We start from the raw sequence: 56,196 nt of genomic DNA, 5'->3' as shown, positions 1-56,196 counted from the left end.
AGCACATGGCAGCCGTGCCTCGGTGAAGATGTCGAACCACTCTGAGGCGGTCCTGACAGCCAGCAGGTCGTGCAGGATCGGGCGCAGTGCCGAGCGGTTGAGGCTGCGGTCCGGGGGTGTGGTGAACCGGGGATCGTCGGCGAGTGCGGGGGCGCCAATGAAGTTGCAAAGCGTCCGGAATTGCCGGTCGTTACCGATGGCCAGGACAATTTCCCCGTCTGACGTAGGGAGCGGTTCATAGGGGTAGATGCTGGGGTGTTCGTTGCCCATGCGGGTGGGCACGTTTCCGCTGAGCAGGAATCCGCCTGTCTGGTTAACCATGCCTGACAGGGCCGATGACATCAGGTTCACCTCGATGCGCTGTCCGCGGCCGCTCTGGCTGCGTTCGTGCAGGGCTGACAGCACGCCAATGGCGGCATGGAGTCCTGTGATGACATCAAAGACCGCAACACCGGAACGGTATGCAGGAAAGTCTGGGTCCCCGGTGAGGCTCATGAGCCCGGACATGGCCTGGACGAGCAGGTCGTAGCCCGGCAGGGCTGCTCCGCCGGCGGAGCCGAACCCGGTGATGGACGCGTAGATTACGGCGGGGTTGCGTTCAGCGATAGACGCATAGTCCAAGCCGAAGCGGTCAAGCCCGCCAGGCTTGAAGTTCTCAATGACGACGTCGGCGCCCGCAGCAATGTCTCTTGCCGTCTCAATTTCGTCGCTATCGCCGAAGTCCAGGGCGATGGACCTCTTGTTCCTGTTGATTGACAGGTAGTACGTGGATTGGCCGTCATAGATCGGGGGCTTCCATGCCCGGGTTTCATCGCCGGAAGGGCTTTCGACCTTGATGACTGTGGCACCCATATCCGCCAGGAGCATGGTGCAATACGGCCCGGCGAGGACCCGGCTGAAGTCGGCAATGACAATTCCGGCCAAAGGGCCGCTCACCTCGCGGCCAAAGGCGTCCCGGCGTGCGTGGCCGGGTTGGCGGTCGTCGGCAGCCCCCGGAGCCGGGGGAGCGGCGCTGCTGCTCTGCAATGTCATGGGTCCTCTTCCATAGGGGGTTCGTTTTCACTATCCCATCGGTGATTACAGCGCGTCCAATACTTATTGAGCGCCAGATTATTGATACTTCTGCAATAATGGGGGAATGGAGATTCAGCAACTGCGGGTGTTCCTCGCCGTGGCGGAGGAATTGCATTTCGGCCGGGCGGCGACCCGACTCCATATGGCCCAGCCGCCCGTCAGCCGGATAGTGCGGCAGTTCGAGAGAGACCTTGGGGTTGACCTTTTCATCCGGAGCACACGCAGCGTTCAACTCACCGCGGCGGGAGTGGCCATGATGGCATCAGCCGGCGAGATCCTCGCCGCAGCGGAGCGTGCAAGAGCCAGCGCGCTTGCCGCTGGCCGCGGGGAAGTGGGAGTGGTCAAGCTCGCCTACGCCGGCGCATCAACCCACGTACTGGTGGGAGTACTCGCCCGGGAAGTTCGGAAGATCCACCCTGGGATAGAAGTTCGCCTGAACAGTCAGGACTTCGCGCTCCCTGCCCTCGCCCGCGTTCTCCGAGGCGAAGTCGATATCAGTCTCGGCCGCTGGGATTTTGTGCCCGCCGGTGTCACATCCCGCATCGTCGTTGAAGAACACCTCGTCATGGCCGTCCCGGCATCTCACCGACTGGCCTCCCGGGAAGACATCCGCATCGAGGAACTGGCTGGGGAACCGTTCGTCGCGCTTCCCCCGCATGAAGGGTCCGTACTGGGTGACCGCCTGCGCCGGCTAAGCCTAGGTGCAGGGTTTGATCCTGACATCGTGCAAAGGGCGCCGGACTCCTGGACAGCAATGGCTCTGGTCGGGGCCGAAGTGGGATGTTCCCTGACGGTTTCCTCGGTTGCAGAAAATGTCACTGATCCACACGTGCGATTCATACGGGTCCTCGACGAGACCCTACCGATCTACCTGCGGATGGCCTGGCGGGGAGACTCGGACAACCCTGCCCTCCCTCCAGTCCTCTCGCTTGCGGAACAGGTCTGGCCCAGCCGAGCTCTTGTCAGTCACGCTGATGTAGAGCATTAAGCCCGGGCATCCGGTGGACTAACCGCTGCAGCACTAGCAATTACTCGGGTCTTTAGGTAGTAATCGCCGTTTCCGGCGGCTGTCGGACCATATCTGATGGGCTCCGTTCAGGGAGAGTCGCGCAGGTATTCTCGGCAGCCTTGGTTCCCTTCCGGGATCCTGGCTGCCGGGACGCGCCTCCGTCGGGCCGGTCGGGGGGGTGTATCGCCGTACGCCATGCCTTATCCGTCATCGGCCTTCATAGTCGCCCATGAGCGGATTCCCAAGACCGTGCTGAATGCGTGGATATTGGCATGGGATTCAACAGTGCACGTAGGCGCTGGCGCCCGGATCTTGCCCATATCGGGACACATGCGTTCTTTAGTCCGGTAAGCCGATGCAGTCGAGCAGGATGGGTCGTGAAGCCACCGGAGCCGGGGGGCGCGGTATTATGCGGCGGTGGGTGGCGGACGGCCTATTTCCGGGACAGGCGGGGAAGCTCCATCCATCTCCGGTGCCGGTTGGGAAAACCCTGCGCTGTTTCCCCGGCCTTCCCCCAACTGGGTGGTGGGCGGCCCACCCGTATGAAGCCCCCAAGAATTTCACAAGCGGACACCCCTAACTTCGTGCCATTCGGGCCGGCCGTTGCGGCGGGCAACTAAATCAGGGGAGGAACGCCATGGAGAACCATGGATTTTTGAAGGTGCGGTCTCAATCGGTCCCGCCGGTATGGGTCATCGGGACGATTCTGCTGGGGATCCTGGCCGCGCTGGCGCCGCTGTTCCTGGCATCGGGAACGGCCACCGCCAGGGTCAGCACCGCTACCGCCTACGTGCCGCAGGCCCGCACGTACTACATCGCCGCGGACGAGGTGGAGTGGAACTACGCCCCCACGGGCAAGAACCAGATCACGGGTGAACCGTTCGACCCGGAGGCGTCGGTGTTCACCAAACAGGGTCCGGACCGGATCGGCAGCACATACATTAAGTCCCTCTACCGGGCCTACACCGACGCCACGTTCAAGACCCTCAAGCAGCGGACTCCGGCCGAAGAGCACCTGGGCTTCCAGGGCCCGGTGATCCGCGGCGTCGTCGGGGACACCATCAAGGTGGTGTTCAAGAACAACCTGGACCGGCCGGCGTCGGTCCACGTCCACGGCGTGTTCTACGACAAGAGCAGCGAAGGCGCCCCGTACGCGGACGACACGTCCGGCGCCGCGAAGAACGACGACGGCGTGGCCCCCGGTGCCACGTACACCTACAGCTACGAGGTCCCGGAGCGGGCCGGTCCCGGCCCCATGGACGGCAGCTCCGTGATGTGGATGTACCACTCGCACACCGACGAGGTGGCGGACGACTACTCCGGGCTGGTCGGCCCCATGGTGATCACCAGGGCCAGTAACGCCCGCACTGACGGCACCCCGAACGACGTCGACCGCGAGTTTTTCCTGCAGTTCAAGGTCAGTAACGAAAACAACAGCCCGTACCTGCAGGAGAACATCGACAAGTTCACCGGCAAGCCCTCTACGGTGAAGACCGATGACGAAGGCTTCCAGGAAAGCAACATGATGCACTCGATCAACGGCTACGTCTTCGGTAACCAGCCGATCGAAACCATGACCATGAAGAAGGGCGAACACGTCCGCTGGTACCTCATGGGCATGGGCACCGAGGTGGACCTGCACACCCCGCACTGGCACGGCAACACGGTGACGGCTCTCGGCATGCGGACCGACGTTGTCAACCTCCTGCCCGCCAGCATGGTGGTGGCGGACATGGTGCCGGACGACGTGGGAACCTGGCTGTTCCACTGCCACGTCAACGACCACATCAGCGCCGGCATGATCACCCGCTACCGGGTCCTCAACGCCGACGGCACCCAAGGCGCCGTAACCGAGGCAGCTCCCGCCCACGCCGCGGGGCACTAGGCACCTCCGGGCTCTGCTGGCTACGAGTCAATGGGCGTTTGCTGTCTTCACCCGGATTTCGAACGGGGGAGTATGCCACCACCCATACCAAAATAGCCGCCTGGGCCGGAGCGGTTGAGGTCCTGCCACAGCGCCTGCCAAGCGCGCGTGGCTCCCGGGCCGCTAGCGTCGTCCATGTGGCACCGACGTCTCCGGCGGTGCCATGCAGTAGCCGCTGCCCCCACCTCTTCAACCCAGCGCGGGGTGAGGAGGCGCGGCCCCGAGCTCCCCCGGAAGGTTGGCGACCTGAACCTTCAGGGGGAGCTCGCCTGCCCCCAGGCTCTATCTGGGCGGTTGCATCAGGGAGCGCTCGAGCCGCTGCCCCCACCTTTTCCCAACCCCTGGCTGCAACCGTATAGCTGTCTCCAGCATGGGTGGCGGCAAAACCCTTGGGGACAGGGCGGTGCCGACGGCGGTGCCTCGGAGACCCGGCGCCCCAGACGCCGTCGGTCCATGCCTGATGAGTTGCTCATTAAGCCCACTGCATGGCGTCGTCCTCAGCGGCGAAGTGGCTGCTCCTGAAGGGGAGTCGGAGACGGGGTAGGCGGTGGGCGAGGACCGATCGACAGGAGTTGGCCCCACTATGGCGACAGCCAACAGGTCGACGGCGCCGGCAGCACGGATGGCCCTTAATCGGGCAGGCCCGGCACCGGCATTTCTGACAGGTCATTCGTCGCTACGTTGATCTGGGCGGTGAGCCTCGCGTCGTCCCCCTTCGACTTTTGATTAAGCTCCGAAGCCGGCGCGCAAGGGCCGCTGATCAGGAAACCTGACCCGCCTGGAGGGGGCGCGGTCGGAATGCGCGGGGGTCAGTGTGACGCCAGGCCCGGCGGGCCGGTTTCGAAGTGTCGCGAACACCTTCGGTTAGCCGGACAGTCAACTCGCACATGGGTTCCTTGGTGCATGCTGGATGCAAGCCCGGATATCGCCCTCCGGGGCTGTCTGCTGCATTTCCTCTCCGGTGGTGAGCAGCAGCACTTCAGTGGGGGGTGCTGCCGGGCCCAGCGCTGCTGGGGGAGTGCGTACTGGACCCGGCCGGTCCCGGGTTCTCAGGTCGCGGCACCTTCAACTTCAGGACCGACATAGTCTTGCCCCTGGATCTTGGGATGCGCACGGGGCCCTGTGGCGCAAATGGTCCCGGTAGCGCTCAGAACTGAGGGGATGACCCCAAGGTTTATCTAAGGAATTTGTGTTGAACCGCAAATCAGGTTCCCTCGGTCTACTAAGAAAACGAAGGTGACCTCCCTGCGGAAATAGGCATGAGGTTGGGCTCGAATCCGAGCGCGAGAATTCGGCGCTGGAGGCGTTTTCTGGCGCGTTCGGGGTTCGTTTTGTCGTTATGATCGATGCCGGGTTCGTCATGGGCGACTCCGTCGTGGAGCATGTTCCAGACGATGACGAGCAGCGTGTGTCTTCGCCGAGGCGCACCGAGTGTTCCGGCGCGGATTCCATGGTTGCGTTCGTGTCGGTGTTCTTCACGTTTGGCGTCCTCCGGGCGTTTCCGCTGCGGCTTGAGGGCCCGGATGGGCAGCTGCAGGTACGAGACGTGCTGACCACCGGAGTGGATGACGTGCCTGCCGGTGTTGGTTCCTGGGTACGGTGAACGCCTGCAGCGGAGTTCCGTGGGCGTCGAGCATCTGCACCAGGACGAACAGGTCCATGTCGTCGGCGCCGTCGGTTTCGACCCGGAGGTGTGCCTTCGGGTAGCCGACCATCACCGTCTCCTGACCGCACCGGGCCAGGAATGAGACCGCGTTGGGTTCGCTGCGACGTCGTAGCCCGTTCCGCCAAGCTGGCCGGGCAGTCGTCGGCAATTAAGTTCACTCCCCGGTGATGGTTCACCGAGGGGCTGTGACTTCTAGTGTCCATGGCTTGTGCTGGTGAGCGAGCCAAACCATTGCAGGGTTCAGAGAACGAACCAGTAGCTGGCCCTCCGTGCGGGGATTGTCGAGTTCGTCGAACCAGACTGCCGTGTCTCCGGCGATGACGGTCGGGCCTTCGTCTCCGTCGATGACAACGACTTGTGAGCCCCGCGTGTGCCCTGGCGCTGAAAGGAGTCGTAGTCCGGGAAGGACTTCCAACTCGCCGTCGACCGGAACGTAGTGCATTCCGGGCGGGTCCACCCATTCAGGGATGGTGTAGTCATTCTGATTGCGGGCGTCGTCGAGTTCCTGGCGCTGCACGTAGATAGGCTTGCCCGCGAAGAGGTGATTGCCTCCGCAGTGGTCGAAGTGCAGGTGGGTGTTGACGACGATGTCGACACTTTGGATGTCGAAGTCCTGTTCCTCCAACGGGTAAAGGCGGGGGTCCATGTCCGCGACGGCAGGATGAAGCTGGGTCATGCCGGTGTCGACCAGGACGCGCGCGTCGGGGTGGTCAATGACGTGCACGTAGACCGGCATCGGTTCGCCTTCGGGAACCAGCTCGGCCACGCGCACGGCGGTGACAGGGATTGCAGCAGTGGAATTCACTTCTTTACCTCAGTTCCAGATTGCCTCGACGTGTCCGGGAGCCACAGACCGACGAGCCGAGGCTGCCCGTCTGCTGCCCAGGTCCAGAATCCCATCCGCCCAGGCGTCCGTCGAGCATGCACCGGAGCCAGGGATCCTGATTCGGCGCGCCGGACCGTTTGATTCAGCGTCGTTATTGAAAACGGCCCTTTCACGGCCCTCCCGCGGGCGTTTCGTAACGCGGCTAAGGGAAATTTCGTAAATAAGCTGGAGACTCAGCCTGACTGTAGTCAACCCGGCCGATCGAATTGTCTAGCCGATAATCGTCGGGCTGCGGAGGGTATTACCTGTCCAAGTTGTCCCAGTCGTCGCCGAGCACCCACCGCAAGGCTGAGAGCTGCCGCGAAAACGAGGCCCTTGTTCCTGGCCTCCTCTCCTCGATCCGGTGTCAGGCAACGACCGTGATCCAGTCCCCGTCGATCGCGGCGGTCAGGCGCAGGAGAGGACGGCGCGCCGGCCCGCTGATGACGCTGCCGTCCGATCCGTTGAACGTGGAGCCGTGACAGGGACATTCAAAGTTCGTACCGGCCGGCGCCACCGTGCAGCCGGCGTGGGTGCACGTTGCGTCATATGCCACGACCTGGCGGTCCTCAGGTCTGAAAACAACGACGGTCCTTCCGTTGGCTTTCCCCGTGGCGGAGCCGCCAACATTTACGTCACTGAGCTTGCCGATCCGGAAGGGACGGCCAGATGGAGCCGAAGCGCCGGGATCCGCCGGGACGGCGCTGCTGCCCGACGGTGAGACAGAGCAGGCGGACAGGGCCAGCGCGCCGCCCGCCGCGGCAGCCGTACCCAGCAGCAGAGACCGTCTAGCCGCGGGTTTTTCAGAATCCATGGAGCTATCATGTCAACTCCGCCTGAATATATGCTGCGGTCCGTGAAAACACCGCACGCCCCGACATGCGCCCACACCACTCGACCGCCGGCGATGCCGCCGACGGTTCCGGGGCCCGATTAAGGTTGACCGAAAGTATCTTGACATCCCTATCGGTGAGGTCTAGTTCTGGGCATGTCCACCACCCGTCCATACAAGCAAAGGAGCAAACATGGACGCCGCCCCATACGGAATCGTGCACTTCTTCCCAGGAGGAACCAAGGAGCAATACGAAGCCTCAATTGCCGCCGTTCATCCAGGAGAGGGGCTCCTGCCGGACGGCCAGACGTTCCACGCCGCAGGTCCTTCAGCCGGTGGCTGGACGATCATGGCAGTCCACGATTCGAAGGAAAGCTGGGAGAAATTCCGCGACGAAATCCTTATGCCGCGCATGCAGGCGGGTATCGAGGGCGGATTCACATCACCCCCGGACGAGACCGTCATCGACCTGTACAAGATCATGCCCTAACCATTCGGGAGGCGGCCTGCCGGGGTGTTCTGCAGGCGGCCTCCCGCAACTGAGCGAGGTCAGATCCCACGAGGTCCCTGCGGCCATACCTCGGGCGCCAGCCGAACGGCTGACAGACCGGCGGCCTATGAGGCATGCCGGACGTGAGCAGCCGGTGCGGTGTGGGGTCTCCGCGGCCCCTCAGGGTCCGGAAAATCCACGCTGCTGTCCATCACCCTGGCCGGCAGTATCAACCGCAAAACCCTGATGATCTGGCTGACAGCGCTGATGGGCTTCTCCGGTGCCCTGATCGCGCTGGCTCCGGGCTATCTTCCTTTCATGATCGGCCGGGCGTTCATCGGCGTGGTGATTGGCGGCTTCTGGTCAATGTCAGCTGCCACGGCGATACGGTTGGTGCCCGCGGCTCGGGTGCCCCGCGCCCTCGCGATCGTCAACGGCGGAAACGCCCTCGCTACCGTGTTGGCAGCGCCTTTGGGCAGCTACTTGGGCTCGATCATTGGTTGGCGGGGAGCATTTTTCTGCCTGGTTCCGGTGTCAGCTCTCTGCCTTGCCTGGCTGTGGTTCAGTCTGCCGTCCCTTACCGCTCCCCGGCGTTCGGGGAGGGTCCGGGACATCTTCACGATCTTCACGGCCCTCCGCGAACCGCCCGTCGCGTGGGGCATGGCCGCCTGCGGCGCCTTCTTTATGGGCCAGTTCATCCTGTTTACCTACGTCCGCCCGTTCCTGGAGACGGTGACCCGGATCGACGTGACCGCGATATCGCTCGTGCTGCTCGTCCTCGGCGTGAGCGGTTTTGCCGGCACTGCGCTGATCGGCCGCTTCCTCGGACCCGGCCTGTACAGGACGCTAACTGTCATTCCCGCCCTGATGGCTCTTATCGCGGCGGCCCTGATTCCTTTCGGCGCCTGGCTCGTCGCCGTCGTGGTTCTCCTGGGACTGTGGGGACTGCTGGGAACCTCGGCACCAGTCGCCTGGTGGAGCTGGATCGCCAAGGCCCTGCCGCACAACGCCGAACAGGGCGGCGGACTCATGGTGGCGGTCGTCCAGACAAGCATCGCACTCGGCTCCACGTCGGCGGCCTCCTGTTCGACACCATCGGATATGCCGGCACGTTCGCCTGCAGCGCAGCAGTCCTCCTCCTGGCCTCCTGCTTGGCTCTCGTGACCTCCCGGGCCACACAACAGGCAGCAAGCTAAGGAGCCCTAGAGTTCTTCGATTGGCTCGCTACCATCGATGAAACGCACGGTTGTGATCGTGCAACGGCTGGGAAACCTGAGGGATCAAGGTTTCCCAGCCGTACCTGCCCCAACACGCCCGGAAGGCCAGCTCCGTGACCGGCTGGCCACATACTCGTCGACGGCGGCTACACCGCCGTTTCGTTAGTCCGCCAACATTGCGTCGGACTCAACAAAGGATGTCAAGCATGGAAGGCCGAGCTGAAGAAGTCCCGTGCCGCGGCGATCAGGTCCCGTCGGGGCATCGTTTCTACAGTCTCGTCCAGTTCCGTCTGCTTCGCTCAAGATCCTTCCTTCTTGATGCCGTCGCCCGTCGTCGGGGCGGGCAGTTTCGGCAGGTCGCGCCGTGGGGTTCAGGGTGTCGGTGTTTTACGGGTTCCGGGCCGGTGACGGTCGGGCGGATGGGCTCCGACAACGACCGGTAGTTGGGAGGGGACCATGGCGTGGGGGCAACTGTAGGCGGGAGCAGCGAGCATGTCCCGACGATGGCGTCCCTAAGGCCGCCATGTTGTGCAGGCTATGGCTTCGCCCGTCCTTCCGCCGAGGCCTTATCGTTCGGGGCTGGGCCGCTTGAGCCGCGCACAATCAGGCGCGGAGCGTCGAGGGTCCGGGCCCGGGGAGATCCACCCCTAGCAGCCTGAGCAGTTCGGTCGCTGCGTGCGTGCCGCGTTGGGTGCTGTTGCGGGCCACAGTAGTCAGACCTGGGTTCATGTACTCGGCCACCCGCTGGTCGTCAAAGCCCACCACGGAAACGTCGCGGGGGATTTCGACGCCGGTTCCACGCAGGTAGTGCATGCCTGCCATTGCCATCAGGTCCGACCGATATATGAATGCTGTTGGCGCCTTCGTCTGTGCCATGGCGCGTTTGGTTGCGGAAACTGCAGCGCCGGTGGTTTAGTCAGTTGAAATTGTCGAGACTGGCTTCAGCCCCACGGACGCCATGGCTTCGAGGAACGCTTCAGTGCGGATCTTTGGTTGGATCCTGGAGGGCGGCCCGCCGATGTGGCGATTTGGCGGTGGCCCAATGCATAGAGGTGATGGACGCATTGGTCCATGCCGGCACCTGGCGGGTGGTTTTCGACGTGGGGAAAATCAATTCCGGGAGGCGTGGGGCCAATGAGGAGGCTGTCCCGGAAAATGCCGCATACACCGCGGCCAAGCACGGCGTTGTGAGCCTGACCAAGAACGATGCGGCTGAATATGGATCTCGGGGCTGCGCGTCAACGCGAGCGGCCCGGCTACGCTGAGACGCCGCTGCTGGCCCACCGCTGCTGGCCCACCGCACTGAAGGAAGTCCTCCGGAGGGGATCGCGAACGTCACCACATTTCTTCTTTCCGACAAGGCCGGCTTCGTGACCCCAGACCGCACGAGCTTCAAGTGGATAACCTTGTATAGCCCGCGATTGGCGTTGCCCCAGGGCTCTCGCGCCCGGGCTGCGCCACGCCAATCCGCGTACGTGCATGGGACTCAGCAAAGAGTGTCAAGCATGGAAAGGCCGAGGTGAAGTCGTTCCGTGCCTCGGGAGCCGACGGCCGCACCCGTCTTGACTCCTATATAGGAAAGCTCATTGGGAAGCTTGGCCAGGAGTCGGCGGGCGCCGTCTGAATCGAGCAGTGACCCTGGTTCGTCTGATGCGAGGCCGAGATGTACGTCCTCCCATTCCGCGCTGCGTTCAGTCGCCACCGGGGCCGCGCCGGAGAAAGCGAATGCACCCAGTCTGTCGCCGAGTTTCTCGATGTGCTCAAAGGGCGTCGTCGCGCTGCGTCCCTCGATGGCCGACCTGCCCCAGTTAACGAGATGTCGGATGCGCGGACCTCCTGAATAGGTCGCCGACTGTACGGCCACCACCTCTTCTTCGACGGTCAGATAGCCCTTCTGTGGCGCTTGGCCTGGTACCAGAGCGTCCGAGTGCTCGACAAGAAGTTCGATATCTCCCCAGTCCCAGCAGGCAATTTGGCTGAGGGAGTCGGTGAAAGCAGACACGCTGGAGCGGTCGGCGCGCGGAGCTGACTGTAGCGCAAAGGCGCGCACCGAAGTCCGCCCAAGCCGTTCCTGTAAACGGAGGGTCTCCATCCGGGCTGACGCGATGTCGCTTAGGGCCCGCTCGCGGCCGGCGGGATCCTCCGAGGCCAAGCCATAGCCGTGGTCGGTTTTCGTGGCGGTCAGCGTGACTGACATCGCACTGACCGTGTTGCACCATCCGGGATCGAGAAGGTTGCTCAACCTGGCTAGTCCACGTGGGTGGAGTTGGCCGCCGAACACTGGCAGCTCGAGGCCACCGATGCGGGAGTCCGACCTGAGGGCCGCGTACCAAAGGTCCTCGGCTTCGTTGTCCTCGGTGAGGCCGACGGGGGCCGCGTTATAGGCGGAATAGACGATGACCGTCTTGGTCGATTTCGTTTCCTGTGAGCCAGAAAAATCTGAGAGTCGCGGCGAAGTCATGGCCTCTATGTTTCCCGTTTCCCCCGAGACCCCCTAGTTGCGTCCCGCTGGACAGGACGCTTCCCGCACCCTCCTGCCGTGTGGAGATCCAGAGGGACGCCCGTTTCCTGGCGGTGGTATGGCCTGGGACTCTGTGCCGGGTTGCCCGCTCCTTTAACGGGCACTTGATCCTGCAGTCTTCATTCTTTGTGCGGTGAGATATCTGAAGGGGGCTGCAACGCCATGATGATGCTTAGTGATTTCCAGGCCGCGACTTGCCTCGTGCGGCGGGTTGAGGCGCTGGGCCTGATTCCGGGCTCAGCACAGCAACATTGACCGGGATGGCAAACACACCCCATGGCCCGATCCTGTTGGCCAGGTAGCCGTTGAGCTTCAGCTCGCTTTACTCGGGGCGTTCCAGACAGAGGCGACCCGCTGAATGTCGTGCGGGTGGACGGCGACCCAGACGCCGAAGCGGAGCTCGTGGCCTCCCTGCAGCCGACGTCTGCAGCCCGCACATTGTGCACGTATGCGCCGTCGAAGAGCTCATCCATCCCCCCGGACTCTCGTCGTCGGGGCGAGTCTACGCGGGTTATTAGCTACCAGTCAGCAATGTCCTTGGTGAGACAGGAACTATAGGATCGGGAAATGAAGATCCGTTTTCTGGCCCCGACCGTTATGGCATGTCTTATTCTGCTGGTCTCGACTGGTTGCATGAACGGGCCGAAGCCGGATCTCGGTGCACGCGATGCGACCGTCTCATCGGTCATGCAGGCTTTGCACGCCGCGGACAAGGACCAGCTAATCAAACTTTCTCAGCCTGGCCCGCAGTATGCCGACGGGTACGCGCAGATGATGATTTCGGACTGGGGTGGGGTGAAAGACTCCGGATACTCCACGTCCTATTCGTCCGAGGCCGCCCCGGAATTCGTCGCCGTGCGGGTAAGCACCCAGGACTCATCCGGGCGCCCAGCGGACGTTGAATTCGCACTTCGGTGGAATGACAGGACCTGGTTGTTGGACATCGGCTCTGACCTGAACCGGACATAGACCTCCGTCAGGACAACGCCGTACTTTTCAGCCGTGGGCCAGTTGGCCAGCCGTCGCCTTCAGCCGGCCACTCCGTCACCGTGTCGCCATGCCGGTGTGCCACCCTCCACTCGCCGTCTTCGCGGCGGTAGGCCTGGGTGACACGCAGCACGAAGCACGCCGGATAGTGAGAGGTACCCACGCCCGTTTCAATCTTGTGCTGCGGCTTGTAGCCTCTTCACATGACAGAGCCGGGGGCGCGCAGGAGACTGCAGCCCAAGATGACTCGGGGGGCCTTTCGATTTCAAATTCGTCCTGTGGCTGATCCTGCTCGCGATACAAATGGTGGCACTAGTCATTAATTTCAGCTTGGGGCACACCTGGGACGTGGGCGTGTACCTGGCGTTAGCAATGGTGGTCTTGTCGGCAATGTACCTGGCGTTCCTGTTGCGCGTCCGCCATCACGACGGCCCGTTCTGGGATGAGGAAGAGGCGGTTAGGGCAGGTTGGGAAGGCCGCGGACGGCCGCTGTAGCCAGGTTTGGATCGGAGCGTCCACTGCTCTTTCTGGAACGCCGACCGGGACAAAGCGTTCCTCGCCAGACTCCTGGTCCTGCCATTCAGGCTTCGAACGGAGCAGAGCAAGAGCGTGTACAAGCTGCTCTGCTTTGCGATCGGATACGGGGACGCCCCAGTTCGTCTGAATGTAGCGACTAACGCCTGCTGCTACCTCAGCTGGAGAAAGTCCATTAGCCAGCCAGGACATGGCCAAGTCCGCCTCGGTGTCATATTCGTGTACAGGGAACGCGACACCCCCGAACCCCAAGTCCGCAAGGTCCGTATCAACGAAGATGCGCCGCACGGCTCGGCGACGCTCCTTATCCCGCCGATTCATATCGGACTCCCATTAAGCTCTTCACCAGAGCCAACAATAATCCGTTCCGCGGAGCTGCCTCTTTGCTAAATGGAAATCTCCAACGGACGGTCCTAGCTGTCCAGCAGAATGCACTAGACGTCGACACGGGCGGCGACTGGAGGCTGCAGGCCTCAGCCAACAAGAACTAGACCAAGAAATAACATGGCCCCGGTCGCGCAAAAGAGCGCAATTCTCCTAAATGTCCTCTTTCGGTCCTGCAGCGTATGAGCGTCAGGTCCGCGCCGTATCGCCCTAACCAATACCCAGCAACTGACGGCCACAAGGACGATCCCCGGCCAGAACAGCACGCCTTGATGAAGCGTCAACGTCATGCCACTTCCGCTGGTTCTAGCTGTCGTTTAATCGTTGCTTGGCTTGTTTGGTATCCCAGCGCTGTCGGGACCTGATCCCTTCCGCCGCACCGGCTGTCCCCGCACCCTATGACATATGTTCTACCGGTCAGGATTTTGGCTGGCAGAGGCCGGGGCTGTCCATCGGACTGCGTACACGATTCTTGGTCCTGAAGCTGATGTTGAATAACCATGGCCGGACGATACTGTTCCTATGAGACCAAGGCTTGTTGGCTGCGCGGTCGTTGCCGTGCTCTCGGCGGTGCTGTCAGCTTGTACCCCGCCCCGGCCACCTGCCGGCGAACTGCCGCCAGGTCCTAGGGAGCAACAGTCCACAACGGCCGTGCCTGGAGAGCTTGTGGGCCGCGGGTTGGTGCGTCAGGAGGGAACCGGGCTGCCTCGATTCTGTATGGGTGGCATCGCCACCTCCGATCCGCCCTTATGCACTGGCCCGCCTCTCCGCGGCTGGGACTGGTCACTGGCGGACGGCGAAGAGACAGTGGCTAACGTAACCTACGGAGACTTCGTGGTCCACGGGTCTTGGGACGGAACCAGTTTCACCGTCACAAGACCCCCACGAAGCATCTCGTCCAAGGAATCATGGGGAGAACCGGATCCTCGACAGGATCCCCGCAACCCTGGCGCCGGAACCAAAGCGCGCTTGCAGCAAATCCAACGCGAGATATGGCAAACGGAGCGACCCGTGGCAGACACGCTGGTCGAAAACGGTTACCTCTTCCGGTTCGTTCCCTACGACGACGGGTCGCTGCAGAAGGCGATGGATAAGCGCTACGGTCCGGGGATTGTCGTGGTCCGGTCCCAGCTCCGCCCTGCCGACTAAACCGACCGCATCCCCAACCCTAAAAGGGTAGGATCTGCACGAACCCGGGCTCTTCCAGCCAGCGGGTGGTGAATGGGATTGGTAAAAGCTAGAACAACAATTGCAGAATTGCCCAGAGAATCGCGCCGTTGACCCGGCTTGCCTTCATCTAAGCAATATCCTAACTAAGGATCCTCAGCCAGGGCCTGACCAGAGTGCTCGGCACGTGACGAGCGTCGGGTCGTCAGGACCTTCGCCCCTGCTGAGATCTGAAGCCCGTGCACGCACCTGCACGGAAAACGCTAAACCATCAATTTTGCCGGAGTGGGGCGTCTCTTCCCAAATCTGGATCCGCCGGCGCCGGCGATACCTTTCCGCCCCGTGGGGTATGGAGCAGAGCGCGCAACGTCTGGATGGTGTCGGCCTCCCCGGCCGTCTTGTCGTCACGGTAGCGCTTGACGCGTGCGAACCGAAGGGCGATTCCACCCGGATAACGGGGAGAGTGTTGGACGCCGTCGATGGCGATCTCGACCACGGTAACCGGCTCGGTCCACACCGTACCGGCCGACCGCCGCAACTCCAACTCCTGGAACCTTTCGGTCTGCCATTGCAGCAGCGCGTCGGTGAGGCCCTTGAAAGTCTTGCCCACCATCACGTAGCCGCCGGGGTCGCCGAACTCGCCAACAGGGTCCAGGGCACCGAGGTGCAGGTTCGACAGCAGCCCGGTGCGCCGTCCTGACCCCCATTCGCAGGCGAGCACCACCAGGTCGTAGGTGAGCACCGGCTTCACCTTGATCCAGTTCGAACCCCGCCGGCCGGCGGCGTAGGCCGAGCCCACCGCCTTCACGACCACACCCTCATGGCCGGCGGCCAGCGCATCGCGCGACACTCTCTCGGCAACAGCCGCATCCGCAGTGATTTTCCCCGGGATGCGGTGACCGGGGGCGATGCGCTCGAGCACGCCGATGCGTGTGGACAGCGGCTCGTCGAGCAGGTCGCGCCCGTCGATGTGCAGCACGTCGAAAAACCACGGATGCAGCAGCGTGGTGCGTGCCGCGTTCGCCCCGAACCGGGACATGGTCTCCTGGAACGGCCGGGGGCCGCCGTCCTCGTCCAGGGCTAGAGTCTCGCCGTCGAGAATCACATCGCGCACGGGCAGTCCGCGCACCACCTCCACCACCTCAGGCAGCCGGTGGGTCACTTCGGCCAGGGTGCGGGTGTAGATGCGCACGTCGTCGCCGGCACGGTGAACCTGGATGCGTGCGCCGTCGAGCTTGTATTCCACCGACGCTTCCCCCGTCGCCTCCAGCGCCTCGCTGGCACTGGCCGCGGTTGCGGCGAACATGGGCTGCACGGGACGCCCGACGACGAGGCCGACGGCGTTAAGCTGGGCCGCGGTGCCCGTGATCGCCAGCAGGGCGGTCCCGCCGAGATCGCCGGAGAGCATCGCTGCGCGGCGTACGGCCTCGACCGGCCGGCCGGAGGCGCGGGCAACCGCATCCGTCAGTACGCCTTCGAGTGCACCGGTACGAAGTTCTCCGAGCAGCACGCCGGCGATGAAGGCCTGCTCTCGTTCGGTGGCTTCCGCCATCAGAGTCCGAAGGGTGGCGGCGCGTTCCACGGTCGAGCCAGCGCCTGCGGCTGCCTGCAGTCGGTCCAACGCAGCGTCGAAGTGGGCAATGGTGAGATTCGGCTCAGGAGCGGGCTCGCCCCTGGACGCCCGCAAGGCGCTCCAGCCGATCCCGACTCGGCCCTGGCGAGGCTTTGCGGTGAGCAGGCCGACCGCCGTCGGGATGTCCGCGGGCTCGAGCCGGAGCAGCAGGTCTGCAAGTTCTTTGACCTTTCCCAGCCGGGAGCGGGTGGCCGCGACGGCTTCCAAGGTCCTCACGAGCACGTCGAGCAGCATGGCACCAGTCTGTCACGGCCGCTGGTCATGGACAGCGACTAGCGACTAGGCCCTGTTCCTGAATGGGCGCGTGGGAATCTTCATCGCCAGCTGTTGCCCTCGACGGCGTCTACCGGACGCCGGGCGGCAGCGAAGAAGATACAGCACCTGCCATCCTGGTTGGTGGCATCTCCCTGCTGATGCCGTACGGCCTGGCATGCCACCTCGTTGCCGTTGTTGCCCTTCCGGGGGCGTTGGCCGGAGTAATTGGCGGTCTGGCGGACCGGGGAAACCGCCGCTGCCGGTAGCGATGCGGTACATCGCCCCCGCTGTCGTGTGAGGGGGAAATTCGGCGTCAATTTGCGGGCTGACCAGGCTTTTCGTCCACGGGGCACCGTACGATGAGCACGTCTCATCACTCTGACATTGGGGGAAACCTTGAGCTATCCGCAATACCCGTCCCAGCAGCCCTACCCATCGCAGCACCAGGCCTGGCAGGGCGAGCCGCCGCTCTGGGCACCGTACTATGGCGCGCCGTTCCCGGCGGCCGTGAAGCGGTTCTTCAAGAAGTACGCCACGTTCTCGGGCCGCGCCAGCCGCAGCGAATACTGGTGGTGGGCGCTGGTATCCATCATCGTCAGCTTCGTCCTGAACATCGCCATTAGTGTCGGCACGGCCGCCTCGTCGTCCTCGGGCCTGAGCAGCAGCCCGCAGCTCGGCCCGGGTGCCACGTTCGGGATGATCCTGCTCGTCATCTGGGGCCTGGCCACCATCGTCCCGTCCATCGCGCTGACGGTGCGGCGCCTGCACGACAGCAACAAGAGCGGCTGGATGGCCCTGCTCGGCCTCATCCCGTTCGCAGGCCCCATCATCCTGCTGGTGTTCGCGCTCCTCGGCCCCGACCCGGCTGGTCAGCGCTTCGACCAACCCACAGGTTACTGACCACGGGGCAATCTAGTAGCCAGATGGCCCCGCTGTCACTGCTCGGCGCTGACGACCCGAAGAGTTTTTTCACCATCCCGGGATAGATTGACCAGGGCCCCTGCTCCGGGAGTCCGGAGCAGGGGCCTTGGTTGCTGGATCTGGTGGGTCAGCCGAGTGCGGACGCGCCAGGCTCGAGGGTGTATTGCTTCGGCAGATTCAGGGACCGTTCTGCCATGACGTCACGGAGCAGGTTCGGGTAGTCGGTGATGAGGCCGTCGACTCCAGTGTCCATCAGGGCACGCATGGTGGGCTTGTCATCGACCGTCCACGGGATGACCTGCATGCCCTTGGCATGGGCGCGGGTCACCATGTCTGCGGTCACGTAGGGCACGTAACCGGGCTCGGTGACTTTCCCGTTTTGGGGTGTGCCGTGGACCGGGGAGATGGCGTCAAAGCCGAGGGAAGCGGCCGCGTCCACGAGGTCACCGCCGAAGTCGTCGGCGTCGATCCCGCCCAGCCACGGTGAGGCGCCGGGCTGGCCGGCCTGCAGGAAGTCCTTATTGGTCAGGGCGACGGTGCGGATTCCCGGTTCACGTTCCTTCACCAGCCGCAACGCGCCCCAGTCGAAGCTCTCGATGGAGACGCGGTGCTGCATGTCGGCGGCTTTGATTTCGCGCAGGGCGACGTCGACGAATTGCTCCCGCGGTGCCGTCTGCTCTGGCGCGCCCGCCTCGACCTTGGTTTCGATGTTGAACCTGACCTGGGAGGCGCGGTAGCGCTTGGTCAGGTCGAAGACCTCGGCGAGGGTGGGCATCTTCGCGCCGGGTGAGGCCTGCTGGCCGGGGAAGCTGGTCAGGGTCTGGGAGCCGCAGTCGAGGCTGCGGACCTGGGCGAAGGTGAGGTCTTTGATGTACTTCCCGACATAGGGGAACTGCGGGTCGCCCGGCGTGACGGGGGCCGTGTCCTGGCACTTCTGTCCGCTAATCTTCCGGTCGTGGGTAATGACTTCCCGGCCGTCCTTGGTGATCTGCAGATCGAGTTCAAGGGTGCTCACGCCCACCTCGAGCCCTTTAGCAAAGGAGGCGAGGGTGGATTCGACGGTGAGGCCGATCCCGCCGCGGTGTGCCTGAAGGTCGAAGTGGTTGTCGGTGCCGTTGGGGTTGGTGTCGGCTGCCTGGGCCGGGAGGGTTGTTCCCAGTGCCAGACCGGCGGTGAGGGCCGCCGCGGTGACCAGCTTGGTGTACTTCATGGTGGTTCTCCAATGGTGATGGGGATGGGCGCCGGGGAAGGGTTTTGCCCCGGCGGCGGGTGAATGGAGTCTGGTACTTACTTTCCGGTGTTGCCGTTTGCGGTTCGGGTGTCGGATGCGACGGCGCCGGTCTGTTCGTTGAGCAGGACCTTGTCGTTGCGCTGGTGGTGGAAGTTGAACATGGCATTCATCGAGCCGGCCGCAGCGTCGGCGGAGGAGTCGCCGATCCGGCCGGTGTGCCAGTTGTCTTCGATGAAGCGAAGGATGGAGGCCTGGTCGGTTTCGGTGTGGTCCACGAAGTTCTTCTTCGCGTAGGGGGAGATGACTACCAGGGGCTGGCGCGGGCCGGGGCCGCAGCGGTCAGCGTAGCCGCCGGCCATCGGGACGCCGCTGGCCGCGGCACTCTGGCACCATGCGGCGTCGTCGGCGAAGTTGGAGGAGTTCTTCACCTGGGCGGCGACGTGGTCGTACCAGCCGTCCGAGTCGTCGTAGGCCAGCACGACGGCGGTGTTGTCCCAGTTCGGGGAGTTCTGGATCCGGTTCACGGTGCTGGTGACGAAGTTCTGTTCGTCCACCGGGTCGGAGTAGGCGGCGTGGCCGTCCTGGAACGATCCGGCCTTCAGGAAGGACACGGCGGGGAGGTTGCCGGTGTCCACCACTTTGTTGAACGCGGTGAGGTCGTACTGGTGGTTCGCCTGGCCGTTGTGGCCGATTTCGGCGTCCGATGCCGGGGCCAGGTGGTGCGGGTTGGCGGTGGAGGCGTAGTACTGGAACGGCTGGTGGTGGGGGGAGTAGTCAACAACGCTGGCGCCGGCGGCGTTGGTGTGGCTGGACAGGCACGACGCCGGGCTGGCCGCCGTTGCCGCTGTGGTCGGGGTGAAGCCGCCCTGGAACCAGCCCCAGGACACTCCCTTGGTGTTGAGCAGGTCGCCGATGTTTTTGCCCGTCATCCCGGCGAGGTTGCCTGTTTTGGCGTGGCTGCTGTTGGAGCAGTCGTCGTATACCGGGTCGGGGTCGTTGATGACGGTGCCCACGCCGTTCGCATCGGGCTGGCGGACGGCGCTGCTTCCGGACGCCGGCGTAGCCGCGGGCTGTCCGGTGGCGGTGTATTCGGTGGCCCCGTGGGTCTGGCCGGAGATGAGGTTCAGCGCGCCGGGGGTGGAGGGGCCGAAGACGGTGCTGAAGTGGTTGTCGCTCATGGCGTAGTTCTGGGCGTAGTTCCAGATGCCGGTGACGGTGTTGCCGTCGTAGTAATCCATGGTCAGGCCCGGCCGCCCGTACTGGTTGGTGCCGCAGGCGTCGCGGCTTGTGAACTGGACGAACTTGTCCATCGCGCCGCCGTTGTAGGCCTTCTGCTCGGAGGAGTACCCGTGGTCCTGGTCGCAGGTGACGGCCTGCATGGGCGAGAGCCGCTCCGGCTGGACAGAGTTGGGATTGTTCGGCGCGAGCAGGCCCGCGTTGGCCAGGGTGTTGATGTCCTTCGGCGTGTCTTTCGCGGCGGTGAAGGCGGCTGCACGGGTGCCGCTGCCCTGCTGGGTTTCGCCGGCGGGGTTGGCCGCCTTGGGGTAGGTGGCGAAGTAGTGGTCGAAGGAGACATTCTCCTGGAAGATCACCACCACGTGCCTGATCGGCGTCGCCGTGTCCCGGTGAGGCTCGACGGCGGTGGCCGGGCTTGCGCCGAAGCCGGCCAGTCCGGCGGTGAGGGCTGAGACTGCTAGTGCTGCGGCGCCGGTGGCGCCGGCAATGCTTTTTCGGGTGAATCGTGGTGCTGGATAAGGCATGGGGAATCCAATCGTTCCTGATGGGGGAGGAGAACCGGTGGACCGCCGTCGTACGTGACAACGGTGTCCGGTGAGGTTGGGCGTCCGGTGAGTGGGGCCTACTTGGCCGGGGTGACGTCGGCTTCGTAGGTGAGGATCTCGGTGCCGTTGCCTTCCTCACCGTTGTCCGGGGCCACCGTCATGGTGAGGTGGTTGCCGGCAGCGGTCATCTTGAACGGGTTGCGGGTGGCCACGTGCCCGGCGGTGGACCACTGCTGGAACGGCACATCGCGGACCACGTTGCGGGATTTGAGATCGATCATTGCCATGCCGCCGAGCTCATAAGTTGCCGCTGTGCCGCCGGCCGCAGGGGTCTGCGGGAGGTTGGTGACGCCGGCGCAGAGCATCTTGGAGTTGGGCACGTACTGGCAGTCCTGGTAGTCGACGAAGAAGTCCGGGTTCTGCCAGGTGGACAGCTGCCTGCCGTTCAGGTCCCATTCCGCGAACCGCCGCGAGCCCCAGGTGTTGCCCACCAGGTGGCCGGTCTGCTTGTCCATCACGATGCCGCCGAAGTGGTCTTTCACTTCGAACTGCTTGTGCACTGTCAGGGTTTTCGCGTCCACGCGGTAGATGATGGCGCTGCTGTCGGGCCGGTACTGGGCGACGGGCACCCAGACGTTGGTGCCGTCGAAGTCGATGCCGCCCGGGTGGTACATGTCGCCCTCTCCCAGGACGATGTCCTTTTGCAGGTTGCCAGCCTTGTCCATGACGAACAGGTGGCCGATGCCCTTGCCCGGGGTGCGGTCGAATCCGTCCTGCGGGGCGGCGAACTTCCTGGTCGGTTCGGTGATCTGGACGGCCGAGAGGAAGATGTGGTCCCGGCTGTAGGCGATCCCCTCCGTGTGGTACGTGGGGAAGTTCAGTTTCAGCTTGGACGTCCGGGTCCAGTTCGTGTTCCGGTCGACGCCGTCGAAAGCGTCCGCCAGGGCCGTGTCGGTTACGTGGTGGTCGCCGGGGCCGGCGGTGCCGGCCTGCGGCTGGCCAATGCTGGCTGCGTCTTGGTTGCCGGCGGCCTGGGCGACGGCGGTGCCGCCGATCGCGGATGCGGACAGGATGATGGCCGCGGCGGCCGTGAGGATGCCGCGTGTACGGGTCGTGCTCATTGGGGGAGCCTCTCAAAGATGGGTCTTATCAAGAGCTCGCCACGTTACTGATGAGTAATTAACCGGACATGGCTGGTGGGTGAACTGCTGCCTACCGTGCCCCGACGGGTCTGGTAGTGTCCAGCCATCGATAAATTGCGGCACGGTTCATCGGCGACGTCCTCCATGCGCGGGCCGGACTGCAGGAGTCCACACCTCCAGGCCCGGCCGGTAAATGAGGCGCCGGCAGCGACCGAACCCAAGGGTACAGTCGAGACCAGGCAGTCGTGAATCGACCAAACAATAAACACACGACCCAGCAATCCAGTTGACTATGTCAACCTGGTTCAGGACCACCCACGACCTTGAGGGCCAGCGCCAGCGAATGGGCGCATCATCGCTCACCGTTTTGCCGTCTGCGTCAAATCTGGGAACGGACAAGGACTTACCACTGTGCCGTCTGCCGCTATGTCTTCCGACGCTGGTCGGCTTCCTCCACCAGTTCTGTAATCCATGGCCGATGACCGCGGTGGAAGGCCAGCCCTTCGGGCAGGCCTTGGGCAGATGGGACGGAGTTGGCAATGTCGACGGTAATCCGACCGCGGCCCAAAGGCGCGTTCGTGATGTGCACGTCGCCGTACGAATCCGGGAGGGCAGGATCCATCCAAAGTCCACCACGGGAAATGTGGGCGTCATACCGCATGAGGCTCGTCACCAACATGATCGGGGTGGTTGCTGCCCAGGCCTGCGGGGAGCAAGCGGTTGGATAGGGCACGGGCTCGGAGAATTGGTCCCGACCGAAGCCGCAAAAGAGTTCCGGCAACCTGCCGCCCGAATACTCGGCCGCCTCCAGCAGGGCCGTAGAGATCCGCTGCGCCTCCGCCACGAAGCCATAGCGCATCAGCCCTGCCTGGATAATCGCATTGTCGTGTGGCCAGACCGAGCCGTTGTGGTAGCTCGCCGGATTGTAAGCACCCATGTCGCTGGCCAGGGTCCGCACCCCCCACCCACTGAACATTTCCGGAGACATTAACCGTTCCACCACCAGCGGTGCCTTGTCCTTATCGATGATGCCGAACAATAGGCCATGCCCCATATTGGAGGCGCACGCATCGACATGCCGCTTCATACCGTCCAAGGCAATGGCGTAATAGCCGCGTTCTGGCATCCAGAACTGCTCATTGAACTGTTTCTTCAACTTTGCCGCCCGATCCGCGAGTTCGTCTGCAAGGGAAACGTCTCCGGTGTCGTACGCCATCCAAGCCCGAGCTGTAAACGCGGCATAGACATAGGCCTGCACCTCGCAGAGCGCAATGGGAGGTTCAGCCAGTCGACCGTCGGCGAAATTGACACCGTCCCATGAGTCCTTCCAGCCCTGGTTGATCAGCCCCTGATCGTTGAGGCGTTCATACTCGACGAAGCCGTCGCCGTCCTTGTCTCCGTAATCCCGGATCCAGTCCAATGCCCTATCGGCATGGGGCAGCATCTTTGCGATGGTCTCCTTAGCGAAACCCCAGCGGCTAACAGCTCCAAGCACATCGACGAAAAGGGGGGTCGCGTCAACACTGCCGTAGTAAGTGGTTTTTCCACCCAGAGCCAGTGCGCTTGAGACATCGAGCCTCACCTCATGCAGGATCTTGCCCGGCTCCTCCTCGCTCATCGGATCCACCACACGTCCCTGCCGGTCGGCCAAGGTCTGCAATGTGCCGAGTGCGAGGGAGGGGTCAACCGGCAGTGCCATTTCCGACGCCCACAGCGAATCCCGGCCAAACAGCGTCATAAACCAGGGCGCGCCAGCGGCCACGACTACCCTCTCCGGATGGTTCGGGTCTTCGATGCGCAGGGCGCCGAGATCGTCGTAGCTGCGCCGCAACGTTCGCTCGATGGAGCGGTTTCCCATGCGCAAAACCGGAATTTTGGCCACCCATTCCTGCCGACGCCGATCACGAGGGGACAATTCGTCTCCCTCGGCATGGACCAACGAGGCCGCTGAGCCCGGGCCGTCAACGACAGGCCTGACGGTGATGATCGTGCTCCAGGCGCCGCGCGGCGCGATGAACGCCTGGTATGTGAAGGTCTCGGACGCGACAACTGCGCCAGGGGCCTCGAAGCGAACACCCTTCCGGATAGCCTGCCACACACCGCTGATGGTCAGGCCGTTGGCCTCCACCTTGCGGGTTTCGTCCCAGTGTCGATGGATCCGCGCTTCCTTCACTTCAAAAAGATCTGCGAAATCGGACTCCACCCTCAGAGAGATCACGCATTCGGCAGGTTGGGGAGAGCAGTTGCGGACGGTGACCTTCTCCTCGAGGCCAGCCCCCACTTCCCGCAGCCGCTCCACGATCAAAGGGCTATCCGCATATCCGTCCGAGCGAGCAACTCGACCGGCAAACAACGCCCGGTACGGCTCCTTAGTCTCCGCGGCCAAGGGTTCGAGCGACTGGCCGTTAATGGTCAGCATCCAGCCGGAGAGGATGCGGGTGTCCTGGACAAAAAGACCATGGGGATAGTCCTGATGGATGTCCCCGTTGGGCAAGGAGATGCAGAAAGATGATCCTTCGACCAAAGTAACCGACCCGGGACCAAGAGGTCCGGCCGCCGTATCAGCATTCCATCCAGCCATTCCGGCTCCCTCAAGAGCTGCCTCCAGCACGCGTTGGCGGTTCAAGTGATGGTGTCGCCGCCGATTCTTCAAGCGACGCTACTCTTGCCCGCCCTCCGATGCCACAGCTGCGGCACATCCATGCTCTCCCCGACTCCGTGCGTCACCCAAGCCTGTGCTGAAACTACGGACACGGCGCAGCCGCCGGATTTCTGTCTGAGCGAGCGGACAACACATTACGAGAGCGCACTAGCGCGGAATCACGGTCCGGTTGTTTTGGAGAAGGACCTTCCTTCGCAGTGCCATCGGACGGCGTTGCGTAGTGCGGCGCATTCGGCCTCCCTGCCGACCGCCACCAGGTACTCGGCGGTGTAGGTGTGGTCAACGGCGATGAGCTGCTGCGAGGTGATCGGGCCTGCATCGAGTTCGGCATTGACGTAGTCGGCCGTGGCGCCCACGATTTTCACGCGCCGATCGTAGGCCTCAATCGGGATATCCCCAGTGCGCGCACGGAATAGCAGGTCGTTGAGGCATTGCCCGAACTTGGACACCATGATCAGGATCCGGAGTTTGCGGCCGTGCGGTTCCAACTGCCAGTCCAAGGTCAGCACGTAGGGGCTCCGGATACCGCTGCGCGCCCGGCGATGGTCCGCCGGGCCCGCAGGGGACGCTAGTCAGCGCAGAGGATCCAACCGCGAGCCAGCGAGCGGTGGGAAGGCGCGGCAGGTCAGATGGCCGCCGTCTCCAGGTCTTCCGAACCGGAGACGGAGGCGCCCTTGCTGCGGTTCACCATCAGGCCGAGAAGGTCGAAGACCAGCGTCGCCGCGGCAACGGTGGTGATGTCCGCGTGATCGTAGGCCGGAGCGACCTCGACGACGTCGGCGCCAACGATGTTGATGCCGTTCAGACCGCGCAGCAGCGCCAGCAGTTCGCGGGAGTGGAGCCCGCCCATCTCCGGAGTACCGGTGCCTGGCGCGTAGGACGGGTCCAGAACGTCGATGTCGATGGAGACATAAACAGGGGTGTCGCCGAGGCGGTCCTTGACTTGCTGGATCGCGGCCGGAACGCCGATGACGTCCAGGTCCGAGCAGCGGATGATCTGGAAACCGAACTCGTGGTCGCGGAGGAAATCGTCACGGTCGTAGACCGGTCCGCGGATGCCCACGTGCATCGAGGAGTCTTCAACGAGGAGGCCTTCCTCAAATGCCCGGCGGAAAATGGTTCCATGCGTGATCGGCTGGTCGAAGTAGGTGTCCCAGGTATCCAGGTGTGCGTCGAAGTGGAGCAGGGCAACCGGGCCGTGAACCTTGTTCAGTGCCCGCAACATGGGCAGGGCGATGGTGTGGTCACCCCCGATGGAGATGAGGCGCTTGCCTTCACCATCGCAGTCCGCGGGGCCCTGGAGCAGCGGCAGCGCCTGCTCTTCGATTTCGCGGACTGCCCGGGTGATGTCGTAGGGGGTGCAGGCGATGTCGCCAGCGTCCACGACCTGGACTTCGTACACGGGCTCAACGTCCAGCTCCGGGTGGTATCCGGGACGCAGCAGCCGGGACGCTTCACGGACGGCGGCAGGACCGAACCGTGCGCCGGGCCGGAACGAGGTTCCGCCGTCGAACGGTACACCGACGATGGCGATGTCGTAGTCCGGGACCCGGTCGATTTGGGGCAGCCGGGCGAAGGTGCCCAGGCCCGCATAGCGGGGAACCTTCGTTGCGTCGACGGGGCCGATGGGCTTATGCGTGGTCATGAGAGGGATCCTTCAGTTGCTTTGCTGTTTATAGGCGATGCCGGCGTCTTTTCAGTGGTGAGTTCCGCGAGGGACCTGTTGGCGGTTTCCGGCGCGAGCAGGAACGTCGCCAGCAGGCCCGCCAGGGAGATGACGGCGCCGATGAGCAGCGAGCCGGCGGCGCCGAAACTGAGGATGGCGACCGGCATCAGGTAGGTATTGGCTGCGGAGCCGACCCGGCTGATGGCGGTGCCGAAGCCCACAGCCGTGGCACGGACTTCCGTGGGGAACAGTTCGTTGGGGTAGACGACCTCGAGGAAGCTTGAGGCGCCCGAGGCCAGCGCAAAGATGGCCAACGCGATGAAGAGCGGGGCAGCCTGGACGTTGGGGATGAAGGCCGGGATGGCGAGGGCCACCACGATGATGCCGAAGCTCCACAGGAGCAGCTTGCGGCGACCGATCTTCTCGACGAGCCACAACCCGGGGACACCGCCGACGACGAACAGCATGGAGATCAGGAACGATCCGCCGTAAAGGTTCGCGTCACCGGTCATGCCCATGGATCCGAGGAGGTCAGGGGCGAAGGTGTACACGGCGAAGAGCGGGATGACCTGGGCGGTCCAGAAGATGGAGACGAACAGGGTTCGCTTCCAGAATTGGCCCCGGAAAATGTCCAGGAACTTGACCTGCTTGGCCGGGCCTTCACTGTCGGAAGCGATATCGGCCAGGCCGTACTGCTGCCCGTAGACCTTCTTGATGACCGCGTCTGCCTCGTCCCGGCGGCCGCGGGAGAGCAGCCAGCGCGGGGACTCGGGCGTGCCGAGCCGGAACAGCAGGGTGATGATGGCGAAGATCGCCGGGCTGGCAACCATGACCCGCCAGGCGTCGGGCCCCACGTCACGCAGGAGGTAGCCGACGGCGTAGGCAACGGCAGCGCCGATGGCCCAGACCACGAACGTGGCACCGAGGAGGCGGCCGCGGTGCTTCTTGGGAAGGAACTCCGCAAGCAGCGACGTGGCGATGGGGTAGTCGGCGCCGATGGCCATCCCCAGGAAGAACCGGCAGAGAACTACCTGCCAGATCTCGGTGGCGAAGCCGTTCAGCACGGAGAACACCGCCAAGGCCATGAGGTCGGCAATGTACATCTTGTGGCGGCCGATCTTGTCGGTGAGCCACCCGAAGACGCCACCACCGAAGAAGATACCCACCAGACTGGCCGCGCCCACCATGCCGATTTCGGCCGGGTTCATGTGCAGACCGGGAACCATGGTGATCAGGGCAATGCCGATGATTGACAGTGCGTAACCGTCGATGAACGGCCCGCCCGAAGCGAAGAACGTCAGCTTTTTGTGGAATTTGGTCAGCGGGGCATCATCAATGAGATTGCTCGTTGCGCTCATTGCAAACCCTCTCTCGTGAATGCTCATCATTGAGCGGGGAAGTTTCAGTGACTTAATTCTTCGTGACCAGCGTCACCGCGTACACCCGCAGATTGACTACAAATAACGGAAGCGCCTATACATGTGTATAAGCGGCTGTGGGGCGCCCTCGCCCTTCGGATTCGTGAACAGGAAGGGCTCCGCATGGCGATCACCGTGGCCGAATTGCTGGCCGAACCGCAGCTCGGACTGACTCTTTTGGCGGGTGCTGACGGCACGGCCAACCGCATCACCTGGGCCCACACGTCTGACTTGCCAAGGTTGTGGGAATGGGTCACCGGCGGCGAGCTGATGATGACCAACGGCCTGTCTATCCCGGCCAACGACCAAGGACAGGTTGAGCTCGCCGAGGCGCTCGTGAAAGCAGGCGCCAGTGCCCTGGCCATCGGCGAGAAGATGCACGCCCCCGATCTTTTGCCGGCGTTTCTTGAGGCCTGCGACCGGCTTCCACTGCCCGTGATCAACGTCCCCTATCCGCTGCCCTTCATTGCTATTGCCCGCTCTGTGGCCGAGGCATCGCTGCTCGAGGAATCCCGTCGGTTGCGCCAGACGGCCCGCATCTACGATCTGCTTCGCATTGCGGGCACGTCGGAAGACCATTCGCAGAGCCTGCTTCAGGGACTTGCAAGTGAGCTCGACTCGCAACTCTTTGTTATGGTCCGGGGGTGCCTCCATCCGTGGTATCCGGGCGGCCAACGATTGCCCGGATCGCTTAACAAAGACCTGGCACAGCTGAGTGGCCAGACACCCACCATGAGCAAGAAGTTTCAATGGCATTACCTCCGGGACAGGCACGTCCTGTTGATGGACATTCCGACGCACCCTAACGCCCTGCTGGTCGTGCGGCCGAACGCAATACCCCACCCGGACCCCGTCGTCCTGCTGCATGCAGCCACGGTTCTGGGACTGGAACTGTCACGCACCGTTCTGGCATTGGAAAACCAGCGGCGGCTGGGGGCAGAATTCCTCCTGCAGGCCATCGAGGGACGCCTCGGGATAGCGGACGTCGAAAGCCGCCTTGCCGATTTTGAGGTTCCCGCCCGTGAATTCCTTCTTGTTTCGATTTCTGCAGACGACGGGGAAAGGCTGGCAAACATCCACGTCGAGCTGTGGCGTCACGGCTATCCCACGGCGTGCTTCCGCCGTTTCAACACCCTTCATCTGGCTGTCTCCGCCGACCTGACCGATGATCTTTTGATGCACTCCGTCGGGTCGGGTGTCAGAATCGGGATCAGCAGACCGTCAACTGCCGCCGGAATCCAGCGAGCCCTGCAGGAATCACTGTGGGCCCTCGGGACAGCAGCCGGCACCGGCGAGAGGCTGGTCAGCTACGCCGAAGGCCCCTCCTGGATGGGGCTCACCAGCTTCGAGGAAGGCAACGCGCTCGTTCAGAGGTTCCTGGGCCCGATTTTCGAGTACCAACAGGGAGAGCACGGGGACCTCATCGTCACACTGAAAACCTTCCTAGACACCCAGAGGTCGTCGCAGAAGACCGCGGCGGCCCTCTTTACCCACCGGCAGACAATCATCTACCGGATGCGGAAGATCAGCGAGCTGACCGGCCTGGACATGACCGAAACATCCACCCTGGCGCAGCTATGGTTCGCCCTGCAGATCCACGAGGCCATGCAAACGCAGACCCCTTCGCCGCCCGGACATAGCCGACCAAAGGGCTAAGCAGGGTCCGCACTCTCGGGAAGAGGGGCTAGCATGCCCCGTACTGCACGGCGACGTAAATAGCGCCAGCCAAGGCTCCGGCGCAAGTGACCGACACAGCCCAGGTCTCCAGCCGAAGCCGGCCCCGTCGTTGCCGCCGGTTACGCTTGTTGCGCAACACACCCTGGGCATCCGGCGAATCGGCGTGTTGCGTTCGATGCAGGGGCCCTGGACCAGCCCGCCGATCGGATCGCAGATCAGGCCGACGTTGTGTTCCATGGTGATTTTGGCGGCGTTCTCCACCTGCGCCGGGGTGCCGCCCACGACTCTGCCCAGGCCCGCTGCGGCCATGGAGGACGCCGAGCCCACCTCGCCTTGGCAGCCGACCTCGGCCCCGGAAATGGACGCCGGCTCCTTGTAGAGCACCCCGACGGCACCGGCGGCGAGCAGGAACTTGACCACGACGTCGTCGCGGTCTTTCTGCGTGGCCTGGTCCATACCGGGGCGAAGTTCAGGGCATAGTAGAGCACAACCGGGATGATCCCGGCGGCGCCGTTGGTCGGTGCGGTGACCACGCGGCCGCCGGAGGCGTTCTCCTCGTTGACCGCCAGGGCGATCAGGTTCACCCATTCCTGCCAGTACTAGGGGTCCCGATCCTTGTCCTCCTTGAGGAGGCGTTCGTGCCAGCCGGGAGCACGACGGCGGACCTTCAGTCCGCCGGGCAGCAGCCCCTCGCGCTTGAGGCTGGTTGCCAGTCAGGCCTCCATCACCGAATAGATGTGCAGCAGGCCCGCCCGGATCTCCTCCTCGGACCGGGAGGCGCGCTCGTTGACCAGCATGACCTGCCCGATGGACAGGCCCCCGGGCGGCGCAATGACCCAGCAGTTCCGTCGCAGTCCTGAACGGCAGAGGCAGTTCGGCCTTGGACTCGTCCAGCTCGTTCTGGGCCGAGGAATCCGGGTTTTAGCTAATTGGGGTGAAGCTTTGCCTCGCATCGCCCGCCCACGGTTAGCTGTTCCCTTCAACCTCGCCCGGGTTTTTGTTCGGCGTCCTGGCTTAGTCCCGTTGGTGCCTAGACCACGACCTGACGTTGGCCTATGGTTGGGGCATCAACGGTCGTTGGCCGGGTGGGGCTCCACTGCGGAGGTGCATCATGGGTATCATTTCTTCCGGTTTCCGTGGACGGCGGTCCGAGAATTCTGCCCTGCCTCCCGGGCAGCATGAGACTCAGGACTTTCCCGTGCTTACCGCCGGGCCTGCTCCGCTTGTCCCCATTGACGAATGGGAGTTTTTCATCGCCGCGGAGAATGGCCGGCGGCTCTCCTGGTCCTGGAGCGAGTTCATGGCTTTGCCGCAGGAGGAAATCACCAAGGACATTCACTGTGTGACCAGTTGGTCAAAACTGGGAACAGTGTGGCGTGGAGTTTCATTGGACACGCTCTTTGAAAACATCGAAACGGCCAGCGATTTCGCCACTGCGCATTCCTTCGGCGGTTACACCACCAATGTTCCTCTGTGGGATCTCTTGGGCGGCAAGGCGTGGGTTGTGTGGGAGTTCGGGGGCGAACCGCTTGCGCGGGCCCATGGCGGGCCGGCGCGGCTTTTGGTACCACATTTGTATTTCTGGAAAAGCGCTAAATGGATTCACGGTTTGGAACTGACAGGGGAAGATGTTCCCGGTTTCTGGGAATCGAATGGCTACCATCTTCACGGTAATCCGTGGCGCGAGGAGCGGTATTCGTGAGGCCGGTGCCGTGAGCACCGTATGGCGTGTCGCTGAGGTGGTCGGCGGGTCCCTGGAAAACGCCACGGCCCGGACCATTAGGCTGCGCGTGGATGGCTTGATGGGACATCTGGCCGGCCAGCACATTGACGTCCGCCTCACCGCCGACGACGGGTACACCGCGATCCGCTCATACTCGGTGGCATCCGCCAGCGCGGATGAGCATCTGGAAATCACCGTCGACGAGCTGCCCGACGGCGAAGTGTCGCCTTACCTTGTCCGGGACCTGGCCGTCGGGGACCGGATGGAAATCCGCGGGCCGGTGGGCGGCTGGTTTGTCTGGCGGCCCAGCAACGGTAACCGGGTGCAGCTGATCGGGGGAGGGTCAGGTGTGGTGCCGCTGATGTCGATGATCCGCGCCCATCAGGCTTCCAGCAATGTGTCGCCTTTCAGGCTGCTCTATTCCCTCAAGTCCCCCGAGACGTCGCTTTACCGCGACGAGCTGTATCAATTGGAACAGGAATCAGCCACGCTGATGGTTGACTACGTCTATACGCGTTCGACGCCGGAGGGCTGGCCGGTCGCGCCGGCGCGCCTTACGGCGGACGCCCTTTTGGGCAAGATCTTCCCGGCTGAGGAGAATCCGGACGTATTTGTGTGCGGCCAAACGGTTTTCGTGGAGACCGTTGCGGACTGGCTGGTGATGGCGGGCTACTCGCCGGAGTCGATAAAGACCGAACGGTTTGGCGGGACGGGAGGTATCCGGTGAACGGCGCCGACGATTTCGTTGTCCCCGACTCCGAGGACCAGGACCTTGCAGCATCAGCCCATGACCCGATCGCGCATGTGGACGGGAACGCCACGGCCGGGGCCCTGTCCGAAGTGTTCCGGATCGACATCATCGCTGCGCTCGGGCGCTGCAGGCATTGCGGCTCAGTCAGGGCTTTCGGCGAGGCCATGGTCTTCACCGACGCTCCCGGGATCGTGGTGCGCTGCCGCGACTGCAAGGGCGTGCTGCTGAGGCTGGTGGAAACCCCAACCCAGTATTGGCTGGATTTGAGCGGCCTCAGTTACCTGGAGATCGACCGCGAGGAGTAGGCAACAGGAACTCTTGGTCTCGCCCGAGTCACGGCTCCTCCTCCTTCGCCCCTCGGGAACGCCGACACGCGTGATTCCATCGAACTCGGAGTTAAGATTTCGGTCAGCAGGGGAGCGATTCCCGCCGGGCCTGGCTTGGGGCAGGTACTGGCCGCCCTTCCCGGCTGATTCAGTAGTCGCCGGCAACTACAGGTTTGGGAAATTGACTGGCGCCCCGAAGCGCTGGCCCAGGGGCCGCTCCCACGGAAGGGCCCTCTTCCGTCCCGGATAGCCGCCAGGCTGCTTCGCCTGGCGCTGCCCTGTGCGCTGGCGTTACGGGGCTTTTTGCTGTCGGGCCGATTGCTTCGCCTACGTCAACGCTGGAAATGGCGACGTTTTCGGAGGAATCGCAGAGCGGGGAACGTTCGACGTGGTGCATGAACGCCGTTCCGACCCGATGGCGCAACGGTGTCGGGATGCGACCACTATCCCAGACCGCCACTGGTGTAAGTGGCGCCAGCCCATCGCAGCAATTCAAGGGACTGGGGCAGTTCGATGCTTCGGCTGTCATGGGCTCGTCGACGGCTTTTGGCTCAAGAGGTGCATTGATGTGACCTTCGACGAGGATGACGCAGAGGCGGCCCGGTGTGCAGTGCGTCCCTTTACGGGCGGACAGCCTGTCGGGCTTGTTCTGGACGTCTCCGGGACCACCTATATTCACCCAGCTGCCATCCAGGATCACGGCACGGTGGTTCCTGCCGCCGTTCGGCCATCCTGGGCCGAACACCAGCGGACAGGTCCTCGCACACCGTATCCTCCGACTGCAGCTTCCCTGCCCGGGCAGGTACTTCACCGAAGAGCTCGAAGCCGTTCAGTGGCTGGAGAAGGTCATCAGGTTGGGGTTATTCCGCAACGACCGAAGATGTCTTTCGTCTGCGGGTGGAAAAGCGACGGGAGCCAAACTGGAGGTCGGTCCCGAACTCTTAGCGGGCGTCGGGGTGGTTTTCGTCTGGCTTCATTTCTATGAGCTGGATGAGGTTGCCGCAGGTGTCGTCGAAGACTGCCACGACAGCGGTGCCGACGTCAGTCGGCGGCTGGGTAAACACCACGCCCCTGCTGGTCAGCCGGGCGTGCTCGGCCTCGATGTCCTCCACCGCGAATTGCGCGAGGGGAATGCCGTCTTCGGCGAGGGCATCCCGATAGGGCTTCACTGCGGGGTGGCCCGAGGGTTCCAGCAGCAGCTCGGGACCGTCAGGCGACTCGGGCGACACAACGGTAAGCCAAAAGTCATCGCCGAGGGGGATGTCATGGCGCTTGGTGAAGCCGAGCACGTCGGTGTAGAAGGCGAGGGCCGCCCGCTGGTCGTCGACGAACAGGCTCGTCAGGGCAATTTTCATTGTTCGGTCCTCTTTCTGGTGGGCCATCGATCGGTGACCTGGGCGAGTGGCTCGGGGTTGAAGTAGTGGAACTTGGCACGTCCGTGGCGCTCCGTCACGATGAGACCGGCAGACTCGAGCACGCCGAGGTGCTGCGAGACCGCCTGACGCGTAAGGCTTAGACCATGCCGCATCGTGAGCAGGGAACAAATCTCGAACAGGGTCTGGCCGTCACGTACTGACAGTTCGTCGAGAACAAGGCGTCTCGTCTCATCGTCAAGAGCCCGGAACACATCAGCCATGGACATACTTTAGGCAAGTAGCAGCTTGCATATCAAGGGTCCGAGCCCTCACCGATGCCGCGAACGGTGCTTTGTCGGAACGGTGCTTTATCCCGGCAGTTCTGGCTCTGCCTAACGAATAGGGCTTTTGGCGGGAAAGATCCGCCGTGGTCAGGGCGTCCCATGGCCCGCGCAAAGAATCTCGTCGAAGCCAGTCGCCGCTCTCGACGCCGTGCCTCACAGTATGTAGGGTGGCTGCCCGAGGCTGAAGGAAAGCACACAACGTGGAACTGCGATTCGCAAACGATCCCCATCGGATGAACTGGCTTCGCCCGGACTACCCCTACGCAAAAGTGTCCCTTCCTGAGCCGTTTGAGAACCCGGGTGGTGCCCCTGAGCTGGATGCGCAGGTGAGCACGACGTTCGTTGGCGACGAACTGAGGACCGAGATAACCCTCACGAACCTTAGCGACCGCCCGTTCTTCACCAGGGTCGATGACATAGGGATCTCCCTGCCGCTCGAAGACCGCTACGACGACCCTCAAGCGATAGGAACCCGGCGCTGCAACGCCCACGTCTTTTGCGGCGGCTCATCAAGTTTCGTTCTTGCACTGCGGATGGGTGGCGAGGCTCCCCATCTGGGGCTCATCCTCACCGAGGGCAGCCCGTCGGCTTACAGCATCGAGCGGGACGCCACTGCGGAGAGCAACGATCGTGGCTGCTTCATCATGCATCCATCGCCGCTTGTCCTGGAGCCCGGAGAGCAGACCAGGGTTTCGTGGTCGATTTTTCCCTGCCTGGACAAAGAGGACTTTTTTGTCCAGGCAGGACGGCGCAGCCGCTTCGTTCGGGCCGAGTGGGACCGGTATGTCCTCTTCGTCGGAGAAACAGCCCGGCTTCGTATCGAAGCATCCTTTTCGCCGTCCCTGGTGACGGTCAACGGCGTTCCGGCCCAACGGGAGCCGGATGGCAGTTTCACTGTTGAGTTCGACGTGAACGAGCCGGGCGAACGGGAAATGGTGGTGCGCGCCGGCGACCGGACAGTCCACACGCGGATTCTGGTAAAGGACCGTTTCGATGACGTTCTGGAGCGCCGTTGTGCCTTCATAGCCAGGCATCAGCAGTACGACGGATCGATCGACAACCTCCGCGGCGCCTTCCTCACGTACGACAACGAGGAAGACCACCTGTACTACAACCACGTCAACGACTACGACGGCGGCCGCGAGAGGGTGGGCATGGGTATCTTGTTGGCCCAGTACCTCTGCGCAGTGAGGGACGGGATCATCGAGGTGACTGACCGTCTCGTTCCTTTGCTGGTGCGCGAAAGCCTCGACAAATACGCCGCGTATGTCCGGCGCGAACTAATTGACGAGGAGTCCGGAACCTCCTTTAATGACATGGGCCGTGACGGCAGCTACAAGCGTCTCTACAACGCGCCTTGGTATGCCTCATTCTTCCTGGAACTGCACCGGCTCGACGGCAACCCGGAAGACGTCGTCGTCGCCTACCGGATCATCGCAAAATTCTACGAAGAGGGCGGCGGCCGGTTCTATCCCATCGAACACCCCATCTCTGCCCTGATGAATGCTCTCGAGGCACTTGATCTTCCCAGCGAACTGGCGGCGGCCCGTGAAAACTTCGTCAGACATGCGGACGCCATCGCCACAGTTGGCACCCTCTATCCGCCCAGTGAGGTGAACTATGAGCAAAGCATCGTAGCTCCCGCCGCGGACATCCTGCTCCAGGTCTACCTGCTGACCGGCGAAGAAAAGTTCCTCGAGGCAGCCCGCGGGCAGATAATAATTCTCGATCAGTTCAATGGCGTGCAGCCGGACTACCATCTGCGCGAGGTTGCGGTGCGCCACTGGGACGGGCACTGGTTCGGCAAGCGGCGGACCTATGGCGACACCTTCCCACATTATTGAAGTGCCTTGACTGGGAACGTGTTCTCGGCTTATGCCGCAATCGCCAACGACCCGGAGTACGCACGCCGCGCCGACGCATCGCTTCGCGGTGTACTGCCGCTAATCTTCGACGACGGACGTGCGACCTGTGCCTACGTGTACCCGCTGCTCATCAACGGACAGAGAGCGCAGTACTTCGACTCCTACGCCAACGACCAGGACTGGGCGTTAGTCTTCACCCTCCGCTCGCTGCACAGGTAAGCCGAACCCGCGTCCAGTCACGCGCGGCGTCGTGCAGCATGGGAAGCACCAGCATCGCGCTCCTGGCAAATGGTGTCCCCAGAGCACAGGAAAGCCCGGGCGCTAGGGGGTAGACGGCTCGTTCCAGGACCACACACTGCCTGCTGACCACCGCCAGCGACTGTGCACACTACCGAGCACCGTTTGCCTTCTGCGCGGCCAGCTCGCCGGTTCCTGTCGCGCATTTGCGCGGCGTTCCCTGGCGGGGCAGAGCACGGCTAGTGGTTCCCGAACCAGGAAGTTCGGGGCCTGCTGATTTTTCAGCCACACGCACCCTGTGCCATTGCGGTTCCAGTTTTGGTGTCTACCCCGATATCGCAGATGTAGTCGTTGCCGGCGGGGGCGGTGTAGTTTGTCCGTGTTGCAGTGTGTCCGACCCGCCGTGTCTTTGTGGGGTCGATGTCCCGTCGGCTCACCGGAATCACCATAATGTAGCTGAAGAGTTCCGGCGCGCACCACGGCGGTGATAATTAGGTGGGATCGGACTTAAATGAAGAATGACGCGGACTATCGTCTGAGCATGGTCCGGTGAGACGCGCCGCGCGCATCGAGGGAGAGCAACGAGATGAGACCACTTCGATATTCCATCAACGTCACGCTCGACGGCTGCTGCCATCACGAGGCAGGCCTTCCTCCGGACGAGGAATCGATGGACTATTGGACCGCGGAGATGGCGCGAGCGGATGCACTGTTATTCGGCCGTACGACCTACGCGATGATGGAGTCGGCGTGGCGGAAGCCGGCCACGGGTAAATGGCCTGACTGGATGGATGAGTGGCAGATCCCGTTCGCTGAGACCATCGACCAAGCGAAGAAATACGTCGTGTCGAGCACGCTGAGCCAGGTCGATTGGAACGCCGAGCTGGTGAAAGGAGAGCTGGGTCCAGCGGTTGAACGGCTCAAGCAAGCGCCAGGCGAAGGGCTCTTCGTGGGTGGAGTGACGCTCCCGCTGGCGTTGGCAGATCTAGGACTGATCGACGAGTACGTCTTCCTTGTGCAGCCTGTCCTCGCCGGACACGGGCCTTCGTTGCTCAACGGTTTGCGCGAGCGAATTCGGCTCCAGCTCGTGGATCGCCATGACTTCCGGTCGGGGGTGGTCGCCCTACGATTCCGGCCCCTGCAGTGACGGCTCGACCAGAGTTGCCCTGACACACCCCATCAGCTCTTCGCTGTCGCGGCCGCTGTTCGCAAAAGTTGCCGTGGAGCTTGCGGAAAAGACGGGCGCACGGACGCTTCTGCATACGGCGAACCGGTCGCAAAACTCTCTCCGACGGCTGAACGGGGCGATCAGCGCCCTGAAGTTCGGGGGCCATTACGGAAGTCCGTACGACCTCAATCCGGTCGACCGCTTAACGAAAATTTGAGCACCTCGACGAGGCGGGCCTCACCAGGATGGCTCAGCGCGTCGCCAGCGGTGACTCCAACCTGTGGTGCCGGGAATACGAATCCGGGGTCTCGGACGACCCCGAAAACCACGCCATGGAACAGGACTTGTACCAGTGGACGGCCGACACCGGCAGCTACCCCGAAGAGCAGATAGCCATCGGCTTTGAGAACGGACTCCCCGTGACCGTGGACGGCCGCACCATGGACCTTGGTGCGGTCATTACGAGCTCAATCATCGCGTGGGGAAATTCGGCTCGGACGCTATAGCGGCCTGGAGCATCTCGACCGCGGCGAAAAGGTCCTCGCGGTACGAGAGATGCCGGCGGCCTGGATCCTCCCAGGAACGATGCGGCATCTGGAAACGGCCTGCCTCAGTGAACGGCTCATCCGGGAAAAGATGGATTCATGCTCCGGATGCCCTGTACCTTCGTGACCGCGAAGCCTGGGGGCTGAATCCGTGCGCACCGAAAAGGGAGTCGTGATGCGCTATCGGCTGCAAAAGACCGAGGCAGCGATCGGCTGCATTCTTGGCGTGCTGCTGTCGACCGTCTTTACCTTCGAGACCTTCGGCATTGCCGCGACCAGTGCGACCAACGCCGGGCTGATCATCAGCCTGACCATCGTGATGACCCCCGTCCTGGAAATCGTCGTCGGCAGGCGGAAGCTCAGCAGGCTGTTCTATCTGGCCGCGGTGATCGCTGGGGCTTGGGTCTACTTCCTCGCCACAGGCGGTGCAGCAGCATCGTTCGGGTCTGGCGATCTGTTGATCTTGCTGGCCGCCGTGGCACGGGCGGTCCACGTGACAGGGCTGCACCGGCTCTCGGCAGGACGAAGCATCGATTCGCTAAACCTGACCTTCGTCCAGATGACCGTTTTCCCGTTCCTTATTCAGATGTGGGCGGTTCGCAAGACTTCCCCGACCAGAGTGAGTCTCTTGCTCGGAACGGAACCGGTCTGGGCTGCAGTCATCGGTGTAGCACTGGCCGGCGACGTCCTGGGCCCAATTGGAATCTTCGGTGTTGTGCAGGTGCTGGTTGGCACCACGTGGGGGCAGCTCCTGGAACTAAAAACCCTGCCTGCTGCCCCGGTTACCACCCGTGAACCTGAAGAAACCCGCACACCGACGGCATAGTCGAAAACGATCCTCAACGGGGAATCTGAACCCGTAGAGAAGCAGCCGGTCCGGACTCTCACCGGACCGGCTGCTCCCTCTTTACTGGCCAGGCGCAATTGACTCCCTTGTAGCGATCAGCTGCATGTTCCCGGGGTGTGGCGCCACCTGACAGGAGTGGACGGCGAATGGGCCGCGATCGCTCCGGCCGTGAGCCTGCTGATCCGAACCGTTGCCATGGCATCCATGGTGTTTCTCATGATCAGCCCTCCCCGCCAGACAACACCCGGCGTGTCAGCCAACAGTGGATCACACCGTTACTCAGACAGTCCCGGTTTTGTGGTGGTGGGGAACATGACTTAGATCTCATGTTGAGCGGTGAGTTCAGGCGGGTGAGCGGTGTGGTGGGGTGGTCGGGCGGTGGTGGCTGGAAGTCGGGTCGGGGTGGGCATACGGTTGTCTCTCAACCGGCTCGGACGAGCGAGCTGTTGCGCAAGGGGAGTTCGAGCAGTTCACTACCAAGCGAGAAAGATAGAGCGAGAAAGAGAGCGAGATGACACGAGAAGAAGCCTACGCCTGCTGCCCCTCAGATTCGTACGTGGAATTTTATGGCGGCCGATGGCTCGTAGTCCCGTTGGCGCCCGTCCGGCAGCCCGCCTTCTTCGTGTGTCTTCCCGACAACGGCCGGGTCACCCGCCACTAACGTTTTAGTCGACGAACCGCGTGCCGGTCGGGTCGGTACAGGTCTCACATCGTCTTGGACTGGCAGTCGGTAACAGCGGGATTCGAACATCCCGGTGTTCGCCAAAGTAGTGTTTCAACGGTTTGATCGCTCGGGTCAGTGGAAGGGCTCGATGGCGTCCGCGCCGTCTTGGACTACTGAGTTAGAAATTCCATTGGCCGCCCGCTGGACCGGCTCGGCTGCCCCTTCCGGGGTAAGCGTATTTTTGCGTCCGCGGTAGGCGCCGCGCTGCTTAGCCAAGGCGATGCCTCCCGCTGGCGTTCCCTGATCGAGCGTCCAAATTCCGCGAAGGCCCCATGACCGAGAGCATGAGGTTGGCCGTGGAGGAATCCTCCCCAGTGAAGAGCGGGTGCTCCTTGACGAACGCCATGCGCACCCAGTAAGCCACCGCTCACTTTGCCCACAACTGGCCCGATACGTCGGATCGGCGAACCGCCGTTCCGCAGTCGCCGTCATCCATTGCAAAGGGACGCTTTCATTCCCTCCCGCGGCCAGTCCAGTCTGACTGCCGTGGCCTGGTCACAGAGCTGACTCGGTGAGGATTGCGGTAGCGTTCTGTCCGTTGCGGGGAAGTTTTCCGCTCCCCAAACCGGCAGCCAATGGGTTGACCATCCACTGAGTAGCGGCACCGGTCACATGATGCTGATAGGAAATGCGCCTTAGGGGCGGGTGGTAGCCACAAGTGAGCACGACGGTGAAATACAAGCCGGACGCTGAAATGTCCATTCTGCACAACCTGAACGCCAAGGTGAGCCACCATCCTTCAGTGTCAACCGGTCTTCCACACTGAGGGGGCCTATCACAACGGCGTATAATTTGACTGAACCCTAAGGCGGTGCATAATGCCCGATGAGAACCGGTTGCAGCGGATATCCCGAGAGTCAAACAAGGCCGAGGTTCACGGTGCGTGGGAGCGTTTCGTCCGGGGTGAGGATGATGTGCATGGTGTGCGGCCGGAAGTGGCGATCTCCTGGCAGCGTTCCCGGGACCAGTACCACATCGATCCGTTTCTGACCGAGGTGCCTGGTGCGCCGGACTCCCAGGCAGGTTACTCCCTCGACCAAGATGTCGTGTTCGCGGAGTTGGGTTTTTGTGCCGCGGCCATGGCAAACGGCGTGGCGGACGCCGGGGGTGTCGTGACCATCGCCGATGCTGGCGGCAGGATCCTGACCTCCTGGGGCGATAGGTACACCCGTTCGGTCGCCAACGCGGGCGGTCTTGCCCCGTGGTTCAGCTGGTCCGAGAGCGCGGTGGGTACGAATAGCATGGGTACAGCTCTGGTGGCCTGCCGCGCGGTGATGATCAGGCAGACGGAGCATTGGGCCCAGGCTTTTCACGACTGGTCCTGCGCGGCGGTGGCGGTGCGCGACGTTGTGAGCAAGGAGCCGGTTGCCGTTCTGAATATTTCGGTTTGGCGCAGCGAGCTGCCCTCGACAACGCGGCAATGGCTGGAGAGGGCCGGAGTCCGCGCGCAGAGCAGTTTGCGCTGGCGCGCCCATGACAGCGGCGCCGAGCTCCTCGCCGTCTACACGCACGCCCGCGGCCGGTCGAGACAGCCGCTCGCCGCCGTCGATACGGCAGGTGCGGTAGTGATCGCCGACGAGCGGGCAAGTGTCATCCTCGGCGTCCCGAGCAACACTCCGGCACTTGATGCCGTGGGGCGGTGGATTCCGCAGCTCCCGGCACTCATCCACGCGGCCCGCTTTGCCACCACGCGGGCAAGAACAGACAACGGGTGGACCGGATCGACTCAAATCTTCACCCAGCTCGCTGACGAACCGTCATCGGTCGAGTTCCGCCCCGTCTTCTGTCGCGGCGAGCTGATCGGACACCTGATTTCTTTCGGTGCTGTCGCCGGCGAACAGTTCCCGCAGGCAGAAGCAGGCGGGGTATTGTTGGGGCAACCCCCGCGCCGGATTGTTGCGTTGCGTGCGGAGAACCGGATGGTGATGCTGCAGGCCTCGGAGGTCACGGTGGCCGAGGCGGATGGTAGCGGTGTGTGGTTGCACACGGATAATGGCAGGCTACAGGCTGCGGTGTCCGGGCTGGACAAACTCGAAGCCGACCTTGCCGGTACCGGCAGTTTCCTGCGGGTCCACCGTCAGTATCTGGTCAACCTGAGCCGTGTCCGGGAGGTCGAGCGTCGGGAAAAGGGCGAACTGGTCCTGGTCATGGACGATCCAACGAACACGATGGTCCCGGTTTCTCGGCGGAACGTCCGCCCGGTACGTGATGCGCTGAGCATCTGAGGTTAGAGCCAGTGGGAAGGGACGTCGATTGCGTGCGCAGTACGGAGACGGGCATCTCACCGGCTTTTGCCCGACAGCGTGGGCACGAATTACGCATGGCCGCCTGAAAATTCTCCTCGATTTACGCCCGCTCCTTGAAGTAACCAACGTGCGGTGGATCCAAGACGAGTTCCGTGATCACTGACGAGTAAGCTACCGTCTCTGCCGTGTGGTTATCGGCAGCAATCTTGGCCAAGAAGGTCAACTGCTTCGGCGAAAGAAGCTTACCTTCCAGAAGCCAAGTCTGTTCCTGATCTGGGAACCGGATTGCGAGCGGGGTATCAGTCGCAATGATTGTTGAGGCACGCGAGATGGCCGCTCGGAGGGCAGTAACTTCCTCGCGCATTCGTTGAAGATCGTGAAAGTTCGTAGAGAAATTGAGCATCGGCGTGCACGTCGCCATCGAGTTCAGATTGAATGCCAGCAAGCGTTCCAGATGGCCGAGAGTCTCAACTAGACCCGGCAGTGTCTTCGGATCATGTCGCAGACCGCCGCGTCGCTTTGGCTGGCTGCCTTCGTCCTCCGTCAACGACTCATGATTGACGCGGGTCCGTCAGTCATCGAGAAACGTTCGTTTTACATGAAATCTCGGTGGATCGCGAGATCGAACGGATCGCCGGTACGCTCAGTGTTCGTGCTCCCGCTTGATGGAAGCGAAGCCTTACATCGTGGCTTGACTGGTCGATGAAACGCTTACTAAGTGGATGAGAAGATGCCCGCACCAGTTCGAGGAACCAGGGGGAGCGACGGATGTTGGCGATGAGCCGATCTATCGGCTACGCACGTACTCGCCATCTGGGCGCGTGACGATTATCGGTGACCGATCTGATCGGAGGGCTGCGGGGTGTCAGCGATGATGCCGCGGTCGCGGAGGTGGGTCCGGCCCGCCTTGGATGCGTAGGCCTTGCCACCGCGCCGGCCCGGGCGTGTGCGTGTCCTGCCCGGACCGGCGCGGTTGATCTTCAACTGGTCCATCCGGCGGGTGAACATCGGCGCGTCTCCGCCCTGCTCGGCGGCGACCAGCAGCACCAGCGGCCTGCCTTTGCCATCGACCAGGGCGTGGCTCTTGGAGCTCAGTCCGCCGCGGAAACGGCCAATCGCATGGTCGTCTGGCTCATCTAACAGATTCATGTAATTAGACGGGGCCCCTGTGGTGCGGGGACGGTTGGTGCCGTGTTGGTGGGCGCGGTTCATTGTCGAGTCCACGGAGATCGACCTATCCACTTCGCCCCGGGCGTCAGCTTCCGTGAGCAGTCCGGCCAGGATTTTATCGCAGGTGCCGGCGCCGCTGTAGCGGCGGTGCCGCTTTCAGATGGTTTGCCACAGACCGAACTCGGCCGGCACATCGCGCCAGGCGATCCGGCTCCGATACCGGTAAATGATGCCCTCCACCCCCCGTCGGTCGTCCCGGAACGGACGGACCCGACGACCATCAGAGGACGGCAGCAACGGCTGAATGCGGGCCCACTGTCCATCAGTCAAATCAGAAGTACGAGACACCCATCAAGCATCCCGACACGAGGATTTAGGAGACATGCTACTGGAGGGTCGAAAGGCGTCGACCTCGACGCCGCCAGGATCAAAGCACCAACACGCAGTCGCCGGGTGCGCTACTTAGGCGCGTGCGCATCGGGCCGGCGCTAAAGCATGTTTCTCGCTTGGATGATTAAAGCAAAGGGCAGGTGCTTTCCGGATTCCCGGAGATGCACCTGCCCTCTGTGACGACGTGCTACTTGCCTGGAGCCTAGGCTTTGGCTTCAGCATCCTTGGCGCGGCGGCGAACCACCGCTGCGGATGCTGCGCTGGCGGCCAGAGCGCCTGCGCCAACCAGCGACCACAGGACCAGGTTGGAATCGGCAACGCTGCTGGCCTGGCCGGTTGCGGTTCCAGCGGCGGTAACGCTGGAAACGGAAGCGAAACCGGAATTACCCTTGCCAGCGCCGGCATGTTTGCCGCCGCCGTTGTTGTTGCCTCCGCCGTTGCCGGAATTCACAACCACGGCTGCCGAGCGCGTGGTGCCGGACGTGACACCGACGGCGGTGATCATGTAGTTGCCACCGTCCGGGAAGGTAATGGTGGTCGAGAAAGCGCCTGTGCGGTCAGCGATGACGTTGAAGTTGGAGGGGGCGGGCCGCTCGCCTTCCGAATTCTTCTTGCCGCCGGTCCGCTGGAACGAAATGCTGATGGTTTCGCCGGCGATGTAGCCGCTGCCGGAGAAAGTGATGGATTCGCCGCGGGCTATGGTGCCGTCGGAAACGATGCCGTTCTCATTGCCCGGCGCCGGATAGGTGGCTGCCACGGCCGGAGCGGTGCCAGTCAGTGCGATTATTCCTGCAAGTGCAAGCGCTGCAATAGACTTCTTCAATTGTCCCCCCTTGAGACGATTTACGAAATTCGCGTGATGATGGGGATGCAGATCCCCACGCGATAATGTGCTGAAATCCCAAATGTCTAGCCAGTGACGACGGTATCACTCACAGCTTTCTCCCAGCTAAGTAAGTCCAGAGTGGTTACAAAGCGTTAACCTACTGTCTAGGTCCAATAGATTGGAGCCGCTTCAGAAGGCGCCATGCCACACTTGCCCCATGGATGAGATCACGCCGCCTGAACCGCCTGTGCCTCCCGCCCAGAAAATCCGGGAGATGATCGACTGCGCGCACCGGATGGCGGCGTCCGTGGAGGCTGAAACGGGGCTGGTTCGCCGGCTGGGCAAATCATCCCCGAACCACGACCTGAACGAGATCATCGCAGGCTGGAATTTCACCGCTCTGGCCATCAGGGGACGCCACGACGGCCGATTTTGAGCGCCGCCGGAGGGTTAGGGAGCCTGGCAGCATGCGGCTGTGGTCCGCAAAAGCTGTGGCACCCCGGGACGAACATGATGGGCCGTCTACTATTCCGAGCGCGGCCACCGGCATGAGGAACAGGTTTTCTTCAACGAAAATGACGCATGTAACCATTTGCTTCAACTCATGAGGCAAATGGCGTCTGTCCGGAAGAGAAATGTAGAAGAGGGCTCCACACAAGGCGTGACTTTGGATACCAAGGGTTGAGTGGTGAGCGTCTGTTGCCTCATGTCATAACGTCCGGGAAGGGGCCTGTTGCCTCATTGCAATACCTCCGGGAGGGGTAATACGTTGCCTCATTTGAAAACCTCCGGATGAGTGGCTTCGTTGCCTCGTTGAAAAACCTCCGGATTGGTTAGCCGTTCCAGGCGCGGTTCACCGGTTTGAGAGGGGCTGGTTTCTTGGCCAGGGCGAGTGTTTCCAGCTCTGCGGTCAGAGCCAGGATCTGGCGGGAGAGGGCGCCGGGTTTGATGCGTTTGAAGGCCGCGTTCATCTGGATGACCGGCCGTTTGTGCACCCGTTCGTGCCGGACCGCGCGCTGATGGGGTGTGGCCGGCGCGTCGTGCTTCTTGGTGATCTTCGCGCCGTGGCGTTGCTTGGAGAGCAGTTTCTGCTGGGGCAGCAGGTAGTTGGTGAAGACGCGGTCCAGCTCCCAGATTTCGTTGAGTTTCTCCAGCTCCGCGGGCGTGTCGTAGCGCAGGTAGCCGACCAGTTCCCGGACCCGGGCCCAGTTCTTCTGCTCGACGTGTGCGCCGTCGTTTTTGTTCCCCGGGCGGGAGCGGGTGAAGGTGATCTGGTGCGCGTGGCAGTAGGCCAGCAGGTGGTCGTTGATGAACTCGGAACCGTTGTCCGAATCGATGCCGGTGATGGGGAACGGGAACACGGCAGTGACGTGCTCAAGGGCCTCAAAAACCCATTTCGCGGCCTTGTTCCGCACCGACCGGTTCACGGACCACCCGGTGCAAACATCGGTCACGGTCAGCGTGCAGCAGAACTCCCCGAAGCTGTTCCCGCCCTCGTGACCGACAAGGTCGATCTCCACAAACCCCGGGACCGCCTCGTCCCACTCGGCCCAGGTGCGGACCGGAATCTGGGACTTCAGCAGCGTGCCCGGCTTGGTGTGGGACCGTCCCCGCGGGATCAGTCTGGCCCGCTCGCCGGCGAGCTTGCGGTCGATCGTCGCCGCGCTCATCCGCATCAGCAACGCAGCCTGTTCATCGGTGAGCTCAAGCTCCCGGTCCCGCCGCAGCAACGGCACCAGCACCGGCAGCATCGGCGCCAGCAGCCTGCCGGCCGGGGCCCGCAGCACCGCCCAGCACTTGATCAGCGCCGGCAGCAGGTCCGGCCCATAGACGGGTGTCCTGCCCGGCCTCGGTCTGACGATTTTCAGCACCAGCGCGTCCCTCAGGGCAGCCCTGGCATAGTCGCGGTGCCAACCGGTCAGGTCGACCAGCTCGTCCACGATCCGGGACTTCCCTGCACGGTCCGCGCTCTGATAGGCGAGGGCCTTCTTCTTCGTCACAGCTTGCCGCTGGGCCATCGTTAGCTCCATGAAAACGGGCATAGCCCGCAACCGCCACCAACACCCTCAACCACGCCGCTACGCGGAGGTATTCAAATGAGGCAACGAATCCGGCTACGCGGAGGTTTTCAATGAGTCAACGCGAGGGGTAGATCTCGCGACGCCGCTGGGGTAGGTTGAGCGCAATTATCAGCGTCGCCGGGGAGTCAACCGTGACCAGTAGCAGGCCCAATCACAATTGGCATGTCCCCTCCCGCCTCCTCGTCGCGCTCGGCATCGCAACCGCGACTGCATTGGCGATCTCCGGGTGTACGTCCACGCCCACGCAGGCCCCCGCGTCGTCCACTGCGCCGCCGTCGGTGGCCGCTTCACCTACCGGCACGACGGAGGGAGGAAAGACAGGATCCGCGACTCTGGGAGGGCTGGACAAAGCCAAGGTCCGGGACACTTTCCGGACTCTCGCCAAGGAGCTGCTCGTACCGGGAGCGGCCATGATGCTCCGCACCCCTCAAGGCGACGTCAGCCTCACCTACGGCGTGACGAGCGCCGGAGGGTCAACATCTGTATCGCTCGACGACCACATCCGCATCGGCTCCGTCACAAAGACGTGGACCGGGACCGTCATCCTGCAGCTCGTGCAGGAAGGCAAACTCAAGCTTGAGGATCCCGTTTCGAAGTACCGCTCTGACGTACCCAACGGCGACAACATCACCATCGAACAACTCCTGACCATGCGCAGCGGAATCTACAACTACTCGGAGTCGTACGAGCTCAGCAAGGCCCTCGATAGCACGCCGCAGCGGGTCTGGACGCCTGAGCAACTGGTGGGTATCGCCCTGCCGCTGCCCACTTATTTCGGCCCCGGCGAAGGCTTCCACTATTCGAATACCAATACGGTTCTGCTGGGGCTCATAGCCGAGAAACTGGATGGCAAGGGCTTCGGGCAGATCGTGCGCGATCGGATCCTGGGACCACTCGGCCTGGAACAAACATCGTTCCCGGCGTCGGACTCTTCGGTCCTTCCCAAGCCCTTCTCCCGCGGTTACATGTACATGGACAATCTCCTCACCCTGTCCACGACCAGGCTTCCAGCGGACTTGATCGCGAAGGCACAGGACGGGTCGTTGAAACCGAATGACTACACAAACGCCAACCCTTCTTGGACGTGGGCTGCCGGGCAGGGCGTCTCCACGGCGGGCGACCTCGTGACCTTGGCCGAGGGCCTCACCGATGGCAAGCTGCTCAACCCGGACCTTCAAAAGAAGCGCATGGAGAGCCTTGCGCCGATCGACCCGGACAACCCAGACGCGGCGCGGTATGGCATGGCACTGGCCCAGTTCGGCCCGCTCTTCGGACACACCGGCGAACTCCCCGGCTACAACACCTTCATGGGCAGAGATCCGCAGAACAAGGTGACCTTGGTGGTGTGGACCAACCTTGCCCCGTCACCGGATGGGCGGGACCCGGCGTCCACTATCGCCAAGGCCGTCATCGGGGACCTCTACGGCGCAGCGCCTTCAGGCCCAGCCACGCGGTGAACCTCAGACACCGCGACGGCCAGCGCATGGCTCCAAGAGTCGGGCGACATAGCTGTTCACGGTTATTGTCGGCGTCGACTGCATGACGCTGTTGATTTTTACCGCGCCGTCCGGAACTGAGATGACTGCTGCCTGGTTGGTCGTTCGTGACTGTTCATTGCCAGACTGGAGAGTGACTGCGTGACCGGCTGGTGGGCGCTGAAGCGCCCTTTGCGGATAGGAACCCATGCGCGCCAGGCTCTGGTGAGGCCCTGTCCATTTCGGGAGTTTACGACGGCGGCGACGAAGCTTTCGGTGAACGGGGTCAGCTCATCCATGAGCGTGGCGCTGCCCGCCCGCCGTGGTCTGTGGCCTGACCGGCCCCGTGATGACGAGTTGGCAGTCCGGCCGCGGGCGGTCACCGGGAGCTCAGCCCTTCAGGGTCGTGTCGAGTAAGGCCCGCAGCTCCTGGAAGTGCCGCTCGGTGGCTTCGGGGTCAAAGGCGGCGGTGTCGGCCATGGTATAGCCGTGGGGCGCCCCTGCGTAGATTTCGTTGGTCGCCTCAAGCCCTGTGGCCTGGAGGGCTTTGCCGAGCCGGGCGACGGCGTCCGGTGCCATGCTGCGGTCGTGGTCCGCGTGGCCGAAGACGAACCGGGCCCGTGCGTTGCCAAGCTTGAGGTGCGGGCTGTCCGCCTCTGCCGTGGCCAGGCCGCCGCCGTGGAAGCCGCCGCACGCTGCCACCAGGTCCGGGTGTGAGGTTGCGGTCCGGACAGCCAGCCGGGCCCCCATGCAGTAACCGGTGGTCCCGATGGGGCCGGGAGCTACGCCCTCGAGTCCGGCCAGCGCGGACACCCAAGCATGATGTCCGGCAGGGCCTTGTCCGGTGTCAGTCGGCCAACCCGGGGGAAGGCAGCCTTGCCTGCAGCTTCCCTGCCTTCCTGGGTTGACATGTCCGCAGCCGGGGCCAGTTCGGCGATAGATCCATCACGGTAGAAGACGTTGGGTGCCAGCACCACGTAGCCCCAGTCGGCGATGCGCTGGGCCATCTCCTGGATTCGGGGTCGCAGACCGAAGGCGTCCATGTAGAGGATGACGCCGGGAAGTGGGCCAGTTGCGGTGGACGGGCGGGCCACCAGGGCCTCAGCGGTGCCTGCTGCGGCAGCGATTTCGATGGGCATGGGCCCACACTATCGGAGCTCAGCAGTAGCGCCGGGTCACGGTCCCACCACGACGACGAGAAAACGGGGGCGGCGCTCCTGACGACTACGCGCAGATCCGGGAGGGCCGGAGCGGAGAAATACGCTCTGGAAGCGGGAGTCCGGGAGCCATTTCCAATAGTCGTAATCACGTGGGTGCCCGAGACCATAACTGTTCGGGCCCCCGGTCGCGTGGGGCAGATGGAAGTTGGGTTGGCCAGAGGGGCTGGCGCCGGCGAGCTTCCAGGCCGCTGCGCCGTTCAGGGCGTGAAGCAGTCGGGCCAAGGCCCCGAGGGCGGCCCCGAATGAGGGGAAGGTGCGAGGCCTTCGCTGCTTGCCAGCTTCCCTTCATCCGTGGCGGTAGCCGGAGCAGCCCGCATCGACCGTGAATCCCGTGTCGGACGGTAAATCAAGTTTCAGTGATGCTGACGCTGCATGCGCCTCCCGGTTGCGCTCAGTTTGAGAATCCCCGCACGCACGGCCAGGCATGTATTCGGCCGTGCTAAATGTGGCGCCCTCGAACGAGGCGTTCGTCCGCCCCATGCACTGGCGTGCGCGTGGCGGGAGTTGACTGGGGCTCCGGAGTGTTCGCCGCTGCCTGTCGAGCAGCGGCGAACACGCGTCCGTTTGCTGTGCCCTGTTACATTCCGGGGATCTGCTGGGCTTCGTGGACCTCGATTTCGCATCCGCCGGGCATGGTCAGGTGCGGGTGCTGCTTGGCGAGTTCAACGGCCGCCTTGAGGCTTTCCGCTTCGATGATGCTGTATCCGGCGACCTCGCGCTGACTCGGAGCGGTGGCTCCGCCGGGGGAAACGCGGACTCCATGGGTAAGCGGGCTTCCGAAATCAATGAGGCCCTCGCCGACCTTGGCGCCCCAGGCGTTCCACTGTTCCATGACGGCAGCCATGTCTTCCGGAGCCGCCGGCGCGGCCTCGGCCGGGGTCGAAGGAGCGTGGTAGATGAAGACAAACCGGGACATGTCATTCCTGCTTTCGGGTCGGTTTGTTGAGTGGGTTGCTGGCGTGAGGGGGAGAGTCAGGCGGCGACGGTCCGGCCGGTGAACGCGATCAGGCGTTCGAGGCTGCCGGCGGTCTCCGCGACCGGCTGGGCGGGTGCGAAGCTGCCGTTGGCCCGGACCTGATCGGAGATGGTCTGCTGGGCCAGCCTTTCAACGTAGTCGGTGACGACGTCGGAGGCGACGACTTCCTGTCCGGTGGCCGTGGCGAAGTCCCATGCGTGCACGAGCAGCTCGACGTTGAGGATGCCGGCGACCATGGTGGCCGGCAGTTCGGCGAAGCCCATGTCGACGGCGCCCTCGATGCCGCGGCGGCTGAAGGCTTCCAGCGAGACCTGGGCGAGCCCGGCGATGCGCACCTCAGGGGTGGCGTCCGTGTCGTCTGACAGGTCTGCTCCGAGGGCGCCGCCGATGTGCTGCAGTGAACCGGCCAGGTGATCCAGGAGCTCATGGGCGGTGAACGATTCACAGGGAGTTGCCTTGTCCCGGTCCGCCGGGGTGAGCTTGCGCTGCACGCCGAGCAGTACTGCGAGGGATGCCTCGGCGCAGTTGAGGTGATCGATGGGGTCCGGGGCGGCGGCCCACGCGTCCGGTCCGGCGCCCGAAGCCGTGGATGTTTCTGCGACCAGGCGCTCGAGGTAGTGGTTCCAGCCTTCGGCGTGTGCTGCGGCTTGGTCGGGTGTGAGTCCCTCGTGGACCAGGCGCAGTGTGGTGCCGTCGGCGTCGGGCTCGAGTGTGATGGTCACGGTGGACGCCCCGGGTGCCAGGTCCATGCCGGTTTCCCAGCCCCAGGTGAACACGATGCGCTTGCCCGGTTCGATCTCCTGGAAAGTGCCGGCTGCGTGATGGCCGGGCGTGACGGTCCAGCGGTATTCCCCGCCGACCCGAAGGTCCACCCGGGCTGCAACTGTCTGCCAGCGGCGCAGACGCTCCGGCTCGGTGATGAGCGCAAACGCCTCGTCGGCGTTGACCGGCAAATGGATGGTCTTGTCAAAGCTCATGTGAACAGTTCCTTCGTTGAATCGAAACGGTGGCTAGGTAGCGTGATGCTGCGGGGGAGCCGGGCGGTCCCTGGCCAGGGAAGCGGCGTCCGCGGCCAGGAGATCCAGTTCATGGGTCCAAAATTGCTCGACCAGTTCGCGGAGCCTGGCCATGCCCTCCGGGTTGAGTTTGTAATACCTGTTGCGGCCGACTTTACGGGCGGAGACAAGACCGGCCTGTTCCAGCAGCAGCAGGTGTTGTGACACCGCGGAGCGGCTCACCGTGAAATGGGCGGCCAGATCCCCGACCGACTGTTCATGGTCGGCCAGAAGATGAAGCAGGCGGCGCCGGTTCGGTTCCGCAGCAATCTCCAAGGCATCCAACACAGAGAATACGTTAGTGGCTGCTAACGTATTTAGCAACAGGGTCGTGACGAAGGCTGCGGATGAACGGTGTGGGTGGGACGTGTTGGGAAGGCGCTCAGGCTCCTGTACTTTCGATTTCGCGGCAAGGCCCTCCCTGTCACATTCCGTAGCGCGGCGGTGTCCTATGTTAAACAACGGATCTCTTGATGGGAGTTGAAAATGTCATCGCGTCGCGTGGTTATCATCGGAGCCGGGTATGCCGGGGTTATGGCGGCGAACAGGCTCGCCGGGCGCAGGCAGCCGGACGACCTGAATGTCACTGTGGTCAACCCGTGTGCAGACCTTATCCAGCGGATCCGGTTGCATGAGGTGGCTGCGGGGAGCAGGGCAACGGCGCAAGTACCGATGAGATCGGTCCTGAGCGGGCGTGCGGAGTTCATTGAGGACAGCGCCTCGCGGATCGACCCCGTCAACCGCCACGTGTATTTCTCAAGCGGCCGCGAACCTATCGGCTATGACACGTTGCTCTACGCCGTCGGCAGCGGCCATACGTCGGCGGACGTGCCGGCAGGGGCGCATGGGTTCGGCGATGCAGAGTCCGCCAGCCGTCTACGGGCCAGGCTTTCGCAACTGGATGAGGGGGCTGCCGTCAGCATCGTCGGTGCCGGCCTGACCGGCATCGAGCTAGCTGCAGAAATAGCCGAGCAGTATCCGCGGTTGCACGTTCGGCTCATTTCCCGCGGGATCATCGGCAGCGACCTGTCCGGTTCAGGCCAACACGCGGTGCGGAGCAGGCTTGCGGCGTTGGGTGTTGAAATTCTGGAAAATACAGACGTGCAATGGCGCGATGACTCGACGCTGACGACCTCAGGCGGGTACATTCTGACCTCCGACTGCGCGGTCTGGGCGGCGGGATTCCGCGTGCCGGGCCTGGCGCGGGACAGCGGGCTGCCCACCGACGCAGAAGGCAGGCTCATCGTCGACGAGTCGTTGTCCTGTCCGGAGTATCCGGAGATCTTCGGGGCCGGCGACGCTGTCCGGGTTCCGGACTCGGTCGGCGGCCACCTGCGGATGAGCTGCGCGACGGCTTTGCCGCTGGGCGCACATGCGGCGGACAGCATGATGGCCCGCCTGCAGAACCGGCCCGCGGCTGCGCTGTCGGCCGGTTTCATGTTCCGCTGCATCAGCCTGGGCCGCAGGTCGGGGCTCATCCAGACCGTTGCCGCTGATGACCGGCCACGGCAGTTTGTCGTTCAGGGCCGTCTTGCAGGGCTTGCGAAAGAGCAGGTGTGTCGAATGACGCTGTCCTGGATTCGGGGCGAGCGTCGCCGGAGCGGTTCGTTCAGGTGGCCCAAGGGCCCGCTGCCAGCCGACGTCGCCGTGCCGGTGGAAGCCAGGTAAGGAGGTGGGATCGGCAACCGTCTTCGAAGAGCACCGCTCCCTGCTGTTTACCATTGCCTACGAAATCACCGGAACGGTCACAGATGCCGAGGACGTCCTCCAGGAAAGCTATCTGAGATGGTCGGCCGTGGACGCTGACGGCATCCGGAATCAGCGGGCATACCTGGCCAAAACCGTGACCCGCCAGGCGCTGAATTCCCTTCGGACAACTCAACGGCGCCGGGAAGACTACATCGGCCCCTGGCTGCCGGAACCCGTGGTGACACTGCCCGATGTTGCCGAGGATGCCGTACTGGCTGACGCGGTCTCCTTCGCCATGCTCGTCGTCCTCGAGAGCCTGTCCCCGGACGAACGGGCCGTCTTCGTCCTCCGCGAGGTCTTCGACTTCCCGTACGCCGAGATCGCCGACGCTACCGGCAAGTCACCGGCGGCCGTGCGCCAGCTGGCTAGCAGGGCCAAAGCGCATGTGCAGGCGCGGCAACCACGCTTCGAAGTGGATGCACAGCGGCAAAAGGCGGTCACCGACCGGTTTATCTCAGCGACCCTTGGGGGTGACGTCCAGGCGCTCATGGATATCCTCGCGCCCGGGGCCGTCCTCCTGTCCGACGGTGGCGGAAAGGTCTCGGCGGCGCGCAGGCCTGTTGTCGGTGCGGACCACGTCGCCCGCTTCCTGCTTGGTATCGCCACGAAACCCATTCCCGACATGCGTGTAGAGATGTCGTCACTGAACGGGATGCCGGCCATTCTGATTTACAGCGGAGCTGTTGTCGATCTGGCCATCATGGTGGAGTCCGACAATGACCATGTGACCGGCCTGTACCTGGTCCGGAACCCGGACAAGCTCGGCGCGGCCACCACGTCCCGACAGCTCAGCCGCTGACGGTTCGTGTGGCCGGGGCGTGACGTTACCCGGCCACACTGAATTGGCCGCCGGCCAGTAACTGCGCGGCAGCTTCATTCCGGTCTCGGCCACGACCTCGCGGAGCTGCTTCGGGTAGTCGGTGAGCAGCCCGCCGCCGGTGGCGACCATGGCCCGCGTGGTGTGGGAGCGGCCGACCATGTCTTTGGTGATGTACGGGATGTAGTTGGCATCATCCACGGTGCCGTTCTGGGGTGTGCCGTGCACGGGGAAAATGGGCCCAGCCACGGGGACTTGCCAGGCTGGCCGGCCTGCAGGAAGTCGTTATTGGTCAGTGGCCGCCAGAGTCCGGGGTGCCTGCTGCCGGACGGGGCGTAAAGGCGCAAGTCGAAGCGTTCGATGGAAACCGGGTGCCGCATGGTGGCGGCCTTGATGTCGCCGAAAGGTACCGCCTGACGGCGGTGGCGACGTTCTTTCCGGCGGTCGAGGCGATTCGTCGTGTCCGTACTGGTGCTCGCTTTCGGACCCGTCGAACTCTACACTGGGGGCCGAAGCAACAGCGGGCCCTTTGCCCCGGTCACGGCCGGATACGTGGGAGACAGTTTGCTGGACCCCCGGACTTGGCTGCGGCACAAGGGGGTTGCTTCGTATAACCGACACATCCGCGCCGTCCAAGTACAGTACGGTCGAGATGTCTTGCAGGGGTTCGAACCCATTGCCTGTCGCCGAGGGCCAGGTTCCTTCTGAACGCCCACACGCTCAGATTAGCGACCAGGGCGGGGGCTCTCCTTGAGGGCAAATGCTGCGCTTTCCGTGACCGCGCCTATCGCGGAAAGCGTCGCACCGGACGGTGCGGAGTATCCAACCTCAGCGGCAGGGTCTGCCACCGCTCATGCGGGGACCTGGACCTGCACGCCCCCGGACGGGCAGGGAACCGGAAGACGTCCGTTTTCGGGAGCGGCCCTAGCCATCGCGGTGGGCCATCGGGCCTGCGCCCGCACGACGCCGGATGCCCAGACCATGCGCTGGTCGGCTCCGTTGTAGTAGCCGATCCGGAAGGCTTGGATGTTGATGCTGCCCAGGGTGGAGTCGACGTCGAGGTCCACAGTCCGCCGCCGGGGCGTGGACGCGTTCTGGCCCAGGAATCCATCCAGCGTCGTCGTCGACGACCAGCGTGTCGGGACCTGGTCGCTGGGAGTGCCGGGTCGACGGTTTTCCTTCGCCACATCTAACACGCTGAGCGAACCCGGCCCCGCCGCCGACGCAACAACACCGCGGGCGGGACTGGTGGCGCCGCCGCCTGTACGCGGATATTCCAGTGGCGTCAGGAAGTAAAGGGCCAGGCAGAAAATTGTCAGGAAGGAAAGCGCAAAACCCGCTCTGACTGCGATGCGGCGCCGGACGTCTGACTGCTTCCCGGTCATGTTGCCAGTGATCATTCTCCCGGGCCCAGGTGAGGGGGCGCGCGCAAACGCATGAACTGCCCGACTTCCAAACCTCTACGGACCGCCAGTTGCCTCAGGCTTTGGAGGGCGAGATATCCTTCCCGGGGGCCGGAGGGCTGAAGGTGAGATGTCGCTGAGACTCTTCTCATCGTGAGCCATTGGAACGCTTGCGCTCCGAGGGAGCTCGCCCGGTTGGGCTCCGCTACGGTGCATTGGCAAGATTTCCGCTTTGGGACCGGGCTGAGGCGAAGGACAAGTTTTGCGGCCTCCCGGGCACGGCATGCGGTTGGCCAGTTGCGGGAACACCGGAGACATCATTTGCGTTGCAGTTCCGTCAGGCAAAACGCCCGAGAGAGAAGGACCGAAGTGGCAACGGATTACGACGAGGTACGCTCCGACGTTAAGGAGTCCCAGGAGCGTTCGCTGGAGGCTCTGCAATCGGCCAACGCCCCGGATGCGCGGAGCGTCGTCCGTGAGCTGGACGAAACCGATGCGCTGGATGAGGCCATGACCCCGGGCGGGGAGTTTGTCGCCGAGGAACTGATTGTTCAGGTGGTTCCCCAGGCCAAGGATGAGTTCACCTGCTATTCCTGCTTTCTGGTCCGGCACAAGTCCCAGCTCGCACGGGTAAGGGATGGCCACTCATATTGCATCGAGTGCAAGGGATAAGGGCGACACTGGATGCCGGCCAGCAACAGCCGCAACAGCTGGATGCAGTTTGCCGTTCCGTCATCGGTCGGAATAGCCTCCCGCAAAGCGAGGGTCCAAGCCAGTGCCTCCCGACAGGGCGGCCAAGCACTGCACCGAAGGCCTGTCTGGTTACTACGCCTCATCATCGGCACGGCTAGTGCCCGGATGGGCTTTCGGCCTCCGGCAGCTTTCCGGCTGCTGCGGGCGCAGAGAATCCCGGCCGACCAGCCCGGAGCACCGTTGGCCCACGGCGCAGGAACGTCCGTTTACTTGACGGTCAGAGCCCCGTGCATGTTCGCATGGTACGCGCAATGGAAAGGATAGGTTCCGGGTTTGGACGGAGCCGTGAACGTGGCCGTCCCGCGGCCCTGAGCTTCTGCATCGAACGCCGATCCTTCGTCCGCTGTCACGGTATGATCAGCGGAATCCATGTTTGTCACCGTCACCGTCGCGCCTGGGGAGACAGAGGCGGGCGTTTGGTAAGAGAAGTCTTTGATCGTGATAGCCGTAGCCGAAGCCGCCGGACCGGAGTCGGTCGCGGTCCCGGATGCCGGCATCGACGACGGGCTTGTTGACGTGCTCCCAGCTGTCGGGCTCACCGTCGCAGATGGAGTGCTGCTGCCGGAGCTGCATCCCACCGTTCCGCACAGCATCACCACCAATGCCAGGGTGGCCACCGCGTGACCTGTTGACATGGGCCACCGTCCTCAGATGTACGTGAATTCCATGTGCTTCATTGTGCTCCCTGGCGACTGCAAGGCCAAGGTGCAGGCTGCTAGCACCTCGACGTGATCATCGACCCTGTCGGGCCCGACGGGACGGCCAATGCCAGGTGGCGCTCTACGGGCGCCAGACCGTCAACTCCCGCGGCCGTCACGAACTTGTCCGCTCGAAAAAATTCGGACGCCCTTTGGGGTCGTCGTCTGCACCCAGCCCGACCTCCGCAGAAGCTGAATGGATCTGGGACACCATCTGGCGCTCCCACGCCGTCTCTGAACAAGCCCAGCACCTCCGCCGCGCTACGGGCGCGCGGGCAGGGCATGTGGACGCTTCCCAACTGGGTCTGTCAATTATTCGGTGTAACTGGGGTGGTTTCTTGTTCTAGTTGCTGCTGGCGGACAGGCGTCCGTCGAAGGTGATCTGGAAGGCGTTCA

The 56,196-nt window shown here is 63.3% G+C and carries 51 protein-coding genes and 3 pseudogenes (1 of these 54 only partly in view); 25 read left to right on the top strand and 29 right to left on the bottom strand.

Features of this window, described 5'->3' with window-relative positions:
• On the bottom strand, positions 1-1,032 hold the 5' portion of the coding sequence (locus tag ACFRAU_RS15175) for a CaiB/BaiF CoA transferase family protein (protein ID WP_378000531.1). 213 nt of this gene lie to the left of the window's left edge; 1,032 of the gene's 1,245 nt are visible here — the first part of the coding sequence; its start codon is at positions 1,030-1,032; its stop codon lies beyond the left edge, outside the window.
• Between the two features lie 106 nt (positions 1,033-1,138).
• On the opposite strand from ACFRAU_RS15175, the gene ACFRAU_RS15170 reads away from it, so the two are divergent.
• The 3 genes from ACFRAU_RS15170 (at position 1,139) to ACFRAU_RS15160 (ending at position 5,610) form a co-directional block, all read left to right on the top strand.
• Positions 1,139-2,062 (top strand): LysR substrate-binding domain-containing protein, encoded by a 924-nt coding sequence (locus ACFRAU_RS15170; RefSeq protein WP_378000530.1) that lies wholly within the window; start codon positions 1,139-1,141, stop codon positions 2,060-2,062.
• A gap of 682 nt (positions 2,063-2,744) precedes the next feature.
• Positions 2,745-3,968 (top strand): multicopper oxidase domain-containing protein, encoded by a 1,224-nt coding sequence (locus ACFRAU_RS15165; RefSeq protein ID WP_378000529.1) that lies wholly within the window; start codon positions 2,745-2,747, stop codon positions 3,966-3,968.
• Positions 3,969-5,346: 1,378 nt separating this feature from the next.
• Positions 5,347-5,610 (top strand): hypothetical protein, encoded by a 264-nt coding sequence (locus ACFRAU_RS15160; protein WP_378000574.1) that lies wholly within the window; start codon positions 5,347-5,349, stop codon positions 5,608-5,610.
• 235 nt (positions 5,611-5,845) lie between these two features.
• On the opposite strand, the gene ACFRAU_RS15155 is transcribed toward ACFRAU_RS15160, so the two are convergent.
• Positions 5,846-6,478: an MBL fold metallo-hydrolase gene (locus ACFRAU_RS15155; protein WP_378000528.1), complete on the bottom strand. Its 633-nt coding sequence runs from the start codon at positions 6,476-6,478 to the stop codon at positions 5,846-5,848.
• 427 nt (positions 6,479-6,905) lie between these two features.
• Positions 6,906-7,352, bottom strand: coding sequence for a Rieske (2Fe-2S) protein (locus ACFRAU_RS15150; protein WP_378000527.1), 447 nt, complete (start codon positions 7,350-7,352; stop codon positions 6,906-6,908).
• A gap of 211 nt (positions 7,353-7,563) precedes the next feature.
• Here ACFRAU_RS15150 and ACFRAU_RS15145 point away from each other — a divergent pair, with 211 nt between their 5' ends.
• Together ACFRAU_RS15145 and ACFRAU_RS15140 are read left to right on the top strand one after the other, a co-directional pair.
• Entirely contained in the window at positions 7,564-7,860 is a 297-nt protein-coding gene (locus tag ACFRAU_RS15145; protein ID WP_377994629.1) for a hypothetical protein, read from the top strand.
• Between the two features lie 159 nt (positions 7,861-8,019).
• Positions 8,020-9,024: an MFS transporter gene (locus ACFRAU_RS15140; protein WP_378000526.1), complete on the top strand. Its 1,005-nt coding sequence runs from the start codon at positions 8,020-8,022 to the stop codon at positions 9,022-9,024.
• Positions 9,025-9,680: 656 nt separating this feature from the next.
• Here the strand turns inward: ACFRAU_RS15140 and ACFRAU_RS15135 are convergent.
• Complete coding sequence (locus ACFRAU_RS15135) at positions 9,681-9,953, bottom strand: substrate-binding domain-containing protein (RefSeq protein WP_378000525.1); 273 nt, start codon at positions 9,951-9,953, stop codon at positions 9,681-9,683.
• A 610-nt stretch (positions 9,954-10,563) separates the two neighbouring features.
• Complete coding sequence (locus ACFRAU_RS15130; RefSeq protein WP_378000524.1) at positions 10,564-11,538, bottom strand: DUF4862 family protein; 975 nt, start codon at positions 11,536-11,538, stop codon at positions 10,564-10,566.
• A 627-nt stretch (positions 11,539-12,165) separates the two neighbouring features.
• Between ACFRAU_RS15130 and ACFRAU_RS15125 the strand changes: the two genes are divergently transcribed.
• Together ACFRAU_RS15125 and ACFRAU_RS15120 are read left to right on the top strand one after the other, a co-directional pair.
• The gene (locus ACFRAU_RS15125) at positions 12,166-12,567 is read left to right on the top strand and encodes a hypothetical protein (protein WP_377994652.1); all 402 of its coding nucleotides are present in this window, start codon (positions 12,166-12,168) and stop codon (positions 12,565-12,567) included.
• Between the two features lie 1,947 nt (positions 12,568-14,514).
• Positions 14,515-14,652, top strand: coding sequence for a hypothetical protein (locus ACFRAU_RS15120; protein ID WP_378000523.1), 138 nt, complete (start codon positions 14,515-14,517; stop codon positions 14,650-14,652).
• Positions 14,653-14,941: 289 nt separating this feature from the next.
• Here ACFRAU_RS15120 and ACFRAU_RS15115 read toward each other — a convergent pair whose 3' ends face one another.
• On the bottom strand, positions 14,942-16,537 hold the full coding sequence (locus ACFRAU_RS15115; protein WP_378000522.1) for an ATP-dependent DNA ligase: 1,596 nt from the start codon (positions 16,535-16,537) through the stop codon (positions 14,942-14,944).
• Between the two features lie 62 nt (positions 16,538-16,599).
• Here ACFRAU_RS15115 and ACFRAU_RS15110 point away from each other — a divergent pair, with 62 nt between their 5' ends.
• Positions 16,600-16,824, top strand: a complete 225-nt coding sequence (locus ACFRAU_RS15110; protein ID WP_378000521.1) for a hypothetical protein — start codon at positions 16,600-16,602, stop codon at positions 16,822-16,824.
• Between the two features lie 130 nt (positions 16,825-16,954).
• Complete coding sequence (locus ACFRAU_RS15105) at positions 16,955-17,458, top strand: DUF805 domain-containing protein (RefSeq protein WP_378000520.1); 504 nt, start codon at positions 16,955-16,957, stop codon at positions 17,456-17,458.
• Between the two features lie 148 nt (positions 17,459-17,606).
• Here the strand turns inward: ACFRAU_RS15105 and ACFRAU_RS15100 are convergent, their stop codons facing one another.
• The 7 genes and pseudogenes from ACFRAU_RS15100 to ACFRAU_RS15070 all read right to left on the bottom strand — a co-directional run bounded on the left by ACFRAU_RS15100 (position 17,607) and on the right by ACFRAU_RS15070 (position 27,319).
• Positions 17,607-18,689 carry a glycerophosphodiester phosphodiesterase gene (locus tag ACFRAU_RS15100; protein WP_378000519.1) on the bottom strand — a complete coding sequence of 361 codons (1,083 nt, stop codon included), beginning with the start codon at positions 18,687-18,689 and terminating at the stop codon, positions 17,607-17,609.
• 77 nt (positions 18,690-18,766) lie between these two features.
• Entirely contained in the window at positions 18,767-20,470 is a 1,704-nt protein-coding gene (locus ACFRAU_RS15095; RefSeq protein WP_378000518.1) for a phospholipase C, read from the bottom strand.
• A 98-nt stretch (positions 20,471-20,568) separates the two neighbouring features.
• A complete protein-coding gene (locus tag ACFRAU_RS15090) occupies positions 20,569-21,612 on the bottom strand; it encodes a DUF6454 family protein (RefSeq protein WP_378000517.1) in 1,044 nt (347 codons plus the stop codon).
• 445 nt (positions 21,613-22,057) lie between these two features.
• Entirely contained in the window at positions 22,058-24,214 is a 2,157-nt protein-coding gene (locus ACFRAU_RS15085) for a glycogen debranching N-terminal domain-containing protein (protein WP_378000516.1), read from the bottom strand.
• 228 nt (positions 24,215-24,442) lie between these two features.
• Positions 24,443-24,789, bottom strand: a pseudogene (locus ACFRAU_RS15080) (formyltransferase family protein); the annotation flags it as partial.
• A gap of 131 nt (positions 24,790-24,920) precedes the next feature.
• Positions 24,921-25,940: an agmatinase gene (gene speB / locus ACFRAU_RS15075; RefSeq protein ID WP_378000515.1), complete on the bottom strand. Its 1,020-nt coding sequence runs from the start codon at positions 25,938-25,940 to the stop codon at positions 24,921-24,923.
• Entirely contained in the window at positions 25,937-27,319 is a 1,383-nt protein-coding gene (locus ACFRAU_RS15070; RefSeq protein WP_378000514.1) for an MFS transporter, read from the bottom strand. Before ACFRAU_RS15070 ends, speB begins: the two co-directional genes overlap by 4 nt.
• Positions 27,320-27,502: 183 nt before the next feature.
• Between ACFRAU_RS15070 and ACFRAU_RS15065 the strand changes: the two genes are divergently transcribed.
• Positions 27,503-29,035 (top strand): PucR family transcriptional regulator, encoded by a 1,533-nt coding sequence (locus ACFRAU_RS15065; protein WP_378000513.1) that lies wholly within the window; start codon positions 27,503-27,505, stop codon positions 29,033-29,035.
• Between the two features lie 186 nt (positions 29,036-29,221).
• On the opposite strand, the pseudogene ACFRAU_RS15060 reads toward ACFRAU_RS15065, so the two are convergent.
• A pseudogene (locus tag ACFRAU_RS15060) lies at positions 29,222-29,962 on the bottom strand (L-serine ammonia-lyase, iron-sulfur-dependent, subunit alpha); the annotation flags it as partial.
• Between the two features lie 205 nt (positions 29,963-30,167).
• On the opposite strand from ACFRAU_RS15060, the gene ACFRAU_RS15055 reads away from it, so the two are divergent.
• From ACFRAU_RS15055 to ACFRAU_RS15045, 3 genes are read left to right on the top strand one after another with little or no spacing between them, the layout of a single operon-like run.
• Positions 30,168-30,758 (top strand): molybdopterin-dependent oxidoreductase, encoded by a 591-nt coding sequence (locus tag ACFRAU_RS15055; RefSeq protein ID WP_377994667.1) that lies wholly within the window; start codon positions 30,168-30,170, stop codon positions 30,756-30,758.
• Positions 30,759-30,768: 10 nt separating this feature from the next.
• On the top strand, positions 30,769-31,506 hold the full coding sequence (locus ACFRAU_RS15050; RefSeq protein WP_378000512.1) for a ferredoxin reductase: 738 nt from the start codon (positions 30,769-30,771) through the stop codon (positions 31,504-31,506).
• Positions 31,503-31,835: a DUF6510 family protein gene (locus ACFRAU_RS15045; RefSeq protein ID WP_378000511.1), complete on the top strand. Its 333-nt coding sequence runs from the start codon at positions 31,503-31,505 to the stop codon at positions 31,833-31,835. The genes ACFRAU_RS15050 and ACFRAU_RS15045 overlap by 4 nt, the downstream gene beginning before the upstream one ends.
• A gap of 962 nt (positions 31,836-32,797) precedes the next feature.
• On the opposite strand, the gene ACFRAU_RS15040 is transcribed toward ACFRAU_RS15045, so the two are convergent.
• A complete protein-coding gene (locus ACFRAU_RS15040) occupies positions 32,798-33,211 on the bottom strand; it encodes a VOC family protein (RefSeq protein WP_378000510.1) in 414 nt (137 codons plus the stop codon).
• On the bottom strand, positions 33,208-33,492 hold the full coding sequence (locus ACFRAU_RS15035; protein WP_378000509.1) for an ArsR/SmtB family transcription factor: 285 nt from the start codon (positions 33,490-33,492) through the stop codon (positions 33,208-33,210). Before ACFRAU_RS15035 ends, ACFRAU_RS15040 begins: the two co-directional genes overlap by 4 nt.
• A gap of 296 nt (positions 33,493-33,788) precedes the next feature.
• Between ACFRAU_RS15035 and ACFRAU_RS15030 the strand changes: the two genes are divergently transcribed.
• From ACFRAU_RS15030 to ACFRAU_RS15010, 5 genes are all read left to right on the top strand, one after another.
• Entirely contained in the window at positions 33,789-35,399 is a 1,611-nt protein-coding gene (locus tag ACFRAU_RS15030) for a hypothetical protein (RefSeq protein WP_378000508.1), read from the top strand.
• 6 nt (positions 35,400-35,405) lie between these two features.
• Positions 35,406-35,639: a hypothetical protein gene (locus tag ACFRAU_RS15025; RefSeq protein ID WP_378000507.1), complete on the top strand. Its 234-nt coding sequence runs from the start codon at positions 35,406-35,408 to the stop codon at positions 35,637-35,639.
• A gap of 604 nt (positions 35,640-36,243) precedes the next feature.
• Complete coding sequence (locus tag ACFRAU_RS15020; protein WP_378000506.1) at positions 36,244-36,804, top strand: dihydrofolate reductase family protein; 561 nt, start codon at positions 36,244-36,246, stop codon at positions 36,802-36,804.
• Positions 36,805-37,070: 266 nt separating this feature from the next.
• The gene (locus ACFRAU_RS15015) at positions 37,071-37,331 is read left to right on the top strand and encodes a hypothetical protein (protein WP_378000505.1); all 261 of its coding nucleotides are present in this window, start codon (positions 37,071-37,073) and stop codon (positions 37,329-37,331) included.
• 190 nt (positions 37,332-37,521) lie between these two features.
• Positions 37,522-38,196, top strand: a complete 675-nt coding sequence (locus tag ACFRAU_RS15010) for a DMT family transporter (RefSeq protein WP_377994675.1) — start codon at positions 37,522-37,524, stop codon at positions 38,194-38,196.
• Between the two features lie 817 nt (positions 38,197-39,013).
• On the opposite strand, the pseudogene ACFRAU_RS15005 reads toward ACFRAU_RS15010, so the two are convergent.
• Positions 39,014-39,293 (bottom strand): annotated as a pseudogene (locus ACFRAU_RS15005) (hypothetical protein); the annotation flags it as partial.
• A gap of 466 nt (positions 39,294-39,759) precedes the next feature.
• Here ACFRAU_RS15005 and ACFRAU_RS15000 point away from each other — a divergent pair.
• Positions 39,760-41,166: a LytTR family transcriptional regulator DNA-binding domain-containing protein gene (locus ACFRAU_RS15000; RefSeq protein WP_378000504.1), complete on the top strand. Its 1,407-nt coding sequence runs from the start codon at positions 39,760-39,762 to the stop codon at positions 41,164-41,166.
• Positions 41,167-41,287: 121 nt separating this feature from the next.
• Here the strand turns inward: ACFRAU_RS15000 and ACFRAU_RS14995 are convergent, their stop codons facing one another.
• The 4 genes from ACFRAU_RS14995 to ACFRAU_RS14980 form a co-directional block, all read right to left on the bottom strand.
• Positions 41,288-41,734 (bottom strand): hypothetical protein, encoded by a 447-nt coding sequence (locus tag ACFRAU_RS14995; RefSeq protein WP_378000503.1) that lies wholly within the window; start codon positions 41,732-41,734, stop codon positions 41,288-41,290.
• A gap of 281 nt (positions 41,735-42,015) precedes the next feature.
• Positions 42,016-42,336 (bottom strand): hypothetical protein, encoded by a 321-nt coding sequence (locus tag ACFRAU_RS14990; RefSeq protein ID WP_378000502.1) that lies wholly within the window; start codon positions 42,334-42,336, stop codon positions 42,016-42,018.
• A gap of 177 nt (positions 42,337-42,513) precedes the next feature.
• Complete coding sequence (locus tag ACFRAU_RS14985; RefSeq protein ID WP_378000501.1) at positions 42,514-42,705, bottom strand: transposase; 192 nt, start codon at positions 42,703-42,705, stop codon at positions 42,514-42,516.
• A 244-nt stretch (positions 42,706-42,949) separates the two neighbouring features.
• Positions 42,950-43,570: a hypothetical protein gene (locus ACFRAU_RS14980; RefSeq protein WP_378000500.1), complete on the bottom strand. Its 621-nt coding sequence runs from the start codon at positions 43,568-43,570 to the stop codon at positions 42,950-42,952.
• A 220-nt stretch (positions 43,571-43,790) separates the two neighbouring features.
• Here ACFRAU_RS14980 and ACFRAU_RS14975 point away from each other — a divergent pair, with 220 nt between their 5' ends.
• Complete coding sequence (locus ACFRAU_RS14975) at positions 43,791-44,009, top strand: hypothetical protein (protein ID WP_378000499.1); 219 nt, start codon at positions 43,791-43,793, stop codon at positions 44,007-44,009.
• Between the two features lie 397 nt (positions 44,010-44,406).
• Here ACFRAU_RS14975 and ACFRAU_RS14970 read toward each other — a convergent pair whose 3' ends face one another.
• On the bottom strand, positions 44,407-45,591 hold the full coding sequence (locus tag ACFRAU_RS14970) for a transposase family protein (protein ID WP_378000498.1): 1,185 nt from the start codon (positions 45,589-45,591) through the stop codon (positions 44,407-44,409).
• 194 nt (positions 45,592-45,785) lie between these two features.
• Here ACFRAU_RS14970 and ACFRAU_RS14965 point away from each other — a divergent pair, with 194 nt between their 5' ends.
• A complete protein-coding gene (locus tag ACFRAU_RS14965) occupies positions 45,786-47,111 on the top strand; it encodes a serine hydrolase domain-containing protein (protein ID WP_378000497.1) in 1,326 nt (441 codons plus the stop codon).
• Between the two features lie 408 nt (positions 47,112-47,519).
• Here ACFRAU_RS14965 and ACFRAU_RS14960 read toward each other — a convergent pair whose 3' ends face one another.
• From ACFRAU_RS14960 to ACFRAU_RS14940, 5 genes are all read right to left on the bottom strand, one after another.
• Complete coding sequence (locus tag ACFRAU_RS14960) at positions 47,520-47,942, bottom strand: dienelactone hydrolase family protein (protein WP_378000496.1); 423 nt, start codon at positions 47,940-47,942, stop codon at positions 47,520-47,522.
• Entirely contained in the window at positions 47,912-48,268 is a 357-nt protein-coding gene (locus ACFRAU_RS14955) for a dienelactone hydrolase family protein (RefSeq protein WP_378000495.1), read from the bottom strand. The genes ACFRAU_RS14960 and ACFRAU_RS14955 overlap by 31 nt, the downstream gene beginning before the upstream one ends.
• 658 nt (positions 48,269-48,926) lie before the next feature.
• Positions 48,927-49,265, bottom strand: a complete 339-nt coding sequence (locus ACFRAU_RS14950; protein WP_378000494.1) for a YciI family protein — start codon at positions 49,263-49,265, stop codon at positions 48,927-48,929.
• 56 nt (positions 49,266-49,321) lie between these two features.
• A complete protein-coding gene (locus ACFRAU_RS14945) occupies positions 49,322-50,302 on the bottom strand; it encodes a TIGR03086 family metal-binding protein (protein ID WP_378000493.1) in 981 nt (326 codons plus the stop codon).
• A gap of 33 nt (positions 50,303-50,335) precedes the next feature.
• Positions 50,336-50,656, bottom strand: a complete 321-nt coding sequence (locus ACFRAU_RS14940) for an ArsR/SmtB family transcription factor (protein WP_378000492.1) — start codon at positions 50,654-50,656, stop codon at positions 50,336-50,338.
• 210 nt (positions 50,657-50,866) lie between these two features.
• On the opposite strand from ACFRAU_RS14940, the gene ACFRAU_RS14935 reads away from it, so the two are divergent.
• Entirely contained in the window at positions 50,867-52,048 is a 1,182-nt protein-coding gene (locus tag ACFRAU_RS14935) for an NAD(P)/FAD-dependent oxidoreductase (RefSeq protein ID WP_378000491.1), read from the top strand.
• A gap of 4 nt (positions 52,049-52,052) precedes the next feature.
• Positions 52,053-52,928: an RNA polymerase sigma-70 factor gene (locus tag ACFRAU_RS14930; protein ID WP_378000490.1), complete on the top strand. Its 876-nt coding sequence runs from the start codon at positions 52,053-52,055 to the stop codon at positions 52,926-52,928.
• Between the two features lie 869 nt (positions 52,929-53,797).
• Here ACFRAU_RS14930 and ACFRAU_RS14925 read toward each other — a convergent pair.
• Positions 53,798-54,331, bottom strand: a complete 534-nt coding sequence (locus ACFRAU_RS14925) for a hypothetical protein (protein WP_378000489.1) — start codon at positions 54,329-54,331, stop codon at positions 53,798-53,800.
• Positions 54,332-54,718: 387 nt separating this feature from the next.
• Between ACFRAU_RS14925 and ACFRAU_RS14920 the strand changes: the two genes are divergently transcribed.
• Positions 54,719-55,021: a DUF4193 domain-containing protein gene (locus tag ACFRAU_RS14920; RefSeq protein WP_378000488.1), complete on the top strand. Its 303-nt coding sequence runs from the start codon at positions 54,719-54,721 to the stop codon at positions 55,019-55,021.
• Between the two features lie 287 nt (positions 55,022-55,308).
• Here ACFRAU_RS14920 and ACFRAU_RS14915 read toward each other — a convergent pair whose 3' ends face one another.
• On the bottom strand, positions 55,309-55,599 hold the full coding sequence (locus tag ACFRAU_RS14915) for a cupredoxin domain-containing protein (RefSeq protein ID WP_378000571.1): 291 nt from the start codon (positions 55,597-55,599) through the stop codon (positions 55,309-55,311).
• Here ACFRAU_RS14915 and ACFRAU_RS14910 point away from each other — a divergent pair.
• Positions 55,541-55,726 (top strand): hypothetical protein, encoded by a 186-nt coding sequence (locus tag ACFRAU_RS14910; protein WP_378000573.1) that lies wholly within the window; start codon positions 55,541-55,543, stop codon positions 55,724-55,726. The genes ACFRAU_RS14915 and ACFRAU_RS14910 overlap by 59 nt on opposite strands.
• Positions 55,727-56,196 lie beyond the last annotated feature (470 nt).

This window comes from Arthrobacter sp. NPDC056691, assembly GCF_042791415.1.
Classification (GTDB): Bacteria; Actinomycetota; Actinomycetes; order Actinomycetales; family Micrococcaceae; genus Arthrobacter.
This window is presented reverse-complemented; position numbering and strand designations above follow the sequence as displayed.

Bases quoted from the DNA above. Each gene is read 5' to 3' on its own strand.
- ACFRAU_RS14950 (WP_378000494.1), bottom strand. From the start codon at position 49,265: ATGTCCCGGTTTGTCTTCATCTACCACGCTCCTTCGACCCCGGCCGAG.
- ACFRAU_RS15145 (WP_377994629.1), top strand. From the start codon at position 7,564: ATGGACGCCGCCCCATACGGAATCGTGCACTTCTTCCCAGGAGGAACC.
- ACFRAU_RS15160 (WP_378000574.1), top strand. From the start codon at position 5,347: ATGATCGATGCCGGGTTCGTCATGGGCGACTCCGTCGTGGAGCATGTT.
- ACFRAU_RS15000 (WP_378000504.1), top strand. From the start codon at position 39,760: ATGCCCGATGAGAACCGGTTGCAGCGGATATCCCGAGAGTCAAACAAG.
- speB (WP_378000515.1), bottom strand. From the start codon at position 25,940: ATGACCACGCATAAGCCCATCGGCCCCGTCGACGCAACGAAGGTTCCC.
- ACFRAU_RS14945 (WP_378000493.1), bottom strand. From the start codon at position 50,302: ATGAGCTTTGACAAGACCATCCATTTGCCGGTCAACGCCGACGAGGCG.
- ACFRAU_RS15130 (WP_378000524.1), bottom strand. From the start codon at position 11,538: ATGACTTCGCCGCGACTCTCAGATTTTTCTGGCTCACAGGAAACGAAA.
- ACFRAU_RS15055 (WP_377994667.1), top strand. From the start codon at position 30,168: ATGGGTATCATTTCTTCCGGTTTCCGTGGACGGCGGTCCGAGAATTCT.
- ACFRAU_RS15135 (WP_378000525.1), bottom strand. From the start codon at position 9,953: ATGGCACAGACGAAGGCGCCAACAGCATTCATATATCGGTCGGACCTG.
- ACFRAU_RS15030 (WP_378000508.1), top strand. From the start codon at position 33,789: ATGAACTGGCTTCGCCCGGACTACCCCTACGCAAAAGTGTCCCTTCCT.
- ACFRAU_RS15125 (WP_377994652.1), top strand. From the start codon at position 12,166: ATGAAGATCCGTTTTCTGGCCCCGACCGTTATGGCATGTCTTATTCTG.
- ACFRAU_RS15110 (WP_378000521.1), top strand. From the start codon at position 16,600: ATGGGCGCGTGGGAATCTTCATCGCCAGCTGTTGCCCTCGACGGCGTC.
- ACFRAU_RS15150 (WP_378000527.1), bottom strand. From the start codon at position 7,352: ATGGATTCTGAAAAACCCGCGGCTAGACGGTCTCTGCTGCTGGGTACG.
- ACFRAU_RS14915 (WP_378000571.1), bottom strand. From the start codon at position 55,599: ATGCCGGCATCCGGGACCGCGACCGACTCCGGTCCGGCGGCTTCGGCT.
- ACFRAU_RS15020 (WP_378000506.1), top strand. From the start codon at position 36,244: ATGAGACCACTTCGATATTCCATCAACGTCACGCTCGACGGCTGCTGC.
- ACFRAU_RS14935 (WP_378000491.1), top strand. From the start codon at position 50,867: ATGTCATCGCGTCGCGTGGTTATCATCGGAGCCGGGTATGCCGGGGTT.
- ACFRAU_RS15035 (WP_378000509.1), bottom strand. From the start codon at position 33,492: ATGGCTGATGTGTTCCGGGCTCTTGACGATGAGACGAGACGCCTTGTT.
- ACFRAU_RS15015 (WP_378000505.1), top strand. From the start codon at position 37,071: ATGGCTCAGCGCGTCGCCAGCGGTGACTCCAACCTGTGGTGCCGGGAA.
- ACFRAU_RS14925 (WP_378000489.1), bottom strand. From the start codon at position 54,331: ATGACCGGGAAGCAGTCAGACGTCCGGCGCCGCATCGCAGTCAGAGCG.
- ACFRAU_RS14970 (WP_378000498.1), bottom strand. From the start codon at position 45,591: ATGGCCCAGCGGCAAGCTGTGACGAAGAAGAAGGCCCTCGCCTATCAG.
- ACFRAU_RS15095 (WP_378000518.1), bottom strand. From the start codon at position 20,470: ATGCCTTATCCAGCACCACGATTCACCCGAAAAAGCATTGCCGGCGCC.
- ACFRAU_RS15115 (WP_378000522.1), bottom strand. From the start codon at position 16,537: ATGCTGCTCGACGTGCTCGTGAGGACCTTGGAAGCCGTCGCGGCCACC.
- ACFRAU_RS15070 (WP_378000514.1), bottom strand. From the start codon at position 27,319: ATGAGCGCAACGAGCAATCTCATTGATGATGCCCCGCTGACCAAATTC.
- ACFRAU_RS15040 (WP_378000510.1), bottom strand. From the start codon at position 33,211: ATGAAAATTGCCCTGACGAGCCTGTTCGTCGACGACCAGCGGGCGGCC.
- ACFRAU_RS15065 (WP_378000513.1), top strand. From the start codon at position 27,503: ATGGCGATCACCGTGGCCGAATTGCTGGCCGAACCGCAGCTCGGACTG.
- ACFRAU_RS14955 (WP_378000495.1), bottom strand. From the start codon at position 48,268: ATGCCCATCGAAATCGCTGCCGCAGCAGGCACCGCTGAGGCCCTGGTG.
- ACFRAU_RS14975 (WP_378000499.1), top strand. From the start codon at position 43,791: ATGGATGAGATCACGCCGCCTGAACCGCCTGTGCCTCCCGCCCAGAAA.
- ACFRAU_RS15100 (WP_378000519.1), bottom strand. From the start codon at position 18,689: ATGAAGTACACCAAGCTGGTCACCGCGGCGGCCCTCACCGCCGGTCTG.
- ACFRAU_RS14990 (WP_378000502.1), bottom strand. From the start codon at position 42,336: ATGAATCTGTTAGATGAGCCAGACGACCATGCGATTGGCCGTTTCCGC.
- ACFRAU_RS15090 (WP_378000517.1), bottom strand. From the start codon at position 21,612: ATGAGCACGACCCGTACACGCGGCATCCTCACGGCCGCCGCGGCCATC.
- ACFRAU_RS15170 (WP_378000530.1), top strand. From the start codon at position 1,139: ATGGAGATTCAGCAACTGCGGGTGTTCCTCGCCGTGGCGGAGGAATTG.
- ACFRAU_RS15085 (WP_378000516.1), bottom strand. From the start codon at position 24,214: ATGGCTGGATGGAATGCTGATACGGCGGCCGGACCTCTTGGTCCCGGG.